Origin of the sequence: Rhodopseudomonas pseudopalustris, assembly GCF_900110435.1 — a bacterium.
GTDB classification, from domain to species: Bacteria; Pseudomonadota; Alphaproteobacteria; order Rhizobiales; family Xanthobacteraceae; genus Rhodopseudomonas; species Rhodopseudomonas pseudopalustris.
In genome coordinates this window covers 57,273-113,046 of the sequence record NZ_FODT01000006.1, presented here as the reverse complement: position 1 = coordinate 113,046, position 55,774 = coordinate 57,273, and the positions used below count along the sequence as shown (strand labels likewise).

Sequence of the window (55,774 nt, the reverse complement as noted above, 5' to 3'; positions counted from 1 at the left end):
CCGGCGACCTGCAGCACGCGGTGGCACGGCACGATCATGGCGAACGGGTTGCTGCGGATCGCGTGGCCGACCGCATGCAGCGCGCCGGACGAGCCGGCCCGTTTGGCGATCTCCGCATAGGTCGCGGTTTCGCCGCGCGGGATCGCCCGCACGATGTCGTAGACGCGGCAGTCGAAGGCCGGGATGCCGCCGAGGTCGAGCACGACGTCCGAGAAATCCCACGGCGCGCCGCGCAGCGCTGTGGCGATGCCTTCGATCGCGCCTTCGACGCCGATCGTCGGCCGGCTTTCGCGGGCGTCGGGACATTGCCGCAAAAGCCTGCGGCGGGTGTCGATCTCGCGGCTTTCGGCGAGTTGGACGGCGAGAATCCCGTCGAGGCCCCAGACGATGCCGCATCGGCCCGCCATCGTGTCGAAGATCGTATAAAATGCCCCCGCCATGGGTTCGACTATACCAACGCTTCGGAACCGCGCATCTGGAATCTTAAAACTTTGTTAAGGCTGTCCCGCCCGTTCCATTCCGCGGCGCAGCAAATGGCCCCGCGCCCTGGTTCGAACGGGTGCGCCAGAGCGCCCCAGGCCAAGGCTCCCGACCAAGGCTCCCGACCAAGACAGGCGACCAACACTCTTGGCGGAACGCGCGGTCTCGGCTAGACCAAGGCAACCGGTCGCCTGCGTTGCGACCCGGCCCGCGGGCGTAGTTCAATGGTAGAACGGCAGCTTCCCAAGCTGCATACGAGGGTTCGATTCCCTTCGCCCGCTCCAGCCGATTTCCCCCAATAAGGCACTTCCCGCACGATCCGCGTTGCGGATACGCGCGCCTGGGGTGCGATGAGCGTTCCAGTCAATACGATCGCTCAGGAACACCGCGGTGATGAATGGGAATATGTCGGCGAGCGAGAACGCGTCGCGCGCCACATAGGTGATCGGGCGGGGGCGCTGTGGCGCCGCTTTCATAGCGATTATTTGTCCATCGGATGCGGGCGGCGGATCGATACAGGCATGACGCTGATGTCGAGGCAAGGCGCCACCGGGGACCGCTCCGGAGGGGGCTAAGACTCGTCGAGTTCAGCCAGCGCTTCCGCGATGGCTTCCTCGATCATTGTGATCTCCTCGTCGGTCAACTCGGGAAACTGCTCGCGTTTCTTCTTCGAAAGCTTTCCGGCGTTCTGCATGCAGGCGCGGACGAACACCGACGCGCGCCTGTTCGGCATGTCGATCTGGTTCGTCACCGCGGTGTAGGCGCGGTCGAACTTCTCGACGAACTCGACTTCCTCCTTGAGGTCGATGGCGATCGTCTCCGCAAGCTTGTCGTAGAGATATTCGACGAAGCGGGTCGCGTCGAAGTATCGGTAGAGGTGCGCTGTCTCGTTCAGGACCTCGACTTCGTTATTCGGCGTCATCCTGTACTTGACGTGTGTGAGAAGCGGATCGGAGTAGCTTGCGAGAGCGGTGTCGTACTCCTTGATGTCGCGCAGGATCGCCGCCGAGACCGGAAAGATGATTCCTTTGGGCGTGTAGTTCTGGGACAACAGTACGTGATGGATCAGGAAACGGTGGATGCGGCCGTTTCCGTCCTCGAACGGATGGATGAAGACGAACGTGAAGGCGATCAGCGCCGCCGCGGTGACGGGCTCGGCGTCCTGCTTGAGGCGCGCGGTCATCTTCCTCCAGTCCGACATCAGAGGCTTCACGTCCTTCGGTTTCGGGCAGACGAAATGCACCTTCTCCCGATGCGAGCCGAGAGTTTCGCCCACGAAGTTCTGGAAATCGCGGACGTCCGAGGCGGCGTATCTCGGGTCGACGATCTCGTTCTGAAGCGCGATGAGACCCTTCTCGTCGGTCGGGTCGAACTTCTCGCCCTGCTCGAGCGCGGCGATGAAGCGCCGTTCCTTCTCCGGCGTCGGCCTTTCGTGTTCGATCTCGAAGGATGATTTCGTTTCCTTCGTGTACAGGTACTGCACGGCCCGCATCAGCGTCTCGGCGGGCACATTCTCCGTGTACGCCTTCGCGACTTCGTCGAGCTTCTCCGCGATGTGCTGCTGGATCTTCGCGGTCCGCCGGACGGTGAGGAAGAAGCCGGGCACTCCGAGGAGATTGTCCGTCACCTTGTGCCTGCGGGATCGCGCGCCGTTCCCGACGATGTGCCGTTCGGGATCCAGGGCGTCGACGTAAGTCACCGCACCGGCGTCTTCGATGTCGAGCGTGTCGCCGGTCAGCGTCTCATAGAGAAACCATGCCCGTCGCGAGACGGCCCCGGTCGGTTCGGACTTGATCCAGGTCTCGAGGCCCTGCTTCGGCATCGCCTTGAGGGCGGCGGTCAGGACGCCCATGTCCAGCGGTTCGTGACGTAGCGCGAACCTGAGATGTCCGACCGCGTTGTCTTCCGGGACGTACCGGGGAGGAAACTGTTCGATCAGTGCGTCCTGTCCCTCGATGGTCCGACGATTGCCGCGGACCGCCGTCGAGCGCACGTGGGGCTTCGGCACGTCGAGCTCCAGCATCTCATGGAGGCGGAGTTGGCCTAGGCTCTGGTTCTGCAAGTGGAACTCCTGGTTCAAAACCGGCGGCCCGGGCGGAAAATCGTTCAAGGAAGGTCTCGGCCGGCCAAAAATGCCCTCGACGCGGAAAAACGTTCAGTCTCACGGCGAAACGTTCAAAATATGTGCCGTTCGCGGGAAAACGTTCAAAGTCCCATATTTGAACCCTCCGGCGTGCATCCGCTGCGGCCCGCAGCACCCACCGGCACCTGCTGGAAGCGCCGGCGCTCGCTCCACTGCCGCGAGACGATCAGCCTGACCGTGAGATCTGGACGACTTCGCTGCGTGGGTTGCGGGTCTTGCCGCCCGCGCTGCGCGCGCACCGGGACGACCGCGCGTGCTCCGGGGCCGTTCGAGCGATCTTGTCCTTCACAGGCTGCTGTTACTTCCGCGATCGGATCGTCCCGGCTGCGGGTGCGCATTCCTGGGCGGACGTCGCTTGCGGCAAATCGTCATGGGTTGATCGGCGTCAACGCTGAGGTCTGTGCGCGGCGCGATGCTTCAGCCACTGCATCATCATGCAGGGGGATATGACCATGATGAGCTTTGACATCCTGCTGCTCGCCGCCGCCGCGCTGTCCACCGTTTTGATTCTGTTCGGGGTCGTGCTCGTGGGGGACTACGAGAGCCAGCACCCGCACGCCAAGGCCGGCGTGCCGCAGCAGCCGAGCCATCCGGTCTGATCGCTGCGCATCCGGCTTCGCCAGGCTTGGTGAGACCCAGCTTGGTCGGCATTGAGCGGGCGTGAGTGAGATCTGGCGTCGACGATGCCGGCGTGAACTACTTGCGGGCGGCCTCGTTGAGGTCGCGCTTGATGGTTTCCAGCAGCGAAGCCAGCACATCGGTGCGCTGGGTCTGATGCGCCGCCGGGGCGCCGGGTCCGGTCATGCCACGCGGCACAGCGGCCGGGTTGACCGCCAGCGGTTGCTTGGGCTGCGCCATCATCAACGGCGGGGCAGCGGGCGGAGCCGGGAACTGCGCCGCTCGGGCGACGGGCTGAGCTTCCCTCATGACGATCGGCTTCGGCGGCGCGGGTGAGTCCGCGGCGGGCTGGGGTCTGATTCCAGCGTTCGCCTGCATCGCCATCGCAGCAAGATCGATCGTCGACGCCGCAGGTGGCGCGGGGGGCGTGAGCGCAGCTGGCCGCAACGGCGCGACCGACGACGGGCGTGGAGCCTGTGCTGTTGTGGTCGGCGGCGTCGTCGCCGGTTGTGTCGTCGTCGGCGCCGGAAGGGCCGCGCGCGGGCGGCGCGGCAATTCTGGCGGAAAGTCCCGGTGGAGCGGCGCGCACGGTTGAATTGACGAAACTGATTGATTTGAGGTCGTCACGTTCGACGGTGTCACGAACGAGCCGTACAGCACGTCTTCCTGCCGCCCCATCAGCCACAGCGCCGTCCAGTACACGGCGGCGAGAGCAATCACGGCGAGGATGCTGAGTTCAAGCATCGGCGCCTTTCGGTGCGAAGACGGTCGACCGAGGCGCCGACCGAATCCGTCGATCGGCTGTTAGCAGCCGGCGCGCCCGATCAAGTCTGTTAGCAAGAATAACTCGCATATTCAGCCCTCGGAACCGATTGATTCCGCAAGCTGGAACACTGCGCAAGCGGATTCTCGGCCAAAGACGCTGTTGGCTCAAACAAAAGCGCCGGGCCAAGGCCCGGCGCTGATGATCAGTTCACTATCCTGGCAGGCCGGTTCAGCGGCGGAGCAGCACCGGCAGGCCGAGCATCGACGAGAACGGCGTCGGATCGTTGATCAGCTTGGCCGAGCCGTTCTGATTGGCCGCGAGCTGCGAGAACGGCTTCTGGCTGGAAGTGAGCGACGACCAGGGCTTCTGGCTCGAGGCCAGTGACGACATCGGCGCTTGCGAACGCGACAGCAGCGGACCGAACATCGACGACAGGAAGAAGTTCGGGCTGGTCAGCTCCGGGAAGATCCCGCCAAACGTGGTGCGGGAATCGGTCAGCCGCGGCGCGCCGGTCAGGTTACCCGACGAGCTGAGCGAAGGCCCGCGGGTCTCCACCGACCTGCTCGGACCATGGCGATTGAGAATCGCTTCCGCCTGGCCGCCTTTGCCGAAAGGCGGGTCGACGCTTACCAAATTACCGTCCTTGCCGTTGGCGACGAGTTCGGCGTTGTCGAACGAGGCTGCCTTGAGTTCGGCAAGTGCCGCCTGGGCCTTTTTCGCGTCATCGTACACTTTAACAATTTGAGTCATGCTTACCTTCCTCGATCGTAATGGGGGGGCTAGTGAATCTCAGTGTTCACCGACAATTCGAGCGCCGCGGCCCGGTTCCCAATCTCGCACATTTTTGCACTGCGACAAGTTAATTCAGGCACTGGCTTACCGGCGACAACGCGTCGCAGAGGACTTAGTACGCGGCCAATGAACGACCGCTTACTAAAGTTCAATTTTTTCGAGCCGCACCGGCAGCTTCCGGATACGTTGACCGGTAGCGTGATACAGGGCGTTACAGACCGCAGCGTTGGTCCCGACATTGCCGAGCTCGCCCACGCCCTTGATGCCCAGCGGATTGATCTTGTCGTCCTGCTCCGACAGCAGGATGACATCGACGCTCGGCACATCGGCGTTCACCGGGATCAGATAGTCGGCGAGGTTGTCGTTGACGTAGCGTGCGGTGCGCTCGTCGATCTCGGTCGCCTCGTGCAGCGCCGACGATAGTCCCCAGATCAGCCCGCCCAGAAGCTGGCTGCGGGCGGTGCGGGGGTTCATGATGTGACCGGCGGCGAAAGCGCCGACCATTCGCGGCACCCGGATCTCGCCGGTGTATTTGTTGACGCGTAGCTCGACGAACTCCGCGCCGAAGGCATAGGCGATGCCGGCCTTGACCTTTTCGCCGCCGACCATCCGGGTCTGGCCCTTGTACATCGCCCTGAACGAGTCGAGCGGTGCGCCGTCCGGCTTCCACTCGCCGAACTCCTCGATGACGTTGACGCCGAGCCGGTCGAACGCGGCCTCGATGTCGATCGGCCGGTCGCTCTTGGCGGCCTGCTCGGTCGGGGTCTGGCCGAGGCCGACGGTCGACTTCGCCTTGTCGACCAGCGAGTCCGCCGGCATCGTCGCCTTCAGCAGACGCTCGCGGATCTGGTCGCATACCATCGCCACCGCCGAACAGGTCGAGGCGGTCGAGTTCGAGCCGCCCGCCACTGGAGCCGGCGGCAGATTGCTGTCGCCCATCTCGACCGACACCCGCTCGAGCGGCACGCCGAGCCGACGCGCGGCGGCCTGTGCGATCACCGTGTAGGCGCCGGTGCCGATTTCGTGCCCGGCGATCTCGACCCGCACCGCGCCGTCGCGATGCAGCCGGACGCGCGCCGCAGCGGGCGCCATCATCGTCGGATAGCAGGTCGCCGCGCAGCCATAGCCGATCAGCCAGTCGCCATCGCTCATCGATTTCGGCTGCGGATTGCGCTTGGCCCAGCCGAACGCCGCCGCGGCTTCGTCGAAACAGGCCATCAGCGAGCGCGACGTGTAGCTCTTGCCGTCGATCGGTTCGACCATGGTGTCGTTGATCCGGCGCAGCTCGACCGGATCGATCTTCAGCGCCACCGCGAGTTCGTCCATCGCGCTTTCCAGCGCGAACAGATACGGCACTTCCGGCGGCGAGCGCATGAAGCCCGGGGTGTTGCGGTCGGCATGGACGATCGAGACCTTGCTCTCGATATTCGGGCAGGCATACAGCCGCGTTGTCGTCGTAGTGCCGCCGACCAGATAATTGTCCGGCCGCGAGGTGACTTCCCAGCCCTCATGGCGCAGCGCCGTCAGCCTGCCGTCTTGCGACGCGGCGAGGCTGACGCTGTGCCGGGTTTCGGCGCGATAGGTCGCGGTGGTGAAGCCCTGGTCGCGCGGCACCACGAGCTTGACCGCGCGGCCGAGCCGTCGGGCGATCGACGCGATGATCGCCGTCCGGGCATTCATCGAGGCCTTGGAGCCGAACGCGCCGCCGATATAGGGACTGATCACCCGCACCTTGTCGGGCTCGATGCCGAGCTGCTCGGCGACGCCGTTCTTCAGGCCATAGACGAATTGCGAGGGCTCGTAGATCGTCAGCATGTCGCCGTTCCAGACGCAGCTGGTGGCGAACAGCTCGATCGCATTGTGGTGCTGCGTCGGCGTCTCGTAGTCGGCGCTGATCTTCACCGCGGCTTGTTCGAATGCCTTGGCGAAGTCGCCGACCTTCGGGTCCTCGGTGAATTGCGCGCTCTTGCCCTTGGCGGCCTCGGTTGCGGCGCCGGGCGAGTCGAAACTCGCGGTCGGAGTCTCGGCCGTGGTATCGACCTTGACGCGGTAGGCGGCCTCGCGCGCCGCTTCCAGGGTTTCGGCGAGCACCACCGCGAGGATCTCGCCATCGTGCGAAATCGTCGGCGAGGTCAGCGGCTGGATCGTCGTCGAGGCGTAGCCGCCGTCGGAGAACAGCTTGGCCGTCTTCAGCTTCTCGGCGTTCTCGTGGGTGATGATTTCGATCACGCCGCGCACATGATTGGCGTCGGCGAGATCGAAGCCGTTGATGCGGCCCTTGGCGATGGCGCTGGTCACCAGCCAGGCATAGGCCGGGCGTGGCAGCTTCTGGTCGGCGCCATAGGTGGCGCGGCCGGTCACCTTGGCGACGGCGTCGTAGCGCGGGGCGGGCTGGCCCATATTGGCCTTCGGATCGGGCGCGGCGGTCGACATTGTCAGATCTCCATTTTCGCGGCCTGCACCAGCGCGCGGGCGACCACCCGCTGACCCAATGCGATTTTGAAGCTGTTATGCGCGCGGCCTTGCGCGCCGCTCAGCGCCGCTTCGCCGGCTTGCTGCGCCAGTTGTTCGTCGAACCGCCGTCCCCTCAGCAGCGCCTCGGCCTCCTTGGCGCGCCACGGCGCGGTGGCGACGCCGCCGAGCGCGATCCGCGCGTCGCGGACGGTGCCGTCGGCGATATCGAGCGCCACCGCGGCGGAAGCGAGCGCGAACTCGTAGGACTGCCGGTCGCGCGCCTTCAGATACACCGAGCGCGGCCAGCGGCCCGGGATCTTGAAGCCGGTGATCAGGTCGCCTTCCGCCAGCGTCGTTTCGATCTGCGGCGTCGACCCCGGCGTCTTGTGCAGTTCGGCGAACGGGATGGTCCGCTCGCCGGCGCGGCCGGCGATGTCGACGCTGGCCTCGAGCGCGATCAGCGCCTGGGCGAAATCGCCCGGATAGGTGGCGATGCACTGATCGCTGGCGCCGAGCACGGCGTGAAGCCGGTTGACGCCGTCCATCGCGGCGCAGCCGGAGCCCGGATTGCGCTTGTTGCAATCCGCGTAGGAGACGTCGCGGAAATAGCTGCAGCGGGTCCGCTGCAGGACATTGCCGCCGAGCGTCGCCATGTTGCGCAGCTGCGCGCTGGCGGCGAGCTTCAGCGTATCGGCGATCACCGGATAGTCGCGCAGCACCGCGCCATGCACGGCGACGTCCGACATCTTCGCCAGCGCGCCGAGCTTGAGCCCGTCGCTGCTCGCGGCAATTCTCGCCCATTGCGGCGCCAGCGCGTTGATGTCGATCACCGTCGCGGGCCGCATCACATCGAGCTTCATCAGGTCGATCAGCGTGGTGCCGCCCGCCAGGAACTGCACCGAGCCGTCGTTGAGCGGCGTCGTTTCGGTTTGATCGGCCGGGGAGTCGGCGAGGTGCTTCGCGATGGCCGAGGGATCGGCGACGCGCTGATAGGAGAACGGTCGCATCGGATCAGCCTTTCTGCGCGGGCGAATCTTGTCTGGCAGGCGAATCTTGTCTGGCGGGCAAGTCTTGTTTGGCAGGCATGTCTTGCGCCATCTCGGGCGCCGCCTGCTTGATCGCGGCGACGATGTTCGGATAGGCGGCGCAGCGGCACAGATTGCCGCTCATATATTCGCGGATATCCTCGTCGGTGCCGGCGTGGCCTTCCTGGACGCAGCCGACCGCCGAGATGATCTGGCCGGGCGTGCAGTAGCCGCACTGGAACGCGTCGTGATCGATGAACGCCTGCTGCATCGGATGCAGCTGGTCGCCATGCGACAGCCCCTCGATGGTGAGGATTTCCTGGCCCTGCGCCGACAGCGCCAGCGTCAGGCACGACACCACGCGCCGGCCGCCGATCATCACCGTGCACGCCCCGCACTGGCCATGGTCGCAGCCCTTCTTGGTTCCGGTGAGCCCGACATGCTCGCGCAGCGCATCCAGCACGGTGGTCCGGACATCGATCTGCAGCGTCTGTGGCTTGCCGTTGATGGTCAAGCGCGCCGTCACCGGCGCCATCGGGGCGACCTGAATTGGCGCAACCCGCAGGTGCGCGCCGCGATCTACGACGCGATGCGGTTCTGGCTGCGCAAGGGCGTCGACGGTTTCCGCGTCGACGTGATCTGGCATCTGATCAAGGACGAGATGTTCCGCGACAACCCGCCCAATCCGGAGTTTTCGCCCGACATGCCGCCGCACGCCGCGCTGCTGCCGGTCTACTCCGTGGACCGGCCGGAGACGCTGGAGATCGTCGCCGAGATGCGCGCGGTGCTCGACGAATTCGACCAGCGCCTGTTGATCGGCGAGATCTATCTGCCGATCGAGCGGCTGGTCGCGTATTACGGCGCGGACACGCAGGGCAGGTTGCAAGGCGCGCAGTTGCCGTTCAACTTCGCGCTGCTGTCGACGCCATGGCGCGCCCGCGCCATCGCGGCGCTGATCGCGCGCTACGAGGCCGCGCTGCCGGAGGGCGCGTGGCCGAACTGGGTGCTCGGCAATCACGACCGGCCGCGGGTCGCGAGCCGGGTCGGCGAGGCGCAGGCGCGGGTCGCGGCGATGCTGCTGCTGACGCTGCGCGGCACGCCGACGCTGTATTATGGCGACGAACTCGGCATGACTCAGGTGGCGATCGCGCCGCAGGACGTGCGGGACCCGTTCGAGAAGAACGTCCCCGGCATCGGCGTCGGCCGCGACGGCTGTCGTACGCCGATGCAGTGGGACGCCTCGGCCAATGCCGGTTTCTCCGACGCCAGGCCGTGGCTGCCGCTGGCGCCGGACGCGACGCAGGACAACGTCGCCAATCTGCGCGCCGACGCGCAGTCGATCCTCAATTTGTATCGCGCGCTGCTGCGGCTGCGCCGCCGGCTGCCGCAACTGGCGCAAGGCGATTACCAGCCGCTCGCCGCGGAAGGCGATCTATTGCTGTATCGCCGGCATGATCAGGGGCAGTCGGTGCTGGTGGCGCTCAATCTCGGCGCCGATCCGGTGTCGGTCGGCTCCGACGCATTCGGCCTCGACGGCGAGGTGCTGCTCTCGACATTCATGGACCGCGCCGGCGAACGCATCGGCGCCACGCTCGATCTGCGCGGCGATGAGGGCGTGATCGTCGGCCGCGCGCCGGAGCCGGTGGTCTGAAGCCGGGCCGGTTGGTCGCAGCGAAGCCTGCCCACCGTGCCGACGCAAGATCCGATCCGCAATTGATGAGTGTGCGCCGGCGCACGGCGTCATGCGCCTTTGCCGACCTTATGCGTGCTGAATGCTTCGGGAGCACGCAGCACGTCGGGCGGATCAGGTGCGAAGCACGGTCATCCGCCGGGGGGGGCTATCGGCGGGTTACGCGCGTCGCGCTAACCCGCCTGACGTGCTAACGTGAGATTTCATGAAAGGTCCCCCAATGAAGAAAACCATGACAATCCCCGAGGAGCTTCCCCCGAAAAAGACCTTTCGGGCCGATCGACCACCCACAAAAGGTTTCGTCACCGTGGTGGATGGACACTTCAAGTCGGAGTTCGATACGGTCGATGCTGCCGAAGCGGCGGGGCGCGAGTTGAAGGCGAAATACCCGATGCTCCAGATCGAACTCTATGATTCCGAACACAGGACGCGGACGTTGTTGAGCTGACGATCGTCCAACTGTCGGATGAAGTAGCACGTAGCACGTAGGGCGGGTTAGCCGAAGGCGTAACCCGCCGAACAACCGCAGGGCTTGTCTCGGCGCAACGGCGGATTACGCTTCGCTAATCCGCCCTACGCTGCGCGCTGCTGCGCTCGGACCCCGGATCAAGTGCGGGGCAGGCTCTCAGAAGGACGGCCGTGACAGGTCGCGGTGCAAGGCGATTGGTATCAGCTGCTCAGCCGTGCCTTCGCGACCGCCTTCTTGAACAGCGCGTCCATCGCCTCGGCGATGCCCTGGGTCGGACTGACTTCGAAATAGAAGCCCGGCGACGCGCAGCTCTGCATGTTGGCGGCGATCTGGCTGTTGGTCGACGGGCCGTAGGGTCCCGGATTGAACGGCGCGATGTAGGTATTGTACCACGAGTTGGTCGGCAGCGCGAGATAGGTGGTGTAGAGCACCGCGATCTGGATGCCGCGGCTCTTGATCGCGGTGCATTGCGCGACCGTCAGCGGCTCCTGGCAGCGGCCGCCGCTCACCGTGGGCTTGGTGCAGGTCGAGGGATAGTTGGCGTCGGCGACGCCGTCGGAGACGAAGAACAGCCATTTCTGCGGCTGCGTCGAGGTCCCCGAGCCCGGCGACGGGATCGCCGAATTGATCGCCGTCAGCGAGCCGTCGAAATCGGTGCATTGGTCGTTGTTGTAGCCCTGATACGGAATGGTCATCAGATCGATCGTGCCGACCGAGGTCTGCACGCTCGACATGCTGGACGACAGGTTCGCGACCGTCGTCAACCCGATCGCCGTGCAGGAGCTGCCGAAAGTGTAGACCCCCATCCGGAACTGGTTTGTCACCGCGCTCATCGCCGTCGCGGTCGTGGTGAGCCGCTGCACCGCCTGCCGGACGACGTCGATCCGCATCGTGACGCCGAGCTTCTTGGCGAGGTTGTAGTAGTTGTTGGAGGTCGACAGATCGTGACAGGCGAAGGCGCACTGGTCCGAAGTGTTGGCGACCATCTTGGCGATGTCGGATGTGGTCGCGGCGACCCCCATCGACGGCGAGTTGTCGAGCAGCAGATAGAAGTCGACATAGACAGGCAGGGACACGGTCGAGGTCGATCGGTTGCCGATCGCCAGCGTCGGGTAGCCGATCATGTCGAGAAAATGGGTCTTGACCGAGGAGGAGAAGCTCGAGACGGCGCTGCGTTTGCCGTCGTTTTCGGAGACGCTGAGATCGATCGTCGCGCTCAAGCCATAGCCGTCGAGGGTGGCGTTGAAGAACTGGACGGCGTCGGCCTGGGCGTCCGCCACGGTCTTGTTGATCGCCGAATTGCTGACGGCGAGCAGCACAGCCGCATCCTGCGCCGATTCCAGCTTGGCGCGGACGCGGCTCGCATTGGTGTAGTCCACCGCCGCGCCGATGAAGCCGAGGATCGGCAGCAAGGCGATGGCGAAGATGACCGCGATATTGCCCGAGCGGTCGCTTGCGAAGCGACCCAGGGAGCCGCGTCCCTCGATGAGATCAGGCAGTTGTCCCATATCCGCCCCCGGCAACTTCCGCGAACTGATCGCGGTGAATGCGTAGTTGCGGCAATGTGACGGGAGGTGAACTAAGTTATTGTAAAGGGATTCGTGGAAACCCGAGGTTATCGGTCATTGTCGCCGCCCGAACGGCGATTCGGGCGATGATCAGTGCATTGTTTGGTTGTATTAGTACATTATTCGAGCATTGAATTCGAACATTCGGAGTGTGCCTGCTGCGACAGAGGGGCAGTATCGAGCGAACCCGTCCGGCGTCGAACGTTATCTGATCGCATCGGGCGCTGTACGAGGATGCGGGCGGGTCGGAGCAAACTGCACGATCCCCGCCCGCGGCTGCATAAAGACAGCTTCAGGTCCGTTCGGATGCCTAACCCGCCGCGGCGTCGTCAGCTCAGCGCGACGCCGTAATAATCGTCGACCTTGCGGGCGCCCCGCCAGTCATATTCATCGTCGCGGCCATATTTCGGCGCGCGCTCGAGCTGGTCGGTGGTGATCATCGTCTGGTAACCGCCGAGGTCGACATTGTACTTCAGCGACGGCCAGGGCAGCGGATAGTGATCGTCGCCGATCCCGAGAAAGCCGCCGAAGCTGAGCACCGCGTAGGACACTTTGCCACTGACCTTTTCGATCATGACGCGCTCAATGTTGCCGATCTTCTCGCCGTCGGCGCCGTACACCGCGGTTCCCTGAACCTTGTCGCTGCCGATCAGGCTGACGGTCTCGCTTGTTGCCGGGGTCATGGTTGCTTCTCCCTGATGATCAGAGACAACGGACGGACGCCGTGACCGTTCCGCGCGATATCCGCGAATGAGCGTTGCGGGGTCTTTTCAAACTGGAGAATCATTCCTATTCTCTTGTTTCCTGAAACCGAGAAAGGAGGTGATCCAGTGTCTCACTCGAAACGCTGTCACCTCGCTGGGGACGCCCGCTGATCAGGCCTGAATAGGTCGGCTCGGCCAGGGCGCCCCGGCGCCTGGGAACCAGCGAGTTTACGAGGGGCGCGTCGGCGGCAACGTCGGCGCGCCTTGTCGTTTGTCGCCTCGGCATTGCCGAGAGTCTGGCGGGCTGCATTCCCGATCGTCGCGATCAACGACGTATCAAACGCAGCCTTGCGGGTATGATACCAAAAGCACTAACTCTCGACGCTCCTCAGCGCCATCCTCATTGTCCGGTACGCCGCGCTCTTGCGCGGCACACCGGACCTCGAAGGATGAGCCACGGTGTCTGTCGCCCGCATCCTTCGAGGCTCGCTGCGCTCGCACCCCGGATCAAGTCCGGGGCAGGCTCTCAGGATGACGACCACGAGAGAAGGTCACGGGGCAGGGGCGTTGGTATTGACCGCTCACCAATTCATTCTGTCAGGAGGGAACCATCGAGTTCCAGAAGCGTCATTGGCACAGATCGCTCGGATCCGTTGAGCAGATCTCGTCGTCGCCAATGATGACCCGTGTTGACGGTCACGTTTCCGCGCCTCGTTCGTTCGGACCGACTCGTCTGCTCATTGTTCATCCCTTCACACTCCGGTGGGCTCGGAAAGCTCTGACCCGGAGGCCTCGAGGACAGTGTTTCCGGAGAACTGGCGGCTCACCGCGCGCGCAAACTCAACTGAAAAAGGACTGCACCATGCGAACAACCATCACATCCCTAGCGACCGCAGCTGTGCTGATCGGGTCGGTGACAATCGGGCCCGCAATGGCGCGAGATCGATCCGACCGTGTGGAATTGACCGCGAGCCAGCTCACCGACCAGGCGGCCGCCCGTGTCGCCCAGCTCAAGGCGGACCTCAGGCTCACGCCGGACCAGGACAAGAACTGGTCGGGTGTCCAGGCCGAACTGGTCAACGTCTGGACGAAGCAGGGCGAGAACCGCCAATCCTGGCGGAATGCACGCGCCAACCAGGCGGGCAGCGTCGATCTGATCGAGCAGATGCGCAAGGATGGCGACGACCGGATCGAACGTGGCAACGATCTGAAGAGGCTCGCCGATGCGGCCCAGCCGCTCTACGCGTCTCTCGACGATCAACAGAAGCGGCGTTTCGGAGAGGCGCTGTTTCAACGGTCGCGTGATCGCCGCTCCGATTAATCGCAGACCTCCTCGAGAGTAACTTCGCAAGAGCGGGCTTCCCTTCGGGCGGTCCGCTCTTCGTCATTTGGACCAGACCGTTCGATGCGAAAGATGCAGTTACGCAATCGACGAGCGCGTCTGCAGAGCAGTCGGTGGGCGAGCTCCGGTTCGGATTCTCTCAGAACCGGAAAAACTCCAACAGGCTGACGCTGAGGTGGGTGCCTGCCCATGCCGCCAGTGCGACGACGATCAGTCCCGGGATCACTCGAATGGCGAATGCCGACCCGCCGCTGATCGCGGCAAAGATCATCTTGCTGATCGTGTTGGTCGAAAGCCCCGCCAAAATCGGAAGGATCGCATCATCCGGCGTGATTTTCCCCGACGACACCAATGTGGCGATCGAAATCGCCGCGGAATGCGTATCCACGAAGCCCGCGAGAGCTGCTGCGACGAAGGTGCCTTGTTCGCCGAACATATCCTGAAGCGCTGCGGAGGCGACCAGGATGCAGGCCAGGATGGAGGCGAACATCAGCGCGGTCGAGATGCTGAAGGCGCGGCCTTGTTGGGGGACTTCGTCCACCTGTTGCCGCAAGGCGAGGATCGTGAATGCGCTGCCGTAGCCGATGGCGGCGAGGCCTGCGCAGAGCAACGGGGCGGCCAGTGATTGCAGCGTGGCCATGCTGGTCGCGGCCAGAACCAAAGTCATCTGAACAATCGTCGCGATTGTCGACAACACCGCGCCTGCAACAGCGGCCGGGAGAGCCTCTCTGGACTTGGCGGCCCGCGCTCCCATGGCGCCGATCGTCGCCGTGCTCGAAATGAAGCCGGATGCCAGGCCTGCTATCGGCAATCCGAAACGCGACCCGAGCAGGCGGACTGCGAGATAGCCGGCAGCGCTGATCGCCATGACGAGGACGACGATGACCCAGATGGCGTGCGGGTTGAGCGCACCGTAAGGCCCCATCGCACGGTCCGGCACAAGCGGCAGGACAACAAGCGAAGCTGCGGCAAAAACCAGGGCATCCTCGAGCTCGTCTTCGGTGAGCCAGGTCCGGACGAACCGATGCAGCCATGATTTTGCTGTCAGCAAGATCGCCATGACGACCGCAATGCCGCCGGCAAGTTCCGGCTTCTGCATCGACAGCCCGCCAAGCAGGACGGTCGCAATCAAGGCGAATTCCGTTGTCAGTCCAGGATCGTCCTCGTGCACACGCCAATAGGCGGCCGTCACCAAAAGCACGACACCCGCGGTCGCAATGGCAAACAGCATGACGCCGCCGACGATGAAGCTGATCGCGCCGACAATCGAAGCAACGGCAAACGTCCGAATTCCGGCTGGCGAGCGTGACGGCCCAACGCCTTTGCGACGCTCCCGCTCCGTGCCGATCAACAGACCGATCCCGAGGGCGACAGCCAGATTGAGAATGATGGGATCGATGATGGAAGCTCTCCCGGCGCAATGGTTGCGATACCGGAGGAAACTATCGACATCGAAGCCAGACAAGAAGCGACATCTCGCAACGGCCTGCGATTCGATGGCAAGAGTCGCCGACAGCGCGTGTCAGCGTCCGGTCAGGGCCGTCATGGGATCATCAAGCACCTTCCAACGAGGTGTGCAGCAATGAGTTACACGAATGCGGTCGGGATCGCTTCGCCGCCCGCTGACAGCCGCTACGATTCGTTCACGCAGTCGATCCACTGGCTGACGCTGCTGGCCGTCGCCATTGCGTTCGGGGCCGGCCTCGTCATGGAGGAGATGCCTCGCGGCCCCGAGAAGGCCCAGCTCGTCAATCTGCATACTTCGATTGGCGTGGTGTTGATGGCGTTGACCGCAATCCGGCTGAGCTGGCGCGTGGCGGCGCCGGCGCTGCAGCCGACGCCTGGACCGCAATTGCTGCGCCTCGGCGCCAAGGTGGTGCATGTGGCTCTCTACCTCGTGCTCTTTGCAATACCGATAACAGGCCTGCTGATGATGGCGGCGAAGGGGCGCGCGGTCGAGGTGTTCGGCCTTTTCACCCTGCCGCCGCTGATGCCGACGGATCGCGCGCTCGCGCATTCGCTCGAGGACGTCCACGAAGTCCTGGCCAATCTGTTGTTGTGCTTGGTCGGCGTTCACACCGCCGCGGCCTTGTTGCATCGGTTCGTGTTGCGGGATTCGGTGTTGAGCCGGATGCTTCCGGTCGGCGCCAAGACCGAGGCGGAGCGACGATGATCCCAGACCCGGGATGGTTGTCGTCGTCTAATATCAATGGCCTGGCGCCGTGACCTGCTCTCGCGGTCGTCATCCTGAGAGCCTGCCACGGACGTGATCCGGGTGCGCGCGTCGCGCGCCTCGAAGGGTGACGCTGAGGAGGAAGGGTGACGCTGAGGAGGTGGAGATTGAGGGCCGTTGGTATCAGAGCTTTGGTTTGGGTTCGATCAGAGCCGGAAAAGCGCCAAGCTGACGCGCTGATCGACTAGGCCTCCGGCTTCGTCGTCTTCCCAGCGATCACGCCCTCGCGTTTCTTCACGGCGTGGTAGTAAGCCCACCACAGATGCGCCGCGGCGCCGCGCAGCGGGCGCCAGGGTTCGGCCAGGGGCGCCATCTGCTTGGCGGTCGGCCGCGCCTCGAGGCCGAGCCCGATCCGCATCGCCTCCTGCACCGCGAGATCGCCGGCCGGCCAGGCGTCGCCATGGCCGAGGCAGAACAGCAGATAGATATCCGCGGTCCACGGCCCGATGCCGTGCAGCGCGGTCAGCGTGGCGTGGGCGATATCGGCGTCCTGATTGGCGAGCACATCGAGATTGAGCCGCTCGGCGTGAAGCTCCCTGGCGAGCGCCTTCAGCGTCTTGATCTTCGCCGCCGACAGCCCGAGCCGGCCGAGCCGGTCGGTGCGGGCGCGCTTGATCGCCGCATGATCGAACGGGTCGAACGCCGCGCCGACCCGACCCCAGATCGCCGCCGCGCTCGCCACCGATAATTGCTGGCCGCAGACGATCGCCGCCAGCCCCTTGAAGCCCGGGTCGCGCCGCCGCAGCGCCGGCATCCCGGCGATCTTCAGCACCGGCCGCAGCCGCTTGTCCTGCTTCACCAGCGTGGCGATCGCGGCGTCGAGGTCGGCCTGGGTGTCGAGGTGGATGGTCATCGTGAAGCTGCAACCTTGATGTTCATTATGCCCGGGCTTGACCCGGGCATCCATCCAAGACGTAACACTGTCGCGATGGATGGATTGCCGGGTCAAGCCCTGCAATGACGATCGAGTCGAACAATGCCGCCACCCGTTTTCCGATTCGCCCCGAGCCCGAACGGCTATCTGCATCTCGGCCACGCTTATTCGGCGCTGCTGAATTTCGATCTGGCGCGGGCCAGCGACGGCCGACTGCTGTTGCGGATCGAGGATATCGACAGGGCGCGCTGCCGGCCCGACTACGAGCAGGCGATCTATCAGGACCTGGCCTGGCTCGGCATTCGGTGGGAGCCGGAGGTGCGGCGGCAGTCCGATCATTTCGCGCTGTATCGCGCGGCGGTCGAGCAGCTCGCGGCGCAGGGGCTAATCTACCCGGCGTTCGAAAGTCGCGCCGAGATCGCGCGCCAAGTTGCGGCCAGGCAGGTCGCGGGGCCGTGGCCGCACGATCCCGACGGCGCGCCGCTTTATCCCGGCGCGGGCAAGCAGCTCGATCCGGACGAACGCGACCGGTTGATCGGGTCCGGCGCGCCCTATGCGCTGCGGCTCGACATGACGGCCGCACGCGCGCTCGCGGGCGATCTGTTCTGGGATGAACGCGGTCACGGTCCTGATAGCGAGACCGGCATGGTTTCGGCGCGGCCGGAAGCGTGGGGCGACGTGGTGATCGCGCGCAAGGAGACTCCGACGAGCTATCACCTCTCTGTGGTGATCGACGACGCGCTGCAGGGCGTCACCGAAGTGGTCCGCGGCGCCGACCTGTTCTGGTCGACCAGCGTGCACCGGTTGCTGCAGACTTTGCTTGGTCTGCCGGCGCCGGTGTATCGGCACCATCCGCTGCTCCGCGACGGCGAGGGACGCAAGCTGTCGAAGTCATCCGGCGCGACCGGATTGCGCGCGTTGCGGGCGGCCGGGGTCGGTTCGGAGGATGTCCGAAAGATGATCGGGCTTGCCACACCTGCCTGAAGTTTGCCCCATGCCCGGCGCGAGCGGAGTTGGTTTCCCGGTGACTCTGTTAAGCCCGCCATGGCATGGTGGCCGGCGTTGGGGTCGGGGGAACCATGGCAGTGAAGTCGCGCGCCCTGCGCAGCGGGCGAACGCAGCTCAAGCGGACGCCGGTGAAGCGCGCCCGCAAGAAGGCCGACGCCCCCGGCATGGTCGAGACCGCGCTGGCGGCGTTCGCTCATGAAGTGCGCACGCCGCTCACCGGTATCCTCGCCGTCAGCGATCTGCTGGCGACCTCCGACCTCGGCGAGCGCGAGCGCCGCTGGGTCGACACCATCAAGGCCGGCGCCGAGCATCTATCTGGATTGGCTACGCTTTTCGTTGATGCGGCGCGGCTCGGCTCGGCCGGTCTCGGGGTCCGAAACGAGTTCTTCGATCTGCGGGCGCTGGCGCGCAACGCCGGCGACTCGCTGTCCGGCCGCGCTGCCGCCAAGGGCCTGCACGCGACGGTGACGATCTCGCAGCGGCTGCCGGCCTTCGTGGTCGGCGATGCGGTGCGTCTGCGCGCGGCGCTGGAAAACCTGATCGACAACGCGGTGAAGTTCACCGAGCGCGGCGATGTCGCGCTGAAAGTCTCGTCCGCCCCGGCCGGCAAGGACGCTGCCCGCGTGAGTTTCGCAGTGTCAGACAGCGGCATCGGCCTCACGCTCGCGGAAATCAAGCGACTATTCAGGCCTTTCTCCCAGGCCAATGTCAGCATCGCATCGCGATTCGGCGGCGCCGGCCTCGGCCTGTCCTCGGTGCGGCAAATCGCGCGCGCGATGCAGGGCGATGTCGCGGTGGCGCAGCGGCCGAAGGGCGGCGCGGTCTTCACGCTGACTGTCACGCTGACGCGCGCCAAGCCGCCGCAGCCTGCGACGCCGGGTCCACACACGTTGGACCGCGGCCGGCCGCTCCGCCTGCTCAGCGTCGAGGACAATCCGTTCGGCCGCGTCGTGCTCAACGCGATTCTGACCGAACTCGGCCACCACACCGACTTCATCGGCAGTGGAGAGGCCGCTCCGGAGCGGCTCGCGCAAGGCGGTTTCGATGCGGTGCTGATGGACATGGTGCTGCCGGGCATCAGCGGGCTCGAGGCGATCCGGCAAATCCGCGCGCTCGATGCGCCGTTCGGCCTGGTCCCGATCATCGGCGTCTCCGGCCGCGATCACGACGAGGCGGCGGCGCGCGAGGCGGGTGCAGACGGCTTCCTGCTTAAACCGGTTTCTCCTCGCGCGCTCGCAATTGCGCTGCTTGAAGCGTCACGCCGTCCGGCAGCCGCGACTTGATGATCGCGGCGTTGAGTTCGCCGCCATAGACGAAAATCGCGGCGATGAAATACAGAAACACCAGCGCGATGATCACCGAGGCGAGGCCGGCATACATCGTCACGTAGTTATTGGCGAAGCGCGCCAGATAGAAGCCGAAGCCCATGCCGGAGGCCAGCGACGCCACGATGGTGAAGGCGATGCCGGGTGCGATCTGCTTCAGCGTCCGGTGGCCGGCAGGCAGCCGTGCGTGCAGGATTCCCAATGCGAGGATCAGCGCGCCGATGGTGATGCCGTAGCGCGCCACGGTCAGCAGGGTCTGATTGTCCTCGACCAGTAACGGCACATAGTGGCGGGCGGTGGCGAGGATCAGCGGCCCGAGCACGATCAGGAACGCCATCGCCAGCGCAGTGAAGGCCGCGACCAGCGTGTAACCGATCGATTCCAGCCGCAGCAGGTACCACGGCCGCACCTCGATCACCGCGTAGGCGCGGTTCAGGGCCACCCGCAGGCTCTCGACGCCGTTCGAGGCGAAATACAGCGCCAGCACCAGACCGATCGTCAGCGCCCCGCCGCGGGTGGTGGTCAGCACGTCGTGAATCTCGCCCGAGAGCGTGCTGGCGACCTGCGCCGGCCAGATGTCGAGCAACAGCTCGGCAGCCTGATCGGCAAGGTCCTTGGAGCCGAAAAACCCCGCCAGCGACGTCAGCACGATCAGGAAGGGGAACAGCGCCATCAGCGAGGACAGCGCAATGTGGCTCGCGATCGCCCACCCGTCATCGGCCAGAAACGTATAGAACGCGTCCATTCCGACCGCATAGACGTAGCGGATCTGCCTCACTGTTCACCTGACTGACGGTTGCTGCTGGCGTCGGACGGAATGTTAGCATCCGCCACCAACCGGCTCAAACCGACTTCGTTGCGCGGCCGGCTATGCCCGGGATAGCGCGCCTCGTTCGCCGGTGTTATGAGACCAGAATGGCAACGTTCCTCAGCTCGTTCCTCCTCCCGGTCGCCCTGTGTGCCGTCGCGCTGGTGCTGCTGCTCGGCCTGATCAACATGATGCGGGGCGGATCGCCCAATCGGTCGCAGAATCTGATGCGGTGGCGGGTGATCTTACAATTCGTCGCGATCATCGTGACCATGCTTGCGGTCTGGGCGTTGGGCCGCTAGCCACGGGCGTTCTGCTTTCCGCCATGCCGTTTCGGTTGCCGAGGTTCCTTCGCGATGGTCGTTCTCAATCGAATCTACACCCGGACCGGTGACGACGGCTCCACCTCGCTCGGCACCGGCGAGCGCCGGCCGAAATACGATCTGCGGATCGCCGCCTATGGCACGGTCGATGAGACCAATGCGGCGCTGGGCGTGGCGCGGGCGCATCTTGCCGGCCATCCGGAGATCGACGCGATGCTGGGACGGATCCAGAACGATCTGTTCGATCTCGGCGCCGACCTCGCGGTTCCGGAGCGTGAGGGCAAGGCCGAGCGGTTGCGGGTTCTGTCGTCCCAGGTCGAGCGGCTGGAACGGGAGATCGATCAGCTCAACGATCGTCTTGCACCATTGACATCGTTCGTTCTTCCCGGCGGCAAACCCGGCGCCGCTTACCTGCATCTGGCCCGGACAATATGTCGCCGTGCAGAACGGGTGATGGTGGAACTCGCAGCTCAGCCGGATGAGACGATCACCAAGGCGGCGGTGCAATACGTGAACAGACTGTCGGACTTCCTGTTTGTCGCCAGCCGTGCGGTAAATGATGCCGGTAGCGGCGACGTCCTCTGGGTTCCCGGCCAGAACCGCTAGAACGGGCAGTTTTTGGCTTATCCGCGTTGACCGCCGATAGCGGGGGCTTTAGGTTCCGCCGCCACGATCAAGATAACCCCAGCGCAAAACGAAAGAGGATCGATGAAGGTTCTGGTGCCGGTCAAGCGGGTGGTCGACTACAACGTCAAGATCAGGGTCAAGAGTGACGGATCCGGCGTTGAGCTCACCAACGTCAAGATGTCGATGAATCCGTTCGATGAAATTGCGGTCGAGGAAGCCCTGCGGCTCAAGGAGGCCGGCAAAGCGACCGAGGTGGTGGTGGTCTCGATCGGACCGGCGCAGGCTTCGGAAACGCTGCGCACGGGTCTTGCGATGGGCGCCGACCGCGGCATCCTGGTCAAGGCCGAGGGCACCGTCGAGCCGCTGGCGGTGGCCAAGATCCTCAAGGCGATTGCCGATGAGGAACAGCCCGGACTGATCATTCTCGGCAAGCAGGCGATCGACGACGATAGCAACCAGACCGGCCAGATGCTGGCGGCGCTGCTCGGCTGGGCGCAGGCGACCTTCGCCTCCAAGCTCGAAGTCGAAGGCTCCGACTTCACGGTGTCGCGTGAAGTCGACGGCGGTTCGCAGACCGTGAAGCTGAAGGGGCCGGCGATCGTCACCACCGATCTGCGGCTGAACGAGCCGCGCTACGCCAGCCTGCCCAACATCATGAAGGCGAAGAAGAAGCCGATCGCCGAGAAGACCGCGGACCAGTACGGCGTCGATCTCGCGCCGCGCCTGGAAGTCCTCAAGACCGTCGAACCGAGCGGCCGCAAGGCCGGCGTCAAGGTCAAGGACGTCGCCGAACTGGTCTCCAAACTCAAGAACGAAGCGGGTGTTATCTGATGGCCACGCTGCTGATTGCCGAACACGACCACGCCCAGCTCAAGGACGCCACCAACAAGGCGCTGACCGCGGCCGCCGCTTTGGGCGCCGAAGTCCATGTCCTGGTCGCCGGTGGCGGCGAGGGCACCAAGGCTGCGGCCGAAGCCGCTGCGAAGCTGCAGGGCGTCGCCAAGGTGCTGCTGGCCGAAGCGCCGCTTTATGAGCACGACCTCGCCGAGCCGCTGGCTGCGCTGCTGGTGTCGCTGGCGCCGAACTACGATGCGATCGTCGCGCCCGCGACCTCGCGCTTCAAGAACGTGATGCCGCGCGTCGCAGCATTGCTCGACGTCATGCAGCTGTCGGAGATCATCAAGGTGGTCGCGCCCGACACCTTCGAGCGCCCGATCTACGCCGGCAACGCGATCCAGACCGTGAAGTCGAAGGACGCCAAGAAGGTGATCACCGTCCGCACCTCGACCTTCCAGGCGACCGGTGAGGGCGGCAGCGCCGCGATCGAGGCCGTCGCGGCGGCGGCGGATCCCGCGCTGTCGAGCTTCGTCGGCGAGGAAGTCGCCAAGAGCGATCGTCCGGAACTGGCCTCGGCCAAGATCATCGTCTCCGGCGGCCGTGCGATGCAGAGCCGTGAGAACTTCACCAAGTACATCGAGCCGCTCGCCGACAAGCTCGGCGCCGGTGTCGGCGCCTCGCGCGCCGCGGTCGATGCCGGCTACGCGCCGAACGACTGGCAGGTCGGCCAGACCGGCAAGGTGGTGGCCCCGGAGCTGTATGTCGCAATCGGCATTTCCGGCGCGATCCAGCATCTCGCCGGCATGAAGGACTCCAAGGTGATCGTCGCGATCAACAAGGACGAAGACGCGCCGATCTTCCAGGTCGCCGATTACGGTCTGGTCGCCGACCTCTACCAGGCGGTTCCGGAATTGACCGAAGAACTGGGCAAGCTCGGCAAGTAAACGCCGGATTGCGGACGGATCCGGCTGCGGCCGGGTCCGTTGCCAAAGCTTTAGTTTTTACCGTGTTACGGTCTACCGCGCCGGAGCGACGGACTTCGGCGCAGAAACATGCGAGACTGGACCGGCCGGCGCATCGCGCGACCGGGCTCCCAACGAGAAGACGAGATGGCGGCAGTAATCAAGAAAGTCGGCGTAATCGGCTCGGGCCAGATGGGCAACGGCATCGCGCATGTCGCGGCGCTGGGCGGATTCGAGGTGGTGCTGAACGACGTCTCCGCCGACCGGCTGAAATCGGCGATGGCCACCATCAATGGCAATCTGTCGCGTCAGATCTCCAAGAAGCTGATCAGCGAGGACGCTCGCAAGAAGGCGCTGGCGCTCATCACCGCCACCGAAAAGCTCGAAGGTCTCGCAGATTGCGATCTGGTGATCGAGACCGCGGTCGAGAAGGAAGAGGTCAAGCGCAAGATCTTCCGCGACCTCTGTTCGACGCTGAAGCCGGAGGCGATCGTCGCCTCGAATACGTCGTCGATCTCGATCACCCGGCTCGCCGCCTCGACCGACCGGCCGGAACGCTTCATCGGCATTCATTTCATGAATCCGGTGCCGGTGATGGAACTGGTGGAGTTGATCCGCGGCATTGCCACCGACGACGCCACTTTCGAGACCTCGAAGGCGTTCGTCACCAAGCTCGGCAAGCAGATCGCAGTGTCCGAGGATTTCCCGGCTTTCATCGTCAACCGCATCCTGCTGCCGATGATCAACGAGGCGATCTACACGCTGTATGAAGGCGTCGGCAACGTCGAAGCGATCGACGCTGCGATGAAGCTCGGCGCGCATCATCCGATGGGCCCGCTGGAACTGGCGGATTTCATCGGCCTCGATACCTGCCTGTCGATCATGCAGGTGCTGCACGAGGGGCTGGCCGATTCCAAATACCGGCCCTGTCCGCTGCTGGTGAAATACGTCGAGGCCGGCTGGCTCGGCCGCAAGACCCAGCGCGGCTTCTACGATTATCGCGGCGACAAGCCGATCCCGACCCGCTGAGCCGGGTCGGCGTCCGGCGGCTGGAAACAATCAGGTTTCATCGATCGAATGCTGCGCGTCACGCGTGCTGATCATTCGGCATATTCAGAATGCGCGTAGCCGCTACGCAATTCGTTAACCGTGGACGCCTAGGATCGCGCCACGGAGTGTATGTTCATGGACATGAGCCTGATCACCGCGGCGCTCGGCCTGCAGGCCAGCCAGACGCAGATGCAGATCGCGACGACGGTCATGAAGTCGAATCTGGATGCGCAGCGCTCGGTTGTCGACGCGCTGCTCGGCACCGGTCAACAGAGCCAGTCGTCGCTCGCCAATGTGGCTGCCGGCGTCGGCGGCAATCTCGACATCACCGCCTGAGCCGCGGCGCGGCGCCTACGCCTTCACCAGCGCCTTGAAGCCGCCGAAGAACATCCGCTTGGCGTCGAACGGCATCGTCTTGGGGGCCATGCCGTCGAGGCGCGGGTCCTGCATCGCCTTCGCCATCACCCGGTCGCGCTGCTTGCGCGATTTGTAGACGATGTAGGAAAACACCACGACCTCGTCCGGCTTCAGTTTCACGCTGCGCGGAAACGACGTCACCTTGCCGGGCTCGACATCGTCGGCAATCCACTCGCGATAGTCGAGCGCGCCGTGCTCGCGGAAGACCTTGCCCGCCTTGCGCGCCAGCTTGACGTAGTCCGCGAGCTTGGCTTTCGGGACCGGCAAGACAAACCCGTCGACATAGGACATGCGCTTCCTCCTGCTCTGTTGTGCGGTCGCATTATGCGGCTCCCTGCAGGACGAGCGAAGGCGGAAGCTTCCGACAGCGCGCCGCCGGGTCCATTTGTCGCGGCGCGCGCGTCAGCTCAGCGGGCGAGGCTCGCTTTGACCAAGGCCAGCGCATCCGCGCTGTCCCATTCCGCAGGGCCCGCGATGGTGGCGATCTCGCAGCCCTGGCCGTCGACCAGCACCGAGGTCGGCATTCCGAGCGCGCGGCCGATGCCCTTGAGGTCCTGGAACACCCGGGCCGAGGCGTCGCTGAAGTAGCTCAGTCTGGTCAGCTTCTCGTCGTCGAGAAACTTCTTCGGCTTGGCCGGGTCGCGGGTGTCGATGTTGATCGCCACCACCTCGAAATCCGCCGATCCGAGCTTGGCCTGCAGATTGTCGAGCGCGGGCATCTCTTTGCGGCAGGGCACGCACCAGGTCGCCCACAGGTTCACCAGCAGGGTTCGGCCGCGGAAGTCGGACAGTTTCTTCGGCTGGCCGCTGCCGTCCTCGAAGGCGAGGTCGGGCAGCTTCAGCGGCGACGACGCCATCGTCACCGCCGCCATTTCGCCGCGCGCCAGCGGCTTGAGCTGCTGCGCCAGCGCCAGCGCCGGCCGGCAGGCCGGATCGCCCGATGCATTGCGCTGAAGCCCGGCAATCCCGTATACCCCGGCTGCTCCTGCGACGACGAGCACGGCGATCGCGGCCAGAATGATGGTGCGGCGGCCGGCGCGGCGCGGCGGGACGGGATCGGGCTGGGTCTCGGTCATCAGGCACTCAAAACCGGTAGGCCGCGCAGGCTCGCAGGCGGCTGCTGGTGGGTTCGAAACAATTCGGATGCGGGCATGATCGTGGGCGGCGGACGATGAGCAACAAGATGTGGGGCGGCCGGTTCACGGATCGCCCCGACGCGATCATGGAAGAGATCAACGTCTCGATCGACGTCGATCGGCATCTTTACGCCCAGGACATCGCGGCGTCCAAGGCTCATGCCGCCATGCTCGCCGCGCAGGGCATCATCACCGCAAACGATGCGAAAAATATCGGCAAGGGTCTAGACACGATTCTGTCAGAGATCGGCGCGGGCAAATTCACGTTCAAGCGTGCGCTCGAGGACATTCACATGAATGTCGAGAGCCGGCTCGCCGAGCTGATCGGGCCGGCCGCGGGAAGGTTGCATACCGCACGCTCGCGCAACGACCAGGTCGCGACCGATTTCCGGCTGTATGTCCGCGACGTCCTCGACGAGACCGACGCGGCGCTGGCGAGCTTCCAGCGCGCCTTGGTGGACCGGGCGCTCGAGCACGCCGAGACCGTGATGCCGGGCTTCACCCATCTGCAGACCGCGCAGCCGGTGACTTTCGGCCATCATCTGATGGCTTACGTCGAAATGGCGGCGCGCGATCGCGGCCGATTCCAGGACGCCCGCAAGCGGCTCAATGAAAGCCCGCTCGGCGCCGCGGCGCTGGCTGGCACCTCGTTCCCGATCGACCGCCACGCCACCGCGAAGAAGCTCGGCTTCGATCGTCCGATGGCGAATTCGCTCGACGCGGTGTCGGATCGCGACTTCGTGCTGGAGACGCTGTCGGCGGCGTCGATCTGCGCGGTGCATCTGTCGCGCTTCGCCGAGGAGATCGTGATCTGGACCTCGCCGCTGGTTGGGCTTGTGCGCTTGAGCGACAAGTTCACCACCGGCTCCTCGATCATGCCGCAGAAGCGCAACCCGGACGCCGCCGAGCTGGTCCGCGCCAAGACCGGGCGGGTGATCGGCGCGCTGAACGGCCTGTTGATCGTGATGAAGGGCCTGCCGCTCGCCTATCAAAAGGACATGCAGGAGGACAAGCAGGGCGCGATGGAGGGCTTCGCCGCGCTGTCGCTGGCGATCCGGGCGATGACCGGCATGGTCCGCGACATCGTCCCCGAGCAGGACCGGATGCGAGCCGCGGCCGGCGAAGGCTACGCCACCGCCACCGACCTTGCCGACTGGCTGGTGCGGACGCTGAAGATGCCGTTCCGCGACGCCCATCACGTCACTGGAAAGATCGTCGGCCTCGCCGCCAAGGCCGGCGTTGCGCTGCACGAGCTGCCGCTGAAGGAGATGCAGGCGGTCGAGCCGAAGATCAGCCGCGACGCGTTGGCGGTGCTGAGCGTCGAATCCTCCGTGAAAAGCCGGACCTCCTATGGCGGCACCGCGCCGAAGAACGTCCGCGCCCAGGCCAAGGCTTGGCTCAAACGACTGGAAAAAGAACAAAAAATGGGTTGAACCGGGAGGCCGCCGGAGCATTCTGTGCGACCCTGGGTCTCGCCAGAACCAGGCAATCTCTGTATGGTTCGGCCGCAATTGGGGATTTCGACGTGAACCGCACTGCCGGCCCATCGCGATGGGCGCTTGTTGTCATCGCCGCCGCGACGCTGGCTCTTTCGGGCTGCGGCCGCAAGGCCGGGCTCGACCTGCCGCCGGGCGCCGCCGCCACGCCGTCGGTTTCGACCGCCTCCGAACCGGCCGCCAAGGGCGACGTGTTCGACTCGTCGTTCGGCGCCAACGCGCCTCCGGTCGCGGGCAGAGGCCAAAAGAAGCGCATCATTCTCGACCCGCTGCTGGACTGATCCGCAATGCGTCATTTCGACTACCGCGACGGCGTGCTGCACGCCGAGGGCGTCAGCCTTGCGTCGATCGCGCAGGCGGTCGGCACCCCGTTTTATTGCTACTCCACCGCGACGCTGGAGCGGCACTACCGGGTCTTCACCGAAGCCCTCAGCGGCGTCGACGCGCTGGTCTGCTACGCGATGAAGGCCAATTCCAATCAGTCGGTGCTGCGCACGCTGGCCAAGCTCGGCGCCGGCGCCGATGTGGTGTCGGGCGGTGAGCTGAAGCGCGCGCTGGCCGCAGGCATCCCGCCGGGCAAGATCGTGTTCTCCGGCGTCGGCAAGACCGAGGCCGAGCTGCGCGCCGCGCTGGCCCACGACATCAAATGCCTCAACGTCGAGTCCGAACCCGAGCTCGAGCTGCTGTCGCGGCTCGCGGTCGAGACCGGCCGCATCGCGCGGATCTCGATCCGGGTTAATCCGGATGTGGATTCAGGCACCCACGCCAAGATCTCGACCGGCAAGTCGGAGAACAAGTTCGGCATTCCGATCCGCCACGCCCGCGACGTCTACGCCCGCGCGGCGAAGCTGCCCGGCATTCAGGTCACCGGCGTCGACGTCCATATCGGCAGTCAGATCATCGATCTTGCGCCGATGGAATCCGCGTTCCGCCTCGTCGCCGAGTTCGTGCACGTGCTGCGCGGCGACGGTCACACGATCAGCCACGTCGATTTCGGCGGCGGCCTCGGCATCCCATACTACGAGGATCGCGCCGCGCCGCCGGAACCGTTCTCCTATGCGGAGATGGTCAAGCGTATCACCCACAATCTCGGCTGCACGCTGATGTTCGAGCCGGGCCGGATGATCGTCGGCAATGCCGGCATCCTGGTCGCGCAAGTGATCTATGTGAAGCACGGCGACGGCAAGACCTTCGTGATCATCGACGCGGCGATGAACGACCTGATCCGCCCGACGTTGTACGAGGCCTATCACGAGATTCTGCCGGTCGCGGAGCCTGCGCCCGGCGCGAAGATGATCACCGGCGACGTCGTTGGTCCGGTCTGCGAGACCGGCGATTACCTCGCGCTCGACCGCCAGCTGCCGGAGCTGAAATCCGGCGACCTGATCGCGATCATGACCGCCGGCGCCTACGGCGCGGTGCAGGCGTGCACCTACAACACCCGTGCGCTGGTGCCCGAAGTGCTGGTGAAGGACGACCAATACGCCGTGGTGCGCCCGCGCATCGAGGTCGAGCAACTGATCGCGATGGATCAGCCGGCGCCATGGCTGTGACGCACGGCTTCGACATCCGCTGATATCAAAGGTGGGGGTGGGACCGCCAGAACGCGGCGGACAAAGCTGGCGGTCCCGATCGCGCGTTGAAATTGTGGTCGGGAATGCGGCTTCGCCGTCCACTGCGCGATACGGTGACCGTAGCGATCCGCCGCGCCGCAGCAATGCAAACCGCCCCTTAACCTAACCGATCAACCTTAACTGCGCTGTGTTGCTCATCGCTCGTAGGCCTCAGGCCTTGTCGAGTTCGGCGAACACGTCGCGGGCGATCCGGAAACTGTCGACGCCGGCGGGAATCCCGGCGTAGCAGGCCACCTGCATGAAGATCTCGCGGATCTCATCCTTGGTGACGCCGTTGGTGAGCGCGCCCTTGATATGCGCCCGCAATTCGTGCGGCCGGTTCAGAATCGCGATCATCGCCAGATTGAGCATGCTGCGGGTCTTGCGCGGCAATTCCTCGCGCCCCCAGATCGCGCCCCAGCAATATTCGGTGACCAGTTCCTGGAACGGCTTGTTGAAGTCGTCGGAGTTCTTCAACGCGTTTTCGACATAGGCTTCGCCCAGCACGGCCTTGCGGATGTCCAGCCCCTTGTCGTGTGTGGTCTTGTCCATCACGGTTCCTTTGGTTGGGATCTGGCGGCGACGTTACGGGCTGACGCCGGTGCCGTCACGCATTCGTGTGACGCGATGGTGGCGCAAGGCCCGGCGGTACGAGGTGCCTCATTGCCGCCGTTGTGCTAGGTTGCTGTGGCGGCAACCCGGAGAGATTGTTGAGCGGACGCAGTCCCGACCCGTCACAGACCCCGCGAGATCCAGACGCGATGGCGCGGCTGCAACTTGCCACGGCTCTGCGACGTGCGACCTTCGCGATCGCCTGGGAGCGGAGCTGGCCGCTTCTCGTCCGGCTGCTCGGCGTCGTCGGCCTGTTTCTGGCTGTGTCGTGGGCCGGTCTGTGGCTCTCGCTGCCGTTCCTTGGCCGCGTTGCCGGCCTTGCGCTGTTTGCGGCGCTGGCGGTGGTCGCGCTGCTTCCCGTGCTCAAGTTCCGCTGGCCGAGCCGCGACGACGCGCTCGCCCGGCTCGATCGCGCCACCGGGCTGAAGCATCGCCCCGCGACGGCGCTGACCGATACGCTGGCCTCCAGCGATCCGGTGGCGCAGGCGCTGTGGCAGGCGCAGCGCGAGCGAACGCTGGCGGCGATCAAAGGCGTCAGCGCCGGATTGCCGGCGCCGCGGCTGCCGAAGCACGACCCATGGGCGCTGCGCGCGCTGGTCGCGGTGCTGCTGGTCGCGACCTTCATCGCCGCCGGTGAAGAGCGCACCGCGCGCGTGGCGGCGGCGTTCGATTGGAACGGAGCGCTGGCTGCGCCGAACGTCCGGGTCGACGCCTGGGTGACGCCGCCGGTCTACACCAACAAGCCGCCGATCGTGCTGTCGGCTGCGAACAGGACTCTCGCCTCCTCGAACGAAGCGGCGCTGCCGGTTCCGGCCGGCTCGACGCTACTGGTGCGCTCCAGCGGCGGCGATCTCGACGTTGCGATCAGCGGCGGCGTCGTCGAGGCGTTGCCGGAGGGCGAAGCGCCGAAGGGCGCCAGCGAGCGGCGCTACAAGATCACCGGCGACGGCACGGCGCATGTTCGTGCGCCGTCCGGTCAGCCGCAATGGTCGTTCAAGGCGACGCCGGATCATCCGCCGTCGATCGCTCTGGCGAAGGAGCCGGAGCGGCAGGCGCGCGGATCGTTGCAACTGTCCTACAAGCTCGAAGACGATTACGGCGTGACCGAAGCCCATGCGCTGTTCGCCGCATCGCCCTCCGCGACCGATCAGAACTCCGATACGCCGCGGCCGCTCTATGAGCCGCCGCAGTTTGCGCTGACGCTGCCGAATGCGCGGACCCGCGCCGGCGTCGGCCAGACCGTCAAGGATATCAGCGACGATCCCTATGCGGGCGCCGAGGTCACGCTGACGCTGACGGCGAAGGACGAGGCCGGCAATGAGGGCCGCAGCGAGCCCACCACGATGCGGCTGCCGGAGCGACTGTTCACCAAGCCGTTGGCGCGGGCGCTGATCGAACAGCGCCGCATTCTCGCGCTCGACGCCAACAAGAACGCGCAGGTCTACGCCGCGCTCGACGCGCTGATGATCGCGCCGGAAGCATTCACGCCGGAGGCCGGCCAGTATCTCGGCCTCTATACCGTCGCCGACCAGCTCGAGCGCGCGCGCACCGACGACGCGCTGCGCGAGGTCGTCGGCAATCTCTGGTCACTCGCGCTCAGCATCGAGGACGGCAATACATCGGACGTCGAAAAGGCGCTGCGCGCCGCGCAGGACGCGCTGAAGCAGGCGCTGGAGCGCGGCGCCTCCGACGAGGAGATCAAGAAGCTCACCGAGAATTTGCGCGCCGCGCTCGACAACTACATGCGCCAGCTCGCCGAGCAGCTCAAAAACAATCCGCAGCAGCTCGCCCGTCCGCTCGATCCCAACGCGCGGGTGATGCGGCAGCAGGACCTCAACAACATGATCGAGCGGATGGAGCGGCTGTCGCGCTCCGGCGACAAGGAAGCCGCCAAGCAGTTGCTCGAACAGCTGGCGCAGATGCTGGAAAACCTGCAGATGGCGCAGCCCGGCCAGGGCGGCGACGCCGACATGCAGCAGGCGATGAACGAACTCGGCGACATGATCCGCAAGCAGCAGCAATTGCGGGACAAGACCTTCAAGCAGGGTCAGGACCAGCGGCGCGACCGGATGCGCGGCCAGAAGGGCGAGCAGAATCTCGGCGATCTGCAGCAGGATCAGCAGAACCTGCAGGACCGGCTGCGCAAGCTGCAGCAGGAGCTCGCCAAGCGCGGTCTCGGCCAGGCCCAGCGCGGCCAGAAAGGCGAGCCGGGGCAGCAAGGCGAACAGGGCGAACAGGGCGAGCAGGGCGAGCAGAGCGAGGGCGGCCTCGATCAGGCCGAGTCCGCGATGGGCGACGCCGAAGGCCGGCTCGGCGAAGGCAACGCCGACAGCGCGGTCGACTCGCAGGGCCGCGCGCTCGAGGCGTTGCGCAAGGGTGCGCAGAAGCTCGCCGAGGCGATGCAGCAGGGCGACCAGCCGGGCCAGGGCGAAGGGCCGGGCAATCGCCCCGGTCGCCAGCAGAGCAGCGGCAACGACACCGACCCGCTCGGCCGGCCGTTGCATGGCCGCGAATTCGGCGACGATCTGTCGGTAAAAATTCCCGGCGAGATCGATGTTCAGCGCGTCCGCCGCATCCTCGAAGAACTCCGCCGCCGCCTCGGCGATTCAGCGCGACCACAGCTCGAACTCGACTACATCGAGCGGCTGCTGAAAGATTACTGAACTAACAGCTCGCCCCAGGCACAGCGCAACTTCTCCCGCCTGCGGGAGAGGTCGGATCGCGCAGCGATCCGGGTGAGGGCACTCCTATCAACGAACTTCTGAGTCACTGCCCGCGTCGCCCTCACCCCAGCCCTCTCCCGCAAGCGGGAGAGGGAGCGGGCTGCGACCCGGTGCTGGCGCTCAGTCCCGCTTCCGCGCCGCCAGCGCGTTGGCGACGGCGTTGCGGATGTCGACGACCGAGAACGGCTTGGTGATGACGTCGTGGATGATGGCGTCGAGCCCGGAGGCGCGTTCGCGCTGATCGGCGAAGCCGGTCATCAGCAGGATGGTGAGGTCGGGGAAGTCGCGCGCCGCCGCCAGCGCCAGCGCGATGCCATCCATGATCGGCATCTTGATGTCGGTCAGCAACAGATCGAAACGGCCGGCATGCTCGACGAGAATCTCGAGCGCCTCGCTGCCGTCTTCGGCGGTCATGATTTCGTGGCCGTCCATGGCGATGGCGCGCGCCACCAACAGGCGCATCGATTCTTCGTCATCGGCGATCAGGATTCGCGACATCACAAGTTCCCAGGCAGGCGGCCGTCGCTCGGCCGGCCGGCACGCAGATGGATCGGATCGGATTCAGGCGCCACCGGTCATGATATCGCGCCGGTTGAAGAAGCGCACGTCGATCGAGCGGGCTTCTGCCGGCGGCGAGGCCAGCCGGGACCGGAACCAGGCTTGTTCGCCGGGGCGCAGCGCCGTCTGCTCCAGCACCGCGTTCCAGGCATAGATCTCGGTGCCGCGCTCGTCGCGCACAATGAAGCGCAGCCGCGGCAAATCCGCCGGCTTCCGGCCGAGGCCCATGATCACGCCCTCGATCACCAGGACTAGCTTGGATTCCACCGTTTCGCGGCTGATCTTGACGTCCTTGATAGCCAGCGACCGCAGGTTCACCTCGAAACCGGCCAGTTTGTAGAAGGTCGCGGTCTGCGGCAGCAGCCGTACCACGTCGCCGCGCCAGATCAGCAGGCCCAGCGCCAGCGCGCCGAACGCGGCGCAGGCGGTCGAGGCGGTGAACAGCGACTTGATCGCCCGCACCGGGTCTTCTTTGAGAGGTTGGATTATCGCTTTCAGCCCCTTCGGGCGGCGACGTCCAAATGAGCGCTGGTTACGTTTGCGGCCTGTGCCCGGTTCGGTTTCGGGCTCGGGCTCGGGCGCCCGGACGAAGGTGTCGCGATCCTCGTCTGTTGGAATCTCGGCCGCGATCGGCGGGCTGTCGACGACGGGCGTATCCTGTTCGTCGTCGGTCACGCCCCAGCCGGGATCGGCCGCCAGATCGTCGGTCGGGGGTGGGTCCTCGACCGTCATGGCCGCGACGCGCGCGTCGGTCTGGATCACGTCTTCGGGGCGCGCCAGCCAGACTTCCTTGCAGCGGGAACAGCGCACGGTCCGGCCGGTATCGCCCAGTTTCGCCGGATCGATCGCATAGGATGTCGTACAATGGGGGCAGACGATGTGCATGACGAATCGCTGGCTATGTTCCTTGCGTCATCCTATCCGGCGTCCGTTAACGAACCGGAAACCATAACCGCCTCACAACCGGCCTACGGGCATAAGGCGTGGCGTGCCCTTTTCCGCTGCGCCGATCGCGATCGGAGCTGAATTTGGTCCGCTTCGAAAATGTCGGCCTGCGCTATGGGCTCGGTCCAGAGATCCTGCGCGATCTCAATTTCGCGATCCCGGCGCATTCCTTCCAGTTCCTGACCGGGCCGTCCGGCGCGGGCAAGACCTCGCTGCTGCGGCTGTTGTTCTTGTCGCTGCGGCCCACCCGCGGGCTCGTCAATCTGTTCGGTAACGACGTCTCTCTGCTCACCAAGGACGAGGTCTCGGCCTTGCGGCAGCGGATCGGCATCGTGCTGCAGGATTTTCGGCTGCTCGATCACATGACGACCTACGAGAACGTGGCGTTGCCGTTCCGCGTCAGCGGCCGCGACGAGTCGAGCTACCGCAAGGAAGTGATCGATCTGTTGAAATGGGTCGGACTGGGCGAACGCATGGACGCGCTGCCGCCGGTGCTGTCCGGCGGCGAGAAGCAGCGCGCCGCTATCGCGCGCGCGGTGATCGGCCGACCGCAATTGCTGCTTGCCGACGAGCCGACCGGTAACGTCGATCCGACGCTCGGCCGCCGGCTGTTGCGGCTGTTCGTCGAGCTCAACAAGTCCGGGACCGCGGTGGTGATCGCGACCCATGATATCAATCTGATGGATCAGTACGAGGCGAGGCGCATGGTGCTGCATCAGGGACGGCTGCACATCTATGAATAGGCCACCGCGACAGAGCGACCCGCGCGATGTGATGGTCGACCTCGGCGACGAACGCCCGCAGGTGCCGGCGCGGGCGCGCAATCAGTCGCCGATCGTGCCGCGGGCCTCGATCGCCGGCCGCGCGTTGGTCGCGGTGGTCGCGATCATGACGTTCCTCGCCTCGATGACGACCGGCGTGGTGCTGCTGATCAACGCCTCCGCATCGGAATGGCAGTCTGACGTCTCGAGTGAGATCACCGTGCAGGTCCGCGCGGTCCAGGGTCGCAGCCTCGAGCGCGACGTCGCCACCGTGGCCGAGGCTGTGCGCAACCAGCCCGGCATCGTCGAGGTGCGACCGTTCACCAAAGAGGAATCCGCAAGGCTGCTGGAGCCGTGGCTCGGCACCGGGCTGTCGCTCGACGATCTGCCGGTGCCCCGGGTGATCGTGGCGCGGATCGCGCCCGGCACGGCGCTCGATCTCGCCGAGTTGCGCCGCCGGATCGCGCAAGCCGCGCCAGCCGCAACGGTCGACGACCACCGCGCCTGGATCGAACGGATGCGTTCGATGACCGGCGCCACGGTGTTCGCCGGCATCGGCGTGCTGGCGCTGGTGATCATCGCCACCATCATCTCGGTGTCGTTCGCCACCCGCGGCGCGATGGCGGCCAACCGGCCGATCGTCGAGGTGCTGCATTTTGTCGGCGCCAGCGACCGCTTCATCGCCGACCGCTTCTTCCGCCACTTCCTGATGCTCGGCCTGCAGGGCGGCCTGATCGGCGGTGGCGCGGCGGTCTTCGTGTTCGGTTTTTCGGAATCGGTCGCCACCTGGTTTTCCGGCACCCCGGTCGGCGATCAGTTTGCGGCGCTTTTGGGAACCTTCTCGCTGCGTCCGATCGGATATCTGGCGCTCGCCGGCCAGGCGGCGCTGATCGCGGCGATCACCGCGCTGGCGTCGCGGCGAACGCTGTTCGCCACCTTGGCGGCGATCGAATGAGAGGCGAGGGGCTGTCGGGGCGGCCCAATCTGGGCGCGCGCCGGACTCCCTCCGCCAGAAAACGAACGCGAGTCGGTTTCATCGTCGACGAATCAGAGTCTCGTTTTCTTCTGTTTGCGCATGACCTTATCCGAAAACCGGTGTCCACTTTTCGGGATCATGCGATAGACTCCCGTTGTCGCTTGGACGAGGTTCGCCGAAAGAACCGCTTTGGCAACACGCAATCGAGGTATACCGGCATCCAATGGAGCTGCCGACTGATCAGCAACCGACACGAACCGCGCCCGGCAAGCCTGCGCGGCGGCCGGGACGGTTACGCGCGGTGATCGTCGCGACGTTGGCCCTCGGCTTCGTCGCCACGGCCGCGGGATTTGTCGCGTTCCTGGCGCAGTTGCGCGGCGCCGAGCTGAAGCCGAACCGCACGGCCGACGGCATCGTCGTGCTGACCGGCGGCTCGTCCCGGGTGTCGGATGCGGTCGAGCTGCTCGCCTCCGGCTATGGCAAGCGACTGTTGATCTCCGGCGTGCACCGGACCAATGGCGCCAGCGACATCTCGCGCTCGGTGCCGGACAGCAAGGACTGGCTGGATTGCTGCGTCGATCTCGATCGCTCGGCGGTCAACACCCGCAGCAACGCCGCCGAAACCCGGCGCTGGGCGCACGAGCGTGGCTTTCATTCGCTGATCGTCGTCACCTCGAATTACCACATGCCGCGCGCGATCGTCGAAATGTCGCACGCGATGCCCGACGTCGAGCTGATCCCATTCGCGGTGATCGGGGACAAGTGGCGCGACGAACCGTGGTGGACCAGTGGCGCGACGCTGCGGCTGCTGCTATCGGAATACGCGAAATACGTCGCCGTCGAAGCGAGGGTGCGGCTGGCGCGACTGGGCATCGAACTGGCGCCCGAGGCCTCGGAGCTGGCGCCCGAGCCGGCGGCCCGCAAGCCGACGACGGCGCTCGCGAACTGACCGGATTTGTTCGATGACATCGATTTTCGTGCGTTCGTTGATCTACAATGTTCTGTTCTATCTGCTGCTGACGTTCTGGATCCTGGTGGCGGTGCCGACATTCGTGCTGCCGCGCCGCGCGCTGATGAGAGTCGCCAAGCTGTGGGGCCAGAGCAGCATCTGGCTGATGCGTGTCGTCTGCAACACCAAGGTGGAGTTCCGCGGCGTCGAAAAGATTCCGCAAGGTCCGTTGATCGTCGCGCCCAAGCACCAGTCGATGTGGGAGACCTTCGCGCTGCTGCAGTTCTTCGATGCGCCGGTGTACATCCTGAAGCGTGAGCTGACCTGGATTCCGTTCTTCGGCTGGCTTCTGATGAAAGCCGACATGATCGCGATCAACCGCCAGAAGCGCGGTCGGATCCTGATGGAAATGTCGCGGCGCGCCCGCGAGGAAGTTCATCGCGGCCGGCAGTTGATCATTTTCCCGGAAGGCACACGGACGGCAGTCGGCGCGCCGCCAAACTACAAGGCCGGCGTCGGCCAGATCTATGCCGACTGTGGTGCGCCATGCCTGCCGGTGGCGCTCAATTCCGGCCTGTTCTGGCCGCGGCGGCAGTTCATGCGCTACCCCGGGACGCTCGTGGTCGAATTCCTCGATCCGCTGCCGGCGGGCCTTGATCGACGCACGTTCATCGAGCAGGTCAGCAAACTGGTCGAGACGGCGAGCAACCGGCTGATCGAGGCCGGCCGCAAGGAGCAGGCGGAGCTGTTCGGCCGGGTCCCGAGTACGAACGTCCAGACTGCCGCACCGAAGGTGGCGGATCGCGACCTCGGTCATCGGTAGCCGTGCGCGAGTCGCAGCCTGCTGCCTCTCCGGGAGCGGGCTGGGGTGAGGGCGAACCGAGCCCTGAGTCAGCGTTGTTCGGAGATGCTTTCCCCACCCGGATCGCTGGCGCGATCCGACCTCCCCCGCAAGTGGCAGAGGTTGCGCAGTGCCGGTTGCGAACCTAGCGCTGCGGCGGGGTCTCGTCGCGCAGTCCCTCGGCAAGTCGGTGCAATTGCGGGTCGCGGCAGCCCTGCGCTTCAAGGGAGCGGACCGTCGCCAGCACATAGTCGCGGTTCGCGCCCGAGCGGCCGTGACCTTGCCGCACCAGGCGAAGCTGCTCGGCCGGCGTCAGGCGGCCGGCATATTGCGCGTGGCCGCGATCCACCACATAGGCCATCGCGCTGACCCGCCTGCGGGCGTCATCCTCGAGCCAGACCGAGCGCTTGACCTCGCGATACACGCTGGTGACCTGTTCACGTTCGCGCAAATACGCCACCGTCTGCATCCGGTGCTCTTCGGCGACCCGAAAGGCGATGCCGCGGCAGGCGCCGCCGCGGTCGAGCCCCAGCACCAGGCCCGGGTGTTCGGGCGTGCCGCGGTGGACGAAGGAATAGACGCACAGCGCCCGGTGCTCGCCGATCAGCCGTGCCGGCGCCTGCTCGACGAAGGCGAAGCCGGGGCTCCACATCAGCGAGCCATAGCCGAACACCCACAAATCGCCTTCGGCCAACTCGGAATCGCTCAGGGTTTTGGCGGACATGACGGCCGGGTATCGTGCAAATGACAAATTCAGTCCTTACCGCATCGGACAGCAAAATGTGAGGGTTTTGGCGCTTCCCCCGCCTGCGGTCTCGACATGACGCGTGCGGCGAGCCGGTCCGGATTTCACTTTTTCGGTTTCTCCCTCTAAACGGGCTTCGATGACAGATCTCACGCTTCCTTATCGCCGCCGGCTGTGGCCGCTGTTGCTGATGCCGACCTTGCTGCTGGTCGCTGCGATCGGCTGGACCGGGTTCTGGTTCTTTTCCGCCGCCCAGGTCGACCGCATCGTCGACGCTTGGCGCGCGCGCGAGGCGGCCGCCGGGCGCGTGTTCGATTGCGGCGATCGCTCGGTCGCAGGCTATCCGTTCCGGCTGGAAGTGCGCTGCGCCAATGCCCGCGTCGAGCTGACCTCGCAGACCGCCGGGCAGGCGGCGAGCCAGACGCCGGTGACGGCGAAGCTCGGCGAGATTTTGGTGGTGTCGCAGATCTACGATCCGCGTCTGCTGATCGCCGAATTCAAGGGGCCGGCGACTTTTGCGGATCGCGGCCAGCCCCGGTCGATGTTGCTGAACTGGACCGCCGCGCGCAGCAGCGTCGTTGGTTTGCCCGGACCGCCGCAGCGCATTGCGCTGGTGTTCGATGCGCCGGCGCTCGACCGCATCAGCGGCGCAACCCAGCTCCCGCTGGCCCGGGCTCGCCACGCCGAGATGCACGCGCGCCAGATCGAGGGGCCGGCGCCGGACCAGCCGCAGATCGAGACGGATCTGAAGCTCGAGGGTGCCAGCGTCCAGGACGTGCATCCGCTGCTCGCCGATCCGTTCGACGCGCATCTGCGGTTGCTGCTGAGCGGGCTGAAGGATTTCCGCGCCAAGCCCTGGCCGGAGCGCTTCCGTGACATCCAGGCCGCCGGTGGCCGGATCGACTTCAAAGAGGCGCGTATCCAGCAAGGCGAGATGATCGCGACCGCGACTGGCTCGCTCGGGCTGACGCCCGCCGGCAATGTCGACGGCGAATTGCAGATGGTGGTCGCGGGCCTCGACAAGGTCATTCCCAAGCTCGGCATCGACAAGATGCTGGAGCAAGGCGTGCCGCAATCGACGCTCGACCGTGTCGCGCCCGGCGTCCGTGCCGGGGACGTCGCCAATGTCCTCGGCGCGCTCGATCGCGCGATTCCCGGCCTCGGCAAGGTGGTCCGTCAGAACGCCAATGTCGGCGTCGCCGCCGGCATCAACGCACTCGGCCAGGAAGCCGTATTGGAAGGTCGCCCCGCCCGCGCCTTCCCGCTGCGCTTTATCGACGGCGCGGTGATGCTGGGCCCGCTCAAGATCGCGCAGACCAAGCCGCTGTTCTGAGGCGGCCTGTTGAAGTAAGCGTCACCGCGTCCCGCAGCCTGCCCCCTCTCCCGCTTGCGGGAGAGGGCCGGGGTGAGGGCGCCCCAGGCAGTGAATCAGCGAATCGCGGAGCGGAGTTCCCTCACCCGGATCGCTGCGCGATCCGACCTCTCCCGCAAGCGGGAGAGGTAACAGACGCGCCGCCTTGCGTTCGCTAACTATGCAGCCCCGGCGCCTCGTGTCCGGTGCGGGCGACATACTCCGTGTAGCCGCCGCCGTATTTGTGGATGCCCTCGGGCGTCAGCTCTAGAACGCGGTTCGACAGCGCGCCGAGAAAGTGCCGGTCGTGCGACACGAACAGCATGGTGCCCTCGAATTCGGCGAGCGCCTTGATCAGCATTTCCTTGGTGGCGATGTCGAGATGGTTGGTCGGCTCGTCGAGCACCAGGAAGTTCGGCGGGTCGTACAGCATCTTGGCCATCACCAGCCGCGCCTTTTCGCCGCCCGACAGCACGCGGCATTTCTTCTCGACGTCGTCGCCGGAGAAGCCGAAGCAGCCGGCAAGCGCGCGCAGGCTGCCTTGCCCGGCCTGCGGAAACCATTCTTCGAGCGATTCGAACACGGTGAGTTCGCCGTCGATCAGGTCCATCGCGTGCTGGGCGAAATAGCCCATCTTGACGCTGCCGCCGAGCGCCACGCTGCCCTCGTCGGGCGCGGTCGAACCGGTCACCAGCTTCAGCAGCGTCGACTTGCCGGCGCCGTTGATGCCCATCACGCACCAGCGTTCGCGGCGCTGGATCTGGAAATCGAGCCCGTCATAGATCACGCGGCTGCCGTAGCGCTTGGCGACGCGCTTGAGGCTGACGACGTCCTCGCCGGAGCGCGGCGCCGGCAGGAAGTCGAACGCGATGGTCTGGCGGCGGCGCGGCGGCTCGACCTTGTCGATCTTCTCCAGCTTCTTGACCCGGCTCTGCACTTGCGCGGCGTGTGAGGCGCGCGCCTTGAAGCGCTCGATGAAGGCGACTTCCTTGGCGAGCATCGCCTGCTGGCGCTCGAACTGCGCCTGCTGCTGCTTGTCGGCGAGGGCGCGCTGCTGTTCGTAAAACTCATAATCGCCGGAGTAGCTGGTCAGCGTGCCGGCGTCGATTTCGATGATCTTGTTGACGATGCGGTTCATGAATTCGCGATCGTGCGAAGTCATCAGCAGCGCGCCTTCGAAGCCGCGCAGGAATTGCTCGAGCCAGATCAGGCTTTCGATGTCGAGATGGTTGGACGGCTCGTCGAGCAGCATCACGTCGGGGCGCATCAACAGGATGCGGGCCAGCGCCACGCGCATCTTCCAGCCGCCGGACAGCTTGCCGACGTCGCCGTCCATCATCTCCTGGCTGAACGACAGGCCGGCGAGGACCTCGCGGGCGCGGCCTTCCAGTGCATAGCCGTCGAGTTCCTCGAAACGATGCTGCACCTCGCCGTAGCGCTCGAGGATCTGCTCCATCTCGTCGGCGCGGTCGGGATCGGCCAGTGCGTGCTCGAGCTCCTTCAGCTCGGCGGCGACCTCGCTGACGGGGCCTGCGCCCTCCATCACCTCGGCGACGGCACTGCGGCCGGCCATTTCGCCGACATCCTGGCTGAAATAGCCGATGGTCAGGCCGCGATCGACCGAGACCTGGCCCTCGTCGGGCGTCTCGGTGCCCTTGATCATCCGGAACAGCGTGGTCTTGCCGGAGCCGTTGGGGCCGACCAGGCCGATCTTCTCGCCGCGCAACAGCGTTGCCGAGGCTTCGATGTAGAGGATCTGGTGGCCGTTCTGCTTGGAGATGTTGTCGAGACGGATCATGGGCTCACAGGGCTGCAAATGCTGCGGCGCGTTTAGCCGAAACCCGCCAGATGCGCCAGATAGGGATAACTCTCCACGCCGTCATTCCGGGGCGCTTGCGCAGCAAGCGAACCCGGAATCCCGAGATGCTCTGCCCGTTTAGGATTCCGGGTTCGCGCTGCGCGCGCCCCGGAATGACGGTTGGGGAGGCTATTCGCCCGGCAGCAGCGCGTTGCTGGGGGTCTGGCGGTCGGTGATCTGCATCCCGAACAGGCTGCCGATCAATTCCACCGCGACCCGGGCGGTGCGGCCGCGTTCGTCGAGGAACGGGTTGAGCTCGACCACGTCGAGCGAGCGCACCAGGCCGGAATCGTGCAGCAGCTCCATGATCAGATGCGCCTCCCGATAGGTCGCGCCGCCCGGCACCGTGGTGCCGACGCCCGGCGCAACGGCGGGGTCGAGGAAGTCGACGTCGAACGACAGATGCAGCACGCCGCCCGCGGCGCGGACGCGGTCGATCACCCGGCGGATCAGCACGCCGACGCCGAATTCGTCGATCGCGCGCATATCGACCACCGGGATCGCCCGCGCGCGCACCAGCTCCTTCTCGAGCGGGTCGATCGAGCGGATGCCGAACAGATCGAGCCGGCCGGAGGGGATCGACACCCGCGGCTCGTCGCCGAGCAGATCGTCGAGTCCGGGCTCGCCGCACAGGAACGCCGCCGACATGCCGTGCATGTTGGCGGTCAGCGTCGTCGTTGGCGTGTTGTAGTCGGCATGGGCGTCGAGCCACAGCACGAACAGCGGCTTGCCTTGCGTCTGCCAGTAGCGCGCGACGCCGTTGACCGAGCCCATCGACAGGCTGTGATCGCCGCCCATGAACAGCGGCACCGCGCCGGATTGCGCCAGTTCGTAGGCCCGCGCCGAGATCGCGCCGACCCAGCTCCGCACCTCGCCGTAGAAATTGGCGTTGGCCGGCGTCGGATCGTTGCCACGGTCGCGTTGAGGCCGGGTCATGTCGCCATGGTCCTCGGCCTCGATGCGAAGCTGTTCCAGCAGCCGGCCGATGCCGGCGGTGCGCAGCGCTGCGGGGCCCATCAGCGTGCCCCGCAGCCCGGCGCCGATTTCGATCGGCACCCCGAGCAGCGCGACGCGGCGCGGGACATCAGTCGGGAGCACGGAACCGGACGGCGTCATAGCGGCGCCTTTTCGGAGAGAGGCGGGGACGGATCGATCAGGCCTTGAAATAGGTGATCTGATGCGTGGTCGCCAGCAAACGCCCGCTGGCCGACCAGAGTTCCCCGGTCTGGTCGCTGAAACTCTTGTGAAAAACGTTGGCGTCCGCGACGCCGAGCACCGCGGTCGTGGCCTCGGTCGCAAGGTCGGCCGCGTCGACGTGGAAATACGTCGTCATCGACACCGTTCCGATCGGCAGCAATTCGCCGCGGACGTGGAAGATCCGCGCAAAGAACGCATCCGCGATCGCCGACAGCGAGATCAAATCGATCACCCGCGGTACGCTGTGGCCGATCCACGCTTTTGTATGCGGGCTCGCCGGCTCCGGATGCGGCGCGCCGCCGAAATTCGGTGCATTCTCGGCGAAGCGAAATTCGAACTGGCGGATCCAGGCGGCGGCAACGCCGGCCCTCGAATACACCGGCGTGTCTTCGTAATGGGAGGTCTGCGGCTTCTCGGCCGGCTGGTGCGACCAGGTCTCGCGGCGCTGCGCGAACACGGCGGTGCCGAACGCGGCGACGCCGACATCGGGCTGCGTGAGGTCGATCGACCAGTGCTGGGTCGAGCGCGTTGCCTTCACCAGCCGCGGCGCGAGATCGAATGCGCCGTTCGAAACCGGCGCGCAAAAATTCACAGTCAGCGCCAACGGATCGCCGGCGCGGTCGGGATGCGCCATCAGCGCCCGCAGCAGCGTCGCCGTTGTGGCGCCGCCGAACTGGCCGACGAAGGCGTGATAGTCGTCGCTGGTCGCCCCGCGCCAGCGCCCGTCGGTGCATTCGACCTGCGTCGCGGCGTCGAACGGATGCGGCTGATGCTCTACCTTGGCGTCCATGGTCTCTCCCTTGTTTCTTATTGGTCTTGTCCGGCTCTGCCCAGCGCAACTTGCCCCGCGCCGCGGGTCAGCGCAATGGCTGTCGATCATCATGTGATGGGCGAGTGGCTGTCGCGATGCTCCCCTCCGCTTGGCTGGGAAGCATCGATGTAAAATGCGCGCGCCTTCTGCTCCCTCTCCCGCTTACGGGAGACGGTTGGGGTGAGGGCGAGCCGAGCACTGACCCGGCGATGCTGCGAGAGCGCTTCCCCTCCCGGATCGCCGCGCGATCCGACCTCCCCCGCAAGCGGGAGGTTGCGCTGTCCGATGACGTGAGCGCGGCTGCAAGCCCCGCGCTCCTCAACCAAAAGCGTTCCTGCTATCCCTTCGCGCGCCGTGCCGGCGAGGGCTGCGTCGCGTGGCGGGTGGGCACGTCCCAGATGTCCTCGGCGTATTCGCGGATGGTGCGGTCCGAGGAGAACCATGCCATTCGCGCGACGTTGAGGATGCCGGCGCGGGTCCAAGCGGAGCCGGCGCGCCAGCGCGCGTCGATGCCGCGCTGGGCTTCGTAGTAGCTGTCGAAATCGGCGCTGACCATATAGTGGTCGAGATGCCGCAGCGCGTGCGCGACCGAGGCGAACCGCGCCGGATCGTCGGGTGAGAACGCGCCGGCGTCGATCGCGCGGATGGCGCGGGCGAGTTGCGGCGAGCGGCTGACGACGTCGTTGGCGTCGAGCCCCTGGGCGCGCCGCGCCACCACTTCGAGCGCTTCCATGCCGAAGATCGCGATGTTCTCCGCGCCGACGTGATCACGGATTTCGATATTGGCGCCGTCCAGCGTGCCGATCGTCAGCGCGCCGTTGAGCGCCAGCTTCATGTTGCCGGTGCCCGAGGCTTCCATGCCGGCGGTCGAGATCTGTTCCGACAGATCGGCGGCGGGGATGATCACTTCGGCGAGGCTGACATTGTAGTCGGCGAGGAACACCACCTTCAGCTTGCCGCCGATCGATTCGTCGTTGTTGATCACCTCGGCGATGTCGTTGATCAGCTTGATGATCAGCTTGGCGTAGCGGTAGCTCGCCGCCGCCTTGCCGGCGAAGATCTTGACCCGCGGCACCCAGTCGCGGTTCGGCTCGTCCTTGATCGCGTGATACAGCGCCACGGTCTCGAGCACGTTGAGCAGTTGCCGCTTGTATTCGTGGATGCGCTTGATCTGCACGTCGAAAAGCGCGCCCGGATCGATCCGGACGCCGTTGCGCTCGCTGATCAGCCGCGCCAGCGCGATCTTGTTGCGGTGCTTGACCGAACGGAACTGCTGCTGGAACGCGCTGTCGCCGGCGAACGCCTCGAGGCGCTGCAGCTGGGTCGGATCGTCGAGCACCTCGTCGCCGCAGGCCGCGCGCACCAGATTGGTCAGCCCCGGATTCGCCAGCGTCAGCCAGCGCCGGAAGGTGATGCCGTTGGTCTTGTTGGTGATGCGGCCGGGATAGAGATGATTGAGATCGTGAAACACGGTCTCTTGCATCAGGTCGGAATGCATCGCCGACACGCCGTTGATCCGGTGCGAGCCGATGAAGGCGAGGTGGCCCATCCGGACGCGGCGCCCGCCTCTCTCGTCGATCAGCGACACCGACGCGCGGAACTCGATGTCGCCGGGGCAGCGCACCTCGGCGAGCGCGAGATGCGCCTCGTTGATGCGGTAGATGATCTGGAGATGCCGTGGAAGCGTGCGCTCGAACAGGTCGAGCGGCCAGGTCTCCAGCGCCTCCGGCAGCAGCGTGTGGTTGGTGTAGCTGAGCGTCGCAATTGTGATCTGCCAGGCGTCGTCCCAGCGCAAATGATGGACGTCGACCAATAGCCGCATCAGCTCGGTAACGGCGAGACTCGGATGGGTGTCGTTGAGCTGGATCGCAGCCCTCTTGGCGAGGCTGCGGATCTGCCCGTCGGAGTCGAGATGCCGCTGGATCAGATCCTGCAGCGAGGCGGAGACGAAGAAATACTCCTGCCGCAGCCGTAATTCGCGGCCGGCGGCGCTCTCGTCGTTAGGATAGAGGAATTTGCAGATCGCCTCGGCGCGCGCCTCGTGGGCGGTGGCGCCGAGATAGTCGCCGGTGTTGAACACGTCGATCAGCATCGGATCGGGCGCTCGCGCCGACCAAAGCCGCAGCGCATTGACGTGCTCGCCGCGCCAGCCGACGATCGGCGTGTCGTACGCCATCGCCTGCACCGTTTCGACCGGTGTCCACACCGCCCGCGTCAGCCCCTTGGCGTCGGTGACTTGCTCGACGCTGCCGCCGAACTTCACCTGATAAACGACCTCGGGCCGCTGCAGCTCCCAGGGGTTGCCGAAAGACAGCCACTCGTCCGGGAATTCCTGCTGCCAGCCATGATTGATGATCTGCCGGAACAGGCCGTAATCGTAGCGGATGCCGTAGCCGAAGGCCGGGATCTCCAGCGTCGCCATGCTTTCCATGAAGCAGGCGGCAAGCCGGCCGAGGCCGCCATTGCCCAGCGCCGCGTCGGGCTCGCATTTGCGCAGATCGTTGAGGCCGACGCCGAGGTCGCCGAGCGCAGCGGCGTACTGCGCGAGCAGGCCCATATTGTTCAGTGCATCGGTGAACAGCCGGCCGATCAGGAACTCCAGCGAGAGGTAATACACCCGCTTGCGGCCGGCGTCGTAGCTCTCCTTTTCCGAAACAAGCCAGCGGTGCACGATGCGGTCGCGCAGCGCCAGCGCCGAGGCTTTGTACCAGTCGTGCTTGGTCGCCTGCGTCGCCGCCTTGCCGATCACAAGCGTCAGCTTCGCCAGAATGGCACTCTTGATCTCGGAGAGCGCCAGCTCATCGATCGGCGGCTGTTGTTGCTGAAGCTTCTCGAACACGGACTGCACTGGCAAATGATGATCCTATAAGGGCTTTGTAAGTTCCGAACATACAAACAATAGCGCGGGTCCGAAACCCATGACGAGTGCATCGTTGCGGCGCGATGCCTTGGTTTTGTGCAAAACTCGCGTTTTGGCGATCTCTTGCCGACCAAGCGCGGCTGCTTCGTTGCACAGATTGCCGTCCGGATGATGACGCGGCGCGGTGATGAGCGCGGCGAGTGCCAATGTGATCGTCATTGTGATCGCCGCAGCCGTGCGACTTCCGGCTCGCCGCGTCGATCTCGCTGCGACAGCCGCGCGGATTTTTGGAAATAGAACAAATTAAGAACAAATTTACAAGCTGTTGATATATCATGATGATTCGGCGCGTGGCGCTACAATATCTATGGTTTGTCCCAGCTTGCGAGGACTACATGTCCACAATCGCCTTCGATCAGATGGCTCTGACCCGGATTGCCGATTTCGCGCGGTCGCTGTCGCGACTGCATCAGCTCGCGCGGCGGCAGTGGATCGACGACGACCAGCTCGACCGTGAATTCAACGCGGTCTGCCTGTCGATCTGGGGCTATTCACCGGACGACCTCTGCGACCAGATGTTCGACGCGGACGATCTGGCCTGGCTCGACACGCTGGACGAAGCCACCGCGCGGATCTTCGCGGCCGAGCATGGCTATGATCTCGTCGACGACAGCGGGATGCTGACCGACTGGTGGGGCTATTGCTGGATGATCCTCGCTGAAAAGCGCGGCCTGCTGACGCCGGAGAACCGCGCCGCGGCGCGTGCCAGGATCGAAGAGACCTACCTCGCCGCGTCCAATGTGATCGGCGTCATTGTCGGGCGCTGAGCGCCCGTCTGCAACACGCGCGTCATTCCGGGGCGCGAGCGCAGCTCGCGAACCCGGAATCCCGAGATGCTCTGGATGTCTGAACTTCGAGATTCCGGGTTTGCTCGCTTTGCGAGCGCCCCGAAATGACGCGGTGAAAGTCTGCGCTCAGTCTACCGCCGCACGCCGGCCCTGCACGGGCTTCGGCGAGGCGATCGGCAGCGAGACGTCGTGGGCGACCACCGGCACTTGTTCGGCGATCAGTTCGGCATTGACCGGCGCAACTTTCATCTCGCCGAGCCGGGCGCGAATCTGCGTGGTCAACCCGGGATAATCGGCGACCGGGGTGAAATCGGGGGTCTGCTCGGCGCCGAGGCGGACGCCATTATAGGCGGCGAGCCCGGTCGCGGTGGCGACGATGTCGCCGGGGCGCAGCGAGGTGTCGAGCGACAGATCGACCGGCGCGAGGCCGGCCGGGTTGCGGCCGTTGCAGGTGCAGTCGGCCTTCAGCGCCTTGCGATAGGCGAAGGCGTTTTCGCTGTCGGCATAGCGCTGGCCGTTGCTCGCCGTCGCGCTGTCGATATGGCTGCCGTAATACACCTTGGCGTTGCCGGCCGGGCAGAACGCCTGACACATCTGCGCTGGCGTCGCGCCGCCGCGCGCCTGCAGCGGAAAATACTTGCCGTCGCAGCTGCGGACACAGAACGCAGGCCCGCCGCCCGAGGCGACCTGACGCGGCGCCGGCGGCGGTGCCGCCTGCTGATTGAGTCCGAACGGATCGGCAAAGAAACTCGCCTGCGCCGGCGCGCTGCGCTGTTGCGGCCGCTGCGGGCCGGCGCCGCCGAACAGCATTTCGAGGATGTTCTGCGCGGAGGCGGGCGCCGGGATCAGCGCCACCGGGGTCCCGACAAATAGCGCCGCGGCGAGCGCGGCTGAGCGCTGAAGGCGCAGCATTTCAAACACTTGACGCAACGCTCACTCCACCCGACGCGATCGTGCGGCAAAGCCGCGACACCGGTCACTTTAGTGCGGGATGGTAAACGCGCGGTTTCTGCGGGTGCTCCGCGTCAGCGATTAAGAAACTCGCTGGCCTTGTACAGCGAGCGGAATGGCAGCCCGGCTTCGGCGAAGGCTTCGGTAGCGCCTTCCTCGCGGTCCACCATGGTCAGCACCAGCACGATCTCCGCGCCGGACTCACGTACCGCTTCGACCGCCTTGATCGCCGAGCCGCCGGTGGTGGTGACGTCCTCGACGATGACGCAGCGCTTGCCGGCGAGGCTCTCGCCTTTCGCCAGCCCTTCGATTGCGAGCTTTGCCCCGTGCTCCTTCGGCTTCTTGCGCACGAAGAACGCCGCGATCGGATGGTTCTTCAGCCACGACAATTGCGCGATCGCGCCGGCTAGAGGCACCGCGCCCATTTCCAGCCCGCCGATGAAATCGACCTGTTCGTCGCGCAGCGCCTCGTAGGTCAGTTCCGCCAGCAGCGCCGCGCCCTCGGGATCGAGCATCGTCGGCTTCAGATTGAAATAGAAATCGCTCTTGCGGCCGGAGGCCAGCGTGATCTCGCCGCGGCCGAATGAGCGGTTGCGGATGATGTCGGCAAGGCGGGCGCGGGACGCGGATTTGGACACGGGCGGACTCTCTGAGGTTGACCGGCCGCAATCTAGCCGCCGGCCGCGAGCGAAGCCAGCGGCGCGGTGGCGGTATTCGCGGTTGAGGGAGGGGCCTCGCGTAGCTCTCCGATGCAAGCCCCGCAACCGGCAGGGCGCAACCTCTCCCGCTTGCGGGGGAGGTCGGATCGCGTCAGCGATCCGGGTGGGGGAAGCTGACTTTCAACGGATTGCTGACTCAGTGCTCGGCTCGCCCTCACCCCGGCCCTCTCTCGCAAGCGGGAGAGGGGGTACTCTGTGCGCGTCGAGAGGCGGCGGCGACGAGAGGCATCAAGCGGAAGCTCAATGCGCCTCGTCCCAATTGTCCGCGGCGCGGGCGTCGACCTGCAGCGGCACGTTGAGCAGCACCGCCGGGAACGGCGCGTCCTGCATCACGTGCCGGACCACCGGCAGCGTCGCGGCGACCTCGTCGTCGGGCACTTCGAAGATCAGTTCGTCGTGGACCTGCAGCAGCATCTGCGCGCTGAGCTTCTTCTCCGCCAGCGCGTCCTCCATCCGCACCATGGCGCGGCGGATGATGTCGGCGGCGGAGCCCTGCAGCCGGGCGTTGATCGCGGCGCGTTCGTTGAAGGCACGGATCGACGGGTTCGACGCCTTGATGTCCGGGTAGTGACATTTGCGGCCGAACAGCGTCTCGACATAGCCGTGGGCCCGGCAGAAATCGCGGGTCTCGTCCATATAGGCGCGGATGCCGGGGAAGCGCTCGAAGTAGCGCTTGATATAGGCGCCGGCCTCCTCGCGCGGGATGCCGAGCTGGTTGGCGAGGCCGAACGCCGAGATGCCGTAGATGATGCCGAAATTGATCGCCTTGGCGCGGCGGCGGATCTCCGACGGCATGCCCTCGACCGGCACGCCGAACATTTCCGACGCGGTCATGGCGTGGATGTCGATGCCGTCCTGGAACGCCTTGCGCAGCGCCGGCACCTCGGCGACCTCGGACAGCAATCGTAGCTCGATCTGCGAGTAGTCCGCCGACACCAGTTTGTAGCCCGGCGATGCGATGAAGGCGCGGCGAATCTTGCGGCCGTCCTCGGTGCGCACCGGGATGTTCTGCAAATTCGGCTCGTTCGACGACAGCCGGCCGGTGGTGGTGGCGGCGAGCGCGTAAGTGGTGTGGACCCGTTGCGTCTGCGGATGCACGTAGTTCGGCAGCGCGTCGGTGTAGGTCGAGCGCAGCTTGCTCACCTGCCGCCAGTCGAGAATCTTCCTTGGAAATTCGTGGCCCTGTTCGGCGAGTTCGTCGAGCACCTGCGCCGAGGTCGACCATGCGCCGGTCTTGGTCTTGCTGCCGCCCGGCAGCCCCATCTTGCCGAACAGGATGTCGCCGAGCTGCTTCGGGCTGCCGATGTTGATGTCTTCGCCGGCGAGTTCGCGAATCTCCGCTTCGATCCGCGCCGCGGTCTGGGCGAAATCGGCCGACAGCCGCGACAGCACGCTTCGATCGATCGAGATGCCGCGCCGTTCCATCCGCGCCAGCACGCCGACCAATGGCCGCTCCAGCGTCTCGTAAACCGCCATCATCCGCTCGGCGACCAGCCGCGGCTTCAGCACCCGCCAGAGCCGCAGCGCCACGTCGGCGCGCTCGCCCGCATATTCGGTGGCGCGCTCGATCGGCACCTGATCGAAACCGATCTTTGCCTTGCCGCTGCCGGTGAGTTCGCCGAGCGCGTGCAGGGTGTGGCCGAGATTGCTCTCGCTCAGCGCATCGAGTCCGTGGCTGCCGCGGCCGGCGTCGAGCGCGTAGGACATCAGCTGCAGATCGTCGATGTTGCGCAACGTGATGCCGTGCTGCGCCAGCAACACTGCGGTGAACTTGATGTTGAAGCCGATCTTGGCGAGGCCGGCGGATTCCAGCAGCGGCTTCAAGGCATCCAGCGCCTCGCGCGCGCCGAGCTGGTCGGGCGCGAGTCCCGCGGCGAACAGGCCGCTTCCGTCGCCGGTCTGACGATGGCCGAGCGGGATGTAGGCCGCATCATTCGGCGCCAGCGCCAGGGCAATGCCGCAAAGCTCCGCCTGCATCGGATCGATCGAGGTCGCGATGGCGTCGACCGCGACGAAGCCTGCGTCGTGGATGCGTGCGATCCAGCCGTGCAATTCGTCGAGCGTCCGGATCGTCTTGTATGCGGTGCGATCGACCGGAATTTTTCGCGCGGTCTCGGCGCGCCTGGCGGCGAGGATCTGCGGCGACAGAACCTCGCCCGGCCTGCCGTCGCGCCCACGCCCGGCGTTCAGCGCACCACCTTCCCCCGATTGCTGCGCGCTCCCTCTCCCGCCTGCGGGAGAGGGCTGGGGTGAGGGCACTTGCTCCGAAAACAGGTCCCCGCTTGCGGCAGTGCCCCCACCCGTCGCGCTACGCGCGCCGACCTCCCCCGCAAGCGGGAGAGGTGAAGACTTCAGCGCGGCTTCCGCCTCGACATCCGACGGATCGATCTGCGCGTAGTCGGCGACCCGCCGTGTCAGCGTGGTGAATTCCATCGCCTTGAGAAACGAGATCAGCTTTCGCGCATCGGGCTCGTGCACCGCGAGCTCGTCGAGCGGCACGTCGAGTTTGACGTGATCATCGAGCAAGACGAGCTTTCGCGAGATCCGCGCCTTCTCGGCGTTCTCGATGAGCGCCTCGCGCCGCTTCGGCTGCTTGATCTCGGAGGCGCGCGCCAGCAAGGTTTCGAGATCGCCGTATTCGGTAATCAATTGCGCCGCGGTCTTGATGCCGATGCCGGGCACGCCCGGCACGTTGTCGACGCTGTCGCCGGCCAGCGCCTGGACCTCGACGACTTTATCCGGCGGCACGCCGAATTTCTCGATCACTTCGGCAACGCCGATGCGGCGGTCCTTCATGGTGTCGTACATCGTGACGCAGTCGGTCACGAGCTGCATCAGGTCCTTGTCGGACGACACGATGGTGGCTGTCGCGCCCGCCTCGCAGGCCTCGCGCACATAGGTGGCGATCAAATCATCGGCTTCGAAGCCGGACTGTTCCAGACAGGGCAGATCGAACGCGCGCACCGCCTCGCGGATCAGCGCGAATTGCGGGATCAGGTCGTCGGGCGCCGGCGGCCGATGCGCCTTGTAGGCGGGATACATTTCGTTGCGGAACGTCGCTTCCGACTTGTCGAAGATGATCGCCAGATGCGTCGGCCGGTTGTCCGGCGGCATGTCGCGCAACAGCTTCCACAGCATGTTGCAGAAGCCGAGCACGGCGTTGACCTGCAACCCGTCGGATTTGCGGCTCAGCGGCGGCAGCGCGTGATAGGCGCGGAAGATGTAGGACGATCCGTCGACCAGGAAGATGTGATCCCCCTTGCCCGGCGCCTTGCCGGCGATCGGGGCAGGGGAGGTGGCGGCGGCTGGCGTCGCGGCGGCTTTCGAAGGGGATTTCGGCATGGCCGCAACTTAAGGCGTTTTGCGGCTTTTGACACCCTGCCGGATGCGAGCGGCGGCGAATTTTGCAGAGCGCCGGGAATCCGGTTGCGTGGGCTGTTGTTCCGTGCGCCGGTGGTTGGCCCGTCGCACCCGAAAGGAATCCCGATGCCCTCGCCCCTCGACGACCTGATGGAGAGACTGCGCGCGGTCGAGGCCGAGATCGAGGTCGAACTGGCCAAGCGCGGCGAAGCCCTGCGCTGGCATCTGGAAAATCGCAGGATCGTGTTCGAGCAGGGCGTCGAGCGGTTGCACAGCGCGATCAAGACCACGTTGTCGCAATATATCCGTGACGCCAATCCCTGGATCGTTCTCACCGCGCCCGTGATCTATGCGCTGATCGTGCCGTTCGTGCTGCTCGACCTCGGCGTGATGGCGTATCAGGCGATCTGCTTTCCGATCTACAAGATCCCCAAAGTGCGCCGCCGTGATTATCTGGTGTTCGACCGGCATCACCTCGCCTATCTCAACCTGATCGAGAAAATCAATTGCGCCTATTGCTCCTATGGCAACGGCGTGATCGCGTTCGCGCGCGAGGTCGCGGGGCGAACCGAAGCTTATTGGTGCCCGGTCAAACACGCCCGCCGCGTGCTCGGCCCGCACCCGCACTATCAGGGCTTCGCCGATTTCGGCGACGCCGAAGCCTATCGGGCGAAGATCGATCAGGTACATGACAGGGTGAAGATCGAGCGCGTCGGGTGAGCGGTGCGGCTGCGGCCTGACATTCCGTAAAAGCGAATGGCCGGAGCTGAACCCCGGCCATTCGAATAGCACCACCGCTTTGCCATTCCGGGATGCGCTTGCGCGCAGGCCCGGAATCCATACTCCCGGCAGTGGTTATGGATTCCGGGCTCGCGCGTTCCGCGCGCCCCGGAATGACAGAAGATAGCTCGGCTTACGCGAACCCGTGCTTGGCCTTGCTCTCCAGCTCCTGCGCCTTGAAGGCGTTGAAGCGCGGCAGGAACTTGTCCCAGTCGATGATGTGGGCGTCGATCTCCGGGCCGTCGATGCAGGCGTGCTTGCGCACCATCTTGCCGTCGATCGTCACCGGCACCATGCAGGCGCCGCACATGCCGGTCGCGTCCACCATGATCGAGTTGAGGCTCGCCACCGTCTTCACGCCATACGGCTTGGTCAGGTCGGAGACCGCCCGCATCATCAGCGGCGGGCCGATCGCGACCACCTCCGCGATGGTGCGGCCGATGCCCTGCTGGTTGGCCTTCATCATCTCTTCGAGCGGTCCGGTGACGAAGCCTTTGACACCATAGCTGCCGTCATTGGTGGTGTAGATCAGCGACAGCTGGTCGCCGAACTCCTGCTTGAGCTTGCCGACGCGCTCGTCGTCGCCGGTCCAGAACAGGAACTCCTTGGCGCGGAAGCCGGAGATCAGCGTGACGTGGTTCCCGAGCCGCAGATGATCCCGCATGATCGGATAGACCGGCGGCAGGCCGACGCCGCCGGCGCAGAACACCACGGTCTGGTTGCCCTCGTAGCGATGCAGCTCCGAGGCGCGGCCGAGCGGGCCGGCGACGCCAGAGAACGCGTCGCCGATCGCCATCCGGTTGATCTCCAGCGACGAGGTGCCCATGCCCTGCACGACGAGATCGATGGTGCCCTTTTCGACATCCCAGTCGGCGAGCGTCAGCGGGATCAGTTCGCCCTTCTCCCACGGCAACACGCGGACGAATTGTCCGGCCTGCGCCGAACGCGCTACCATCGGGGCGCGCACCGTGAACTCGACGATGCCGCCGGCCAGTGGCACCTTGTTGACGATGGTCTGTGCGATCTGGCCGAGCTCGGTGTAGCGCGCCGCACGTTCAACGCGTGTCTTGATCTCCGCCGGAGTGAACGGGATCTCGCCGACGATTTCCTTGGCCGCGGCCTGGCCGTCGCCGGCCGCACGGATCGCGGTGGAGCCGCCGCGCGCGGCGTCGCCGCCCGAGTAGACGTCCTTGATCGAGGTGCGCTGCGAACCCTGCTCGACCTCGATGGTGCCCCATTTGTTGGTCTTCAGGCCCGGCTCGGCGTCCTTCATGATCGGGTTGGCGGTGTTGCCCAGCGCCATGATCACCAGGTCGACCGGCACGCGTTCAATCTCGCCGGTCGGCTTCGGGCTGCGGCGGCCGGACTTGTCCGCTTCGCCGAGTTCGTTGACGTCGAGCAGCGCGTGGGTGACGAAGTGGGTGTGGTCGTCGCCGATGAATTCGCGCGGCGCCCGCAGCACCGCGAGATTGATGCCTTCCTCGAGCGCGTGATGCAGCTCCTCGACGCGGGCCGGCATTTCGCTCTGGGTGCGGCGATACACGATGGTGACGTTGCCGCCGAGTCGCTTAGCGGTGCGCGCCGCGTCCATCGCGGTGTTGCCGCCGCCGATCACGAACACGTTCTTGCCTTTGGTTTCAGGCAATGGCGTCTCGTAGCGATCGTCCAGGCCGCGCATCAGATTGACGCGGGTCAGGAACTCGTTAGCCGACATCACGCCGAGCAGATGCTCGCCCGGCACGTTCATGAAGGTCGGAAGCCCGGCGCCGGTGCCGACGAAGATCTTCCAGAAGCCCTCGGCCTTGAGGTCTTCCAGCGTCGCGGTCTTGCCGACCACGAAATTCTTCACGAAGCGACCGCCGAGCAGCGTGATCTTCTCGACCACGTCGTCGATCAGCGTGTTGGGCAGCCGGAATTCCGGAATGCCATAACGCAGCACGCCGCCGAGATCGTGGAACGCCTCGAAGATCGTGACGGGGAAGCCTTCGACCGCCAGCAGATAGGCGTTGATCAGGCCCGACGGGCCGGAGCCGACCACCGCGATCGGCGGTTTCGCGGCCGCCGCCCATGGCGAGACCCGACCGAGGAAGCGGTCATTGGCGTTGGGGTTCACCAGTTTCTCGTGCTCGGGCAGATACCATTCGAGCTGGCCGATCTCGATCGGGCGCTTGGTATGGGTGCAGACGCCCTGGCACTGCAGTTCCTGCGGGCAGACGCGGCCGGTGACGTTCGGCAGCGGGTTGCAGCTCTCGATCAGCTCCAGCGCTTCGCGATGCCGGCCGGTGCCGAGCAGGTCCAGCATCTCGGGGATGTGGATCTTCACCGGGCAGCCGCCCTTCGGCTCGCTCTTGCCGTGGACCAGGATGCCGATCTCGCACGGCTTGTCGTCGCACTGCTTGTCGCGCAGCACTTCCAGCCAGACGAACAGCTCGCATTCACGCAACGAGTAGCCGATCGACTGGTAACCGAGATAGCCCTGGTTGACGAGGTCGAAGTCGACCGCCCGCTCTTCCGCCGGGCGGATGTAAGGCGGGATGAATGTCTCGCCCGGCCAGCCTTCCGACAGGTTTTCGAACATCGGATAGCGTTCGCGCAGATGCACGTCGATCGCCTTGATGAACTTGCGCTTGAACTTGAGCGGCAGCGCCCAGATGAAGCGCTGCAGGATCGCGCTCATGTCGTCGTCGCGCTTGAGCAGCTCCCACAGCATCGTGGTGAAAGCTGCGCCGAGTTCGCTTTGCTGGAACTCCCAGACGATCGCCTGGGTGCCGTCGGAGATGAACATGTTGCGCAGCGACGCCGGGTCGTTCAGCAGCCGCTTCTGCAACAGCGCAATCTGCTTCTGGAAGACGCCGACAGCCTCGCTGTGCTGCAGCTCTTCCAGCTCGTTACGCGATGTTTCGAGTGTGCTGCGCGCCTGTTCGTAGCGCAGCACCTCGTTGGGGATCGTGCCGGTGACGCTGCTCATCGGATGATCTCCGCGTCGCAATTCGCCGCCGCACGGTTCAGCTTCGCCGACAATTCGGGCGTCACCTTGAGCTTGCCGAACACGCCCGGGATCACATGGGCGACGTCCTTGGAGGCGCCGCCGACGACGATCTTGGTCAGTTCGAACACTTCAGGCACGTCCTGATAGCAGCTCTTGCAGTTGGTGCACTTGTCGAGGTCG

General features: G+C 65.6%; 52 protein-coding genes, 1 tRNA gene and 1 pseudogene (2 of these 54 only partly in view). 26 read left to right on the top strand and 28 right to left on the bottom strand.

Going from position 1 to position 55,774, the window contains the following annotated elements:
• Positions 1 to 440 carry the 5' portion of a methylated-DNA--[protein]-cysteine S-methyltransferase gene (locus BMY71_RS13435; protein WP_011501332.1) on the bottom strand. The gene continues 148 nt to the left of window position 1, outside the view, so 440 of the gene's 588 nt are visible here — the first part of the coding sequence; its start codon is at positions 438 to 440; its stop codon lies off the left edge, out of view.
• 250 nt (positions 441 to 690) lie between these two features.
• Between BMY71_RS13435 and BMY71_RS13430 the strand changes: the two genes are divergently transcribed.
• Positions 691 to 764, top strand: a tRNA-Gly gene (locus tag BMY71_RS13430).
• A gap of 287 nt (positions 765 to 1,051) precedes the next feature.
• On the opposite strand, the gene BMY71_RS13425 is transcribed toward BMY71_RS13430, so the two are convergent.
• Entirely contained in the window at positions 1,052 to 2,488 is a 1,437-nt protein-coding gene (locus BMY71_RS13425) for a Fic family protein (RefSeq protein ID WP_175557671.1), read from the bottom strand.
• Positions 2,489 to 3,075: 587 nt separating this feature from the next.
• Here BMY71_RS13425 and BMY71_RS24915 point away from each other — a divergent pair.
• The gene (locus tag BMY71_RS24915; protein WP_011501334.1) at positions 3,076 to 3,222 is read left to right on the top strand and encodes a hypothetical protein; all 147 of its coding nucleotides are present in this window, start codon (positions 3,076 to 3,078) and stop codon (positions 3,220 to 3,222) included.
• Between the two features lie 97 nt (positions 3,223 to 3,319).
• Here the strand turns inward: BMY71_RS24915 and BMY71_RS24415 are convergent, their stop codons facing one another.
• Entirely contained in the window at positions 3,320 to 3,550 is a 231-nt protein-coding gene (locus BMY71_RS24415; protein WP_139202640.1) for a hypothetical protein, read from the bottom strand.
• Here BMY71_RS24415 and BMY71_RS13420 point away from each other — a divergent pair.
• Positions 3,549 to 3,836 carry a hypothetical protein gene (locus BMY71_RS13420; RefSeq protein ID WP_092684350.1) on the top strand — a complete coding sequence of 96 codons (288 nt, stop codon included), beginning with the start codon at positions 3,549 to 3,551 and terminating at the stop codon, positions 3,834 to 3,836. The genes BMY71_RS24415 and BMY71_RS13420 overlap by 2 nt on opposite strands.
• Before the next feature lie 399 nt (positions 3,837 to 4,235).
• Here the strand turns inward: BMY71_RS13420 and BMY71_RS13415 are convergent, their stop codons facing one another.
• The 4 genes from BMY71_RS13415 to BMY71_RS13400 form a co-directional block, all read right to left on the bottom strand.
• Positions 4,236 to 4,757, bottom strand: a complete 522-nt coding sequence (locus BMY71_RS13415) for a hypothetical protein (RefSeq protein WP_092684348.1) — start codon at positions 4,755 to 4,757, stop codon at positions 4,236 to 4,238.
• A gap of 183 nt (positions 4,758 to 4,940) precedes the next feature.
• On the bottom strand, positions 4,941 to 7,232 hold the full coding sequence (locus BMY71_RS13410) for a xanthine dehydrogenase family protein molybdopterin-binding subunit (RefSeq protein WP_092684346.1): 2,292 nt from the start codon (positions 7,230 to 7,232) through the stop codon (positions 4,941 to 4,943).
• Between the two features lie 2 nt (positions 7,233 to 7,234).
• Entirely contained in the window at positions 7,235 to 8,260 is a 1,026-nt protein-coding gene (locus BMY71_RS13405; RefSeq protein WP_092684344.1) for an FAD binding domain-containing protein, read from the bottom strand.
• Positions 8,261 to 8,264: 4 nt separating this feature from the next.
• Complete coding sequence (locus BMY71_RS13400) at positions 8,265 to 8,924, bottom strand: (2Fe-2S)-binding protein (RefSeq protein ID WP_430715330.1); 660 nt, start codon at positions 8,922 to 8,924, stop codon at positions 8,265 to 8,267.
• Between BMY71_RS13400 and BMY71_RS13395 the strand changes: the two are divergent.
• Positions 8,820 to 9,929: pseudogene (locus tag BMY71_RS13395) on the top strand (alpha-amylase family glycosyl hydrolase); the annotation flags it as partial. The gene BMY71_RS13400 and the pseudogene BMY71_RS13395 overlap by 105 nt on opposite strands.
• 259 nt (positions 9,930 to 10,188) lie before the next feature.
• Entirely contained in the window at positions 10,189 to 10,416 is a 228-nt protein-coding gene (locus BMY71_RS13390; protein ID WP_041805135.1) for a hypothetical protein, read from the top strand.
• A 221-nt stretch (positions 10,417 to 10,637) separates the two neighbouring features.
• On the opposite strand, the gene BMY71_RS13385 is transcribed toward BMY71_RS13390, so the two are convergent.
• Together BMY71_RS13385 and BMY71_RS13380 are read right to left on the bottom strand one after the other, a co-directional pair.
• Positions 10,638 to 11,945, bottom strand: coding sequence for a TadE/TadG family type IV pilus assembly protein (locus BMY71_RS13385; protein WP_092684342.1), 1,308 nt, complete (start codon positions 11,943 to 11,945; stop codon positions 10,638 to 10,640).
• Between the two features lie 389 nt (positions 11,946 to 12,334).
• Positions 12,335 to 12,688 carry a PRC-barrel domain-containing protein gene (locus BMY71_RS13380; RefSeq protein ID WP_092684340.1) on the bottom strand — a complete coding sequence of 118 codons (354 nt, stop codon included), beginning with the start codon at positions 12,686 to 12,688 and terminating at the stop codon, positions 12,335 to 12,337.
• A gap of 976 nt (positions 12,689 to 13,664) precedes the next feature.
• Here BMY71_RS13380 and BMY71_RS13375 point away from each other — a divergent pair.
• Positions 13,665 to 14,030: a Spy/CpxP family protein refolding chaperone gene (locus tag BMY71_RS13375; RefSeq protein ID WP_244526049.1), complete on the top strand. Its 366-nt coding sequence runs from the start codon at positions 13,665 to 13,667 to the stop codon at positions 14,028 to 14,030.
• A gap of 160 nt (positions 14,031 to 14,190) precedes the next feature.
• Here BMY71_RS13375 and BMY71_RS13370 read toward each other — a convergent pair whose 3' ends face one another.
• Positions 14,191 to 15,516, bottom strand: a complete 1,326-nt coding sequence (locus BMY71_RS13370) for an MgtC/SapB family protein (RefSeq protein ID WP_244526048.1) — start codon at positions 15,514 to 15,516, stop codon at positions 14,191 to 14,193.
• A 117-nt stretch (positions 15,517 to 15,633) separates the two neighbouring features.
• Here BMY71_RS13370 and BMY71_RS13365 point away from each other — a divergent pair, with 117 nt between their 5' ends.
• Positions 15,634 to 16,224, top strand: a complete 591-nt coding sequence (locus BMY71_RS13365; protein WP_092684338.1) for a cytochrome b — start codon at positions 15,634 to 15,636, stop codon at positions 16,222 to 16,224.
• A gap of 244 nt (positions 16,225 to 16,468) precedes the next feature.
• Here BMY71_RS13365 and BMY71_RS13360 read toward each other — a convergent pair whose 3' ends face one another.
• Positions 16,469 to 17,137, bottom strand: coding sequence for a DNA-3-methyladenine glycosylase family protein (locus tag BMY71_RS13360; RefSeq protein ID WP_175557669.1), 669 nt, complete (start codon positions 17,135 to 17,137; stop codon positions 16,469 to 16,471).
• Between the two features lie 123 nt (positions 17,138 to 17,260).
• Here BMY71_RS13360 and gluQRS point away from each other — a divergent pair, with 123 nt between their 5' ends.
• Together gluQRS and BMY71_RS13350 are read left to right on the top strand one after the other, a co-directional pair.
• Positions 17,261 to 18,142, top strand: a complete 882-nt coding sequence (gluQRS, locus tag BMY71_RS13355) for a tRNA glutamyl-Q(34) synthetase GluQRS (RefSeq protein ID WP_092684335.1) — start codon at positions 17,261 to 17,263, stop codon at positions 18,140 to 18,142.
• A 95-nt stretch (positions 18,143 to 18,237) separates the two neighbouring features.
• Entirely contained in the window at positions 18,238 to 19,449 is a 1,212-nt protein-coding gene (locus BMY71_RS13350; RefSeq protein ID WP_092684334.1) for an ATP-binding protein, read from the top strand.
• Here the strand turns inward: BMY71_RS13350 and BMY71_RS13345 are convergent.
• Positions 19,376 to 20,269 (bottom strand): YihY/virulence factor BrkB family protein, encoded by an 894-nt coding sequence (locus BMY71_RS13345; RefSeq protein WP_092684332.1) that lies wholly within the window; start codon positions 20,267 to 20,269, stop codon positions 19,376 to 19,378. The genes BMY71_RS13350 and BMY71_RS13345 overlap by 74 nt on opposite strands.
• A 137-nt stretch (positions 20,270 to 20,406) precedes the next feature.
• Between BMY71_RS13345 and BMY71_RS13340 the strand changes: the two genes are divergently transcribed.
• The 6 genes from BMY71_RS13340 (at position 20,407) to BMY71_RS13315 (ending at position 24,434) form a co-directional block, all read left to right on the top strand.
• Entirely contained in the window at positions 20,407 to 20,601 is a 195-nt protein-coding gene (locus tag BMY71_RS13340) for a twin transmembrane helix small protein (RefSeq protein WP_041805136.1), read from the top strand.
• Positions 20,602 to 20,655: 54 nt separating this feature from the next.
• The gene (locus BMY71_RS13335) at positions 20,656 to 21,228 is read left to right on the top strand and encodes a cob(I)yrinic acid a,c-diamide adenosyltransferase (protein ID WP_092684330.1); all 573 of its coding nucleotides are present in this window, start codon (positions 20,656 to 20,658) and stop codon (positions 21,226 to 21,228) included.
• A 102-nt stretch (positions 21,229 to 21,330) separates the two neighbouring features.
• Positions 21,331 to 22,080, top strand: coding sequence for an electron transfer flavoprotein subunit beta/FixA family protein (locus tag BMY71_RS13330; protein WP_011501353.1), 750 nt, complete (start codon positions 21,331 to 21,333; stop codon positions 22,078 to 22,080).
• A complete protein-coding gene (locus BMY71_RS13325) occupies positions 22,080 to 23,030 on the top strand; it encodes an electron transfer flavoprotein subunit alpha/FixB family protein (RefSeq protein WP_011501354.1) in 951 nt (316 codons plus the stop codon). The genes BMY71_RS13330 and BMY71_RS13325 overlap by 1 nt, the downstream gene beginning before the upstream one ends.
• Before the next feature lie 165 nt (positions 23,031 to 23,195).
• On the top strand, positions 23,196 to 24,077 hold the full coding sequence (locus BMY71_RS13320; RefSeq protein WP_041805137.1) for a 3-hydroxybutyryl-CoA dehydrogenase: 882 nt from the start codon (positions 23,196 to 23,198) through the stop codon (positions 24,075 to 24,077).
• Between the two features lie 156 nt (positions 24,078 to 24,233).
• Positions 24,234 to 24,434 carry a putative motility protein gene (locus BMY71_RS13315; protein ID WP_011501356.1) on the top strand — a complete coding sequence of 67 codons (201 nt, stop codon included), beginning with the start codon at positions 24,234 to 24,236 and terminating at the stop codon, positions 24,432 to 24,434.
• Positions 24,435 to 24,449: 15 nt separating this feature from the next.
• Here the strand turns inward: BMY71_RS13315 and BMY71_RS13310 are convergent, their stop codons facing one another.
• Positions 24,450 to 24,806 (bottom strand): DUF1428 domain-containing protein, encoded by a 357-nt coding sequence (locus BMY71_RS13310; RefSeq protein ID WP_092684328.1) that lies wholly within the window; start codon positions 24,804 to 24,806, stop codon positions 24,450 to 24,452.
• A 116-nt stretch (positions 24,807 to 24,922) separates the two neighbouring features.
• Positions 24,923 to 25,591, bottom strand: coding sequence for a thiol:disulfide interchange protein TlpA (gene tlpA / locus BMY71_RS13305; protein WP_092684326.1), 669 nt, complete (start codon positions 25,589 to 25,591; stop codon positions 24,923 to 24,925).
• Positions 25,592 to 25,686: 95 nt separating this feature from the next.
• Here tlpA and argH point away from each other — a divergent pair, with 95 nt between their 5' ends.
• From argH to lysA, 3 genes are all read left to right on the top strand, one after another.
• Positions 25,687 to 27,084, top strand: a complete 1,398-nt coding sequence (gene argH, locus BMY71_RS13300) for an argininosuccinate lyase (RefSeq protein WP_092684324.1) — start codon at positions 25,687 to 25,689, stop codon at positions 27,082 to 27,084.
• A gap of 92 nt (positions 27,085 to 27,176) precedes the next feature.
• Positions 27,177 to 27,428, top strand: a complete 252-nt coding sequence (gene lptM / locus BMY71_RS13295; protein ID WP_175557668.1) for an LPS translocon maturation chaperone LptM — start codon at positions 27,177 to 27,179, stop codon at positions 27,426 to 27,428.
• Positions 27,429 to 27,434: 6 nt separating this feature from the next.
• Positions 27,435 to 28,700 (top strand): diaminopimelate decarboxylase, encoded by a 1,266-nt coding sequence (gene lysA, locus BMY71_RS13290; protein ID WP_092684322.1) that lies wholly within the window; start codon positions 27,435 to 27,437, stop codon positions 28,698 to 28,700.
• A 231-nt stretch (positions 28,701 to 28,931) separates the two neighbouring features.
• On the opposite strand, the gene BMY71_RS13285 is transcribed toward lysA, so the two are convergent.
• Positions 28,932 to 29,312 (bottom strand): carboxymuconolactone decarboxylase family protein, encoded by a 381-nt coding sequence (locus BMY71_RS13285; protein WP_011501362.1) that lies wholly within the window; start codon positions 29,310 to 29,312, stop codon positions 28,932 to 28,934.
• Between the two features lie 158 nt (positions 29,313 to 29,470).
• On the opposite strand from BMY71_RS13285, the gene BMY71_RS13280 reads away from it, so the two are divergent.
• A complete protein-coding gene (locus BMY71_RS13280; RefSeq protein ID WP_092684320.1) occupies positions 29,471 to 32,035 on the top strand; it encodes a TIGR02302 family protein in 2,565 nt (854 codons plus the stop codon).
• A 180-nt stretch (positions 32,036 to 32,215) separates the two neighbouring features.
• Here BMY71_RS13280 and BMY71_RS13275 read toward each other — a convergent pair whose 3' ends face one another.
• On the bottom strand, positions 32,216 to 32,593 hold the full coding sequence (locus BMY71_RS13275; protein WP_011501364.1) for a response regulator: 378 nt from the start codon (positions 32,591 to 32,593) through the stop codon (positions 32,216 to 32,218).
• Positions 32,594 to 32,656: 63 nt separating this feature from the next.
• Positions 32,657 to 33,538, bottom strand: coding sequence for an MJ0042-type zinc finger domain-containing protein (locus tag BMY71_RS13270; RefSeq protein ID WP_092684318.1), 882 nt, complete (start codon positions 33,536 to 33,538; stop codon positions 32,657 to 32,659).
• A 143-nt stretch (positions 33,539 to 33,681) separates the two neighbouring features.
• Between BMY71_RS13270 and ftsE the strand changes: the two genes are divergently transcribed.
• From ftsE to BMY71_RS13250, 4 genes are all read left to right on the top strand, one after another.
• On the top strand, positions 33,682 to 34,341 hold the full coding sequence (gene ftsE, locus BMY71_RS13265; protein WP_011501366.1) for a cell division ATP-binding protein FtsE: 660 nt from the start codon (positions 33,682 to 33,684) through the stop codon (positions 34,339 to 34,341).
• Positions 34,334 to 35,314 carry a cell division protein FtsX gene (locus tag BMY71_RS13260; protein WP_011501367.1) on the top strand — a complete coding sequence of 327 codons (981 nt, stop codon included), beginning with the start codon at positions 34,334 to 34,336 and terminating at the stop codon, positions 35,312 to 35,314. The genes ftsE and BMY71_RS13260 overlap by 8 nt, the downstream gene beginning before the upstream one ends.
• A gap of 244 nt (positions 35,315 to 35,558) precedes the next feature.
• Entirely contained in the window at positions 35,559 to 36,284 is a 726-nt protein-coding gene (locus BMY71_RS13255) for a YdcF family protein (protein ID WP_011501368.1), read from the top strand.
• Positions 36,285 to 36,297: 13 nt separating this feature from the next.
• Positions 36,298 to 37,107, top strand: a complete 810-nt coding sequence (locus BMY71_RS13250; protein WP_092684316.1) for a lysophospholipid acyltransferase family protein — start codon at positions 36,298 to 36,300, stop codon at positions 37,105 to 37,107.
• Positions 37,108 to 37,270: 163 nt separating this feature from the next.
• Here the strand turns inward: BMY71_RS13250 and BMY71_RS13245 are convergent, their stop codons facing one another.
• Positions 37,271 to 37,849: a gamma-glutamylcyclotransferase gene (locus tag BMY71_RS13245; RefSeq protein WP_011501370.1), complete on the bottom strand. Its 579-nt coding sequence runs from the start codon at positions 37,847 to 37,849 to the stop codon at positions 37,271 to 37,273.
• Positions 37,850 to 38,009: 160 nt separating this feature from the next.
• On the opposite strand from BMY71_RS13245, the gene BMY71_RS13240 reads away from it, so the two are divergent.
• Positions 38,010 to 39,203, top strand: coding sequence for a DUF2125 domain-containing protein (locus tag BMY71_RS13240; RefSeq protein ID WP_092684314.1), 1,194 nt, complete (start codon positions 38,010 to 38,012; stop codon positions 39,201 to 39,203).
• Between the two features lie 193 nt (positions 39,204 to 39,396).
• Here BMY71_RS13240 and BMY71_RS13235 read toward each other — a convergent pair whose 3' ends face one another.
• The 5 genes from BMY71_RS13235 to BMY71_RS24410 form a co-directional block, all read right to left on the bottom strand.
• A complete protein-coding gene (locus BMY71_RS13235; protein ID WP_092684312.1) occupies positions 39,397 to 41,019 on the bottom strand; it encodes an ABC-F family ATP-binding cassette domain-containing protein in 1,623 nt (540 codons plus the stop codon).
• A 189-nt stretch (positions 41,020 to 41,208) separates the two neighbouring features.
• Positions 41,209 to 42,195: an arginase gene (gene rocF, locus BMY71_RS13230; protein WP_092684310.1), complete on the bottom strand. Its 987-nt coding sequence runs from the start codon at positions 42,193 to 42,195 to the stop codon at positions 41,209 to 41,211.
• Between the two features lie 37 nt (positions 42,196 to 42,232).
• Complete coding sequence (locus BMY71_RS13225) at positions 42,233 to 43,066, bottom strand: acyl-CoA thioesterase (protein ID WP_041805139.1); 834 nt, start codon at positions 43,064 to 43,066, stop codon at positions 42,233 to 42,235.
• A 358-nt stretch (positions 43,067 to 43,424) separates the two neighbouring features.
• The gene (locus BMY71_RS13220) at positions 43,425 to 45,941 is read right to left on the bottom strand and encodes a glycogen/starch/alpha-glucan phosphorylase (RefSeq protein WP_011501375.1); all 2,517 of its coding nucleotides are present in this window, start codon (positions 45,939 to 45,941) and stop codon (positions 43,425 to 43,427) included.
• Between the two features lie 9 nt (positions 45,942 to 45,950).
• On the bottom strand, positions 45,951 to 46,166 hold the full coding sequence (locus BMY71_RS24410) for a hypothetical protein (RefSeq protein ID WP_139202639.1): 216 nt from the start codon (positions 46,164 to 46,166) through the stop codon (positions 45,951 to 45,953).
• Positions 46,167 to 46,342: 176 nt separating this feature from the next.
• On the opposite strand from BMY71_RS24410, the gene BMY71_RS13215 reads away from it, so the two are divergent.
• Entirely contained in the window at positions 46,343 to 46,774 is a 432-nt protein-coding gene (locus tag BMY71_RS13215) for a hypothetical protein (RefSeq protein WP_041805140.1), read from the top strand.
• 147 nt (positions 46,775 to 46,921) lie between these two features.
• On the opposite strand, the gene BMY71_RS13210 is transcribed toward BMY71_RS13215, so the two are convergent.
• The 3 genes from BMY71_RS13210 to polA all read right to left on the bottom strand — a co-directional run bounded on the left by BMY71_RS13210 (position 46,922) and on the right by polA (position 51,807).
• Positions 46,922 to 47,725, bottom strand: a complete 804-nt coding sequence (locus BMY71_RS13210) for a DUF2865 domain-containing protein (protein WP_092684308.1) — start codon at positions 47,723 to 47,725, stop codon at positions 46,922 to 46,924.
• A 95-nt stretch (positions 47,726 to 47,820) separates the two neighbouring features.
• Positions 47,821 to 48,384, bottom strand: a complete 564-nt coding sequence (pyrE, locus tag BMY71_RS13205) for an orotate phosphoribosyltransferase (protein WP_011501378.1) — start codon at positions 48,382 to 48,384, stop codon at positions 47,821 to 47,823.
• Positions 48,385 to 48,705: 321 nt separating this feature from the next.
• Positions 48,706 to 51,807: a DNA polymerase I gene (gene polA, locus BMY71_RS13200; RefSeq protein ID WP_092684306.1), complete on the bottom strand. Its 3,102-nt coding sequence runs from the start codon at positions 51,805 to 51,807 to the stop codon at positions 48,706 to 48,708.
• A 144-nt stretch (positions 51,808 to 51,951) separates the two neighbouring features.
• Between polA and BMY71_RS13195 the strand changes: the two genes are divergently transcribed.
• Complete coding sequence (locus tag BMY71_RS13195; RefSeq protein ID WP_011501380.1) at positions 51,952 to 52,545, top strand: hypothetical protein; 594 nt, start codon at positions 51,952 to 51,954, stop codon at positions 52,543 to 52,545.
• A gap of 193 nt (positions 52,546 to 52,738) precedes the next feature.
• Here BMY71_RS13195 and BMY71_RS13190 read toward each other — a convergent pair whose 3' ends face one another.
• Positions 52,739 to 55,573 carry a sulfide/dihydroorotate dehydrogenase-like FAD/NAD-binding protein gene (locus BMY71_RS13190; protein WP_092684304.1) on the bottom strand — a complete coding sequence of 945 codons (2,835 nt, stop codon included), beginning with the start codon at positions 55,571 to 55,573 and terminating at the stop codon, positions 52,739 to 52,741.
• On the bottom strand, positions 55,570 to 55,774 hold the 3' end of the coding sequence (locus tag BMY71_RS13185) for a 2-oxoacid:acceptor oxidoreductase family protein (RefSeq protein WP_092684302.1). The gene runs 4,787 nt beyond the window's last position; only the last 205 of its 4,992 coding nucleotides appear in the window; the start codon falls outside the window, past its right edge — the gene reads right to left on this strand; its stop codon occupies positions 55,570 to 55,572. Before BMY71_RS13185 ends, BMY71_RS13190 begins: the two co-directional genes overlap by 4 nt.

Excerpts from the sequence above, each read along its gene's own strand:
- BMY71_RS13360 (WP_175557669.1), bottom strand. The coding sequence starts at position 17,137 with ATGACCATCCACCTCGACACCCAGGCCGACCTCGACGCCGCGATCGCC.
- BMY71_RS13315 (WP_011501356.1), top strand. The coding sequence starts at position 24,234 with ATGGACATGAGCCTGATCACCGCGGCGCTCGGCCTGCAGGCCAGCCAG.
- BMY71_RS24915 (WP_011501334.1), top strand. The coding sequence starts at position 3,076 with ATGATGAGCTTTGACATCCTGCTGCTCGCCGCCGCCGCGCTGTCCACC.
- BMY71_RS13255 (WP_011501368.1), top strand. The coding sequence starts at position 35,559 with ATGGAGCTGCCGACTGATCAGCAACCGACACGAACCGCGCCCGGCAAG.
- lysA (WP_092684322.1), top strand. The coding sequence starts at position 27,435 with ATGCGTCATTTCGACTACCGCGACGGCGTGCTGCACGCCGAGGGCGTC.
- BMY71_RS13340 (WP_041805136.1), top strand. The coding sequence starts at position 20,407 with ATGGCAACGTTCCTCAGCTCGTTCCTCCTCCCGGTCGCCCTGTGTGCC.
- BMY71_RS13420 (WP_092684350.1), top strand. The coding sequence starts at position 3,549 with ATGACGATCGGCTTCGGCGGCGCGGGTGAGTCCGCGGCGGGCTGGGGT.
- BMY71_RS13190 (WP_092684304.1), bottom strand. The coding sequence starts at position 55,573 with ATGAGCAGCGTCACCGGCACGATCCCCAACGAGGTGCTGCGCTACGAA.
- BMY71_RS13245 (WP_011501370.1), bottom strand. The coding sequence starts at position 37,849 with ATGTCCGCCAAAACCCTGAGCGATTCCGAGTTGGCCGAAGGCGATTTG.
- BMY71_RS13270 (WP_092684318.1), bottom strand. The coding sequence starts at position 33,538 with ATGCACATCGTCTGCCCCCATTGTACGACATCCTATGCGATCGATCCG.
- BMY71_RS13215 (WP_041805140.1), top strand. The coding sequence starts at position 46,343 with ATGTCCACAATCGCCTTCGATCAGATGGCTCTGACCCGGATTGCCGAT.
- BMY71_RS13390 (WP_041805135.1), top strand. The coding sequence starts at position 10,189 with ATGAAGAAAACCATGACAATCCCCGAGGAGCTTCCCCCGAAAAAGACC.
- BMY71_RS13415 (WP_092684348.1), bottom strand. The coding sequence starts at position 4,757 with ATGACTCAAATTGTTAAAGTGTACGATGACGCGAAAAAGGCCCAGGCG.
- BMY71_RS13380 (WP_092684340.1), bottom strand. The coding sequence starts at position 12,688 with ATGACCCCGGCAACAAGCGAGACCGTCAGCCTGATCGGCAGCGACAAG.
- BMY71_RS13365 (WP_092684338.1), top strand. The coding sequence starts at position 15,634 with ATGAGTTACACGAATGCGGTCGGGATCGCTTCGCCGCCCGCTGACAGC.
- polA (WP_092684306.1), bottom strand. The coding sequence starts at position 51,807 with ATGCCGAAATCCCCTTCGAAAGCCGCCGCGACGCCAGCCGCCGCCACC.
- BMY71_RS13275 (WP_011501364.1), bottom strand. The coding sequence starts at position 32,593 with ATGTCGCGAATCCTGATCGCCGATGACGAAGAATCGATGCGCCTGTTG.
- BMY71_RS13240 (WP_092684314.1), top strand. The coding sequence starts at position 38,010 with ATGACAGATCTCACGCTTCCTTATCGCCGCCGGCTGTGGCCGCTGTTG.
- BMY71_RS13385 (WP_092684342.1), bottom strand. The coding sequence starts at position 11,945 with ATGGGACAACTGCCTGATCTCATCGAGGGACGCGGCTCCCTGGGTCGC.
- BMY71_RS13195 (WP_011501380.1), top strand. The coding sequence starts at position 51,952 with ATGCCCTCGCCCCTCGACGACCTGATGGAGAGACTGCGCGCGGTCGAG.
- BMY71_RS13235 (WP_092684312.1), bottom strand. The coding sequence starts at position 41,019 with ATGATCCGTCTCGACAACATCTCCAAGCAGAACGGCCACCAGATCCTC.
- BMY71_RS24410 (WP_139202639.1), bottom strand. The coding sequence starts at position 46,166 with ATGACGATCACATTGGCACTCGCCGCGCTCATCACCGCGCCGCGTCAT.
- BMY71_RS13250 (WP_092684316.1), top strand. The coding sequence starts at position 36,298 with ATGACATCGATTTTCGTGCGTTCGTTGATCTACAATGTTCTGTTCTAT.
- BMY71_RS13400 (WP_430715330.1), bottom strand. The coding sequence starts at position 8,924 with ATGCCAGATCACGTCGACGCGGAAACCGTCGACGCCCTTGCGCAGCCA.
- argH (WP_092684324.1), top strand. The coding sequence starts at position 25,687 with ATGAGCAACAAGATGTGGGGCGGCCGGTTCACGGATCGCCCCGACGCG.
- rocF (WP_092684310.1), bottom strand. The coding sequence starts at position 42,195 with ATGACGCCGTCCGGTTCCGTGCTCCCGACTGATGTCCCGCGCCGCGTC.
- BMY71_RS13310 (WP_092684328.1), bottom strand. The coding sequence starts at position 24,806 with ATGTCCTATGTCGACGGGTTTGTCTTGCCGGTCCCGAAAGCCAAGCTC.
- BMY71_RS13260 (WP_011501367.1), top strand. The coding sequence starts at position 34,334 with ATGAATAGGCCACCGCGACAGAGCGACCCGCGCGATGTGATGGTCGAC.
- BMY71_RS13225 (WP_041805139.1), bottom strand. The coding sequence starts at position 43,066 with ATGGACGCCAAGGTAGAGCATCAGCCGCATCCGTTCGACGCCGCGACG.
- BMY71_RS13285 (WP_011501362.1), bottom strand. The coding sequence starts at position 29,312 with ATGGACAAGACCACACACGACAAGGGGCTGGACATCCGCAAGGCCGTG.
- BMY71_RS13350 (WP_092684334.1), top strand. The coding sequence starts at position 18,238 with ATGGCAGTGAAGTCGCGCGCCCTGCGCAGCGGGCGAACGCAGCTCAAG.
- tlpA (WP_092684326.1), bottom strand. The coding sequence starts at position 25,591 with ATGACCGAGACCCAGCCCGATCCCGTCCCGCCGCGCCGCGCCGGCCGC.
- BMY71_RS13330 (WP_011501353.1), top strand. The coding sequence starts at position 21,331 with ATGAAGGTTCTGGTGCCGGTCAAGCGGGTGGTCGACTACAACGTCAAG.
- BMY71_RS24415 (WP_139202640.1), bottom strand. The coding sequence starts at position 3,550 with ATGAGGGAAGCTCAGCCCGTCGCCCGAGCGGCGCAGTTCCCGGCTCCG.
- gluQRS (WP_092684335.1), top strand. The coding sequence starts at position 17,261 with ATGCCGCCACCCGTTTTCCGATTCGCCCCGAGCCCGAACGGCTATCTG.
- BMY71_RS13405 (WP_092684344.1), bottom strand. The coding sequence starts at position 8,260 with ATGCGACCGTTCTCCTATCAGCGCGTCGCCGATCCCTCGGCCATCGCG.
- BMY71_RS13335 (WP_092684330.1), top strand. The coding sequence starts at position 20,656 with ATGGTCGTTCTCAATCGAATCTACACCCGGACCGGTGACGACGGCTCC.
- BMY71_RS13325 (WP_011501354.1), top strand. The coding sequence starts at position 22,080 with ATGGCCACGCTGCTGATTGCCGAACACGACCACGCCCAGCTCAAGGAC.
- BMY71_RS13320 (WP_041805137.1), top strand. The coding sequence starts at position 23,196 with ATGGCGGCAGTAATCAAGAAAGTCGGCGTAATCGGCTCGGGCCAGATG.
- BMY71_RS13410 (WP_092684346.1), bottom strand. The coding sequence starts at position 7,232 with ATGTCGACCGCCGCGCCCGATCCGAAGGCCAATATGGGCCAGCCCGCC.